This is a genomic window from Plantibacter sp. ME-Dv--P-122b, from assembly GCF_030209375.1.
In the GTDB taxonomy this organism is placed as follows: domain Bacteria; phylum Actinomycetota; class Actinomycetes; order Actinomycetales; family Microbacteriaceae; genus Plantibacter.
Window position 1 is genome coordinate 56,944 of sequence record NZ_JARVSC010000006.1, and the last position, 56,537, is coordinate 113,480.

54 protein-coding genes and 2 tRNA genes (2 of these 56 only partly in view) are annotated in these 56,537 nt (G+C 69.7%); 39 read left to right on the forward strand and 17 right to left on the reverse strand.

Annotated features, from left to right (window positions below; all coding sequences use genetic code 11):
* The 4 genes from QRN19_RS13125 to QRN19_RS13140 all read left to right on the forward strand — a co-directional run.
* On the forward strand, positions 1-66 hold the end of the coding sequence (locus QRN19_RS13125) for an ABC-F family ATP-binding cassette domain-containing protein (RefSeq protein ID WP_137242013.1). 1,734 nt of this gene lie to the left of the window's left edge; 66 of the gene's 1,800 nt are visible here — the last part of the coding sequence; the start codon falls outside the window, past its left edge; its stop codon occupies positions 64-66.
* A gap of 138 nt (positions 67-204) precedes the next feature.
* Entirely contained in the window at positions 205-1,107 is a 903-nt protein-coding gene (locus tag QRN19_RS13130; protein ID WP_285027398.1) for a MetQ/NlpA family ABC transporter substrate-binding protein, read from the forward strand.
* A gap of 104 nt (positions 1,108-1,211) precedes the next feature.
* Positions 1,212-2,240, forward strand: a complete 1,029-nt coding sequence (locus tag QRN19_RS13135; protein ID WP_138946655.1) for a methionine ABC transporter ATP-binding protein — start codon at positions 1,212-1,214, stop codon at positions 2,238-2,240.
* 1 nt (position 2,241) lies between these two features.
* Positions 2,242-2,901: a methionine ABC transporter permease gene (locus QRN19_RS13140; RefSeq protein WP_064296483.1), complete on the forward strand. Its 660-nt coding sequence runs from the start codon at positions 2,242-2,244 to the stop codon at positions 2,899-2,901.
* 171 nt (positions 2,902-3,072) lie between these two features.
* Here QRN19_RS13140 and QRN19_RS13145 read toward each other — a convergent pair whose 3' ends face one another.
* Positions 3,073-3,567: a MarR family winged helix-turn-helix transcriptional regulator gene (locus QRN19_RS13145; protein ID WP_064296482.1), complete on the reverse strand. Its 495-nt coding sequence runs from the start codon at positions 3,565-3,567 to the stop codon at positions 3,073-3,075.
* Positions 3,568-3,679: 112 nt separating this feature from the next.
* Here QRN19_RS13145 and QRN19_RS13150 point away from each other — a divergent pair.
* From QRN19_RS13150 to QRN19_RS13160, 3 genes are all read left to right on the forward strand, one after another.
* Positions 3,680-3,751 (forward strand) — tRNA-Gln (locus QRN19_RS13150).
* 47 nt (positions 3,752-3,798) lie between these two features.
* The gene (gene glmU / locus QRN19_RS13155; protein ID WP_285027401.1) at positions 3,799-5,280 is read left to right on the forward strand and encodes a bifunctional UDP-N-acetylglucosamine diphosphorylase/glucosamine-1-phosphate N-acetyltransferase GlmU; all 1,482 of its coding nucleotides are present in this window, start codon (positions 3,799-3,801) and stop codon (positions 5,278-5,280) included.
* 35 nt (positions 5,281-5,315) lie between these two features.
* Complete coding sequence (locus tag QRN19_RS13160; protein WP_064296480.1) at positions 5,316-6,293, forward strand: ribose-phosphate diphosphokinase; 978 nt, start codon at positions 5,316-5,318, stop codon at positions 6,291-6,293.
* 75 nt (positions 6,294-6,368) lie between these two features.
* Here the strand turns inward: QRN19_RS13160 and gnd are convergent, their stop codons facing one another.
* A complete protein-coding gene (gnd, locus tag QRN19_RS13165; protein WP_079001993.1) occupies positions 6,369-7,829 on the reverse strand; it encodes an NADP-dependent phosphogluconate dehydrogenase in 1,461 nt (486 codons plus the stop codon).
* 265 nt (positions 7,830-8,094) lie between these two features.
* Between gnd and QRN19_RS13170 the strand changes: the two genes are divergently transcribed.
* The 3 genes from QRN19_RS13170 (at position 8,095) to pth (ending at position 10,097) form a co-directional block, all read left to right on the forward strand.
* Positions 8,095-8,598: a gluconokinase gene (locus tag QRN19_RS13170; RefSeq protein WP_229938709.1), complete on the forward strand. Its 504-nt coding sequence runs from the start codon at positions 8,095-8,097 to the stop codon at positions 8,596-8,598.
* A gap of 174 nt (positions 8,599-8,772) precedes the next feature.
* Positions 8,773-9,387 carry a 50S ribosomal protein L25/general stress protein Ctc gene (locus QRN19_RS13175; RefSeq protein WP_285027403.1) on the forward strand — a complete coding sequence of 205 codons (615 nt, stop codon included), beginning with the start codon at positions 8,773-8,775 and terminating at the stop codon, positions 9,385-9,387.
* 128 nt (positions 9,388-9,515) lie between these two features.
* A complete protein-coding gene (gene pth / locus QRN19_RS13180; RefSeq protein WP_285027404.1) occupies positions 9,516-10,097 on the forward strand; it encodes an aminoacyl-tRNA hydrolase in 582 nt (193 codons plus the stop codon).
* Between the two features lie 18 nt (positions 10,098-10,115).
* Here the strand turns inward: pth and QRN19_RS13185 are convergent, their stop codons facing one another.
* The 3 genes from QRN19_RS13185 to folP form a co-directional block, all read right to left on the reverse strand.
* A complete protein-coding gene (locus tag QRN19_RS13185) occupies positions 10,116-12,146 on the reverse strand; it encodes a DUF7933 domain-containing protein (protein WP_285027406.1) in 2,031 nt (676 codons plus the stop codon).
* A gap of 112 nt (positions 12,147-12,258) precedes the next feature.
* Positions 12,259-13,011, reverse strand: a complete 753-nt coding sequence (locus tag QRN19_RS13190; RefSeq protein WP_285027408.1) for a pyrimidine reductase family protein — start codon at positions 13,009-13,011, stop codon at positions 12,259-12,261.
* A 22-nt stretch (positions 13,012-13,033) separates the two neighbouring features.
* Positions 13,034-13,966: a dihydropteroate synthase gene (gene folP / locus QRN19_RS13195; protein WP_285027409.1), complete on the reverse strand. Its 933-nt coding sequence runs from the start codon at positions 13,964-13,966 to the stop codon at positions 13,034-13,036.
* Between the two features lie 124 nt (positions 13,967-14,090).
* On the opposite strand from folP, the gene mfd reads away from it, so the two are divergent.
* The 12 genes from mfd to QRN19_RS13255 all read left to right on the forward strand — a co-directional run bounded on the left by mfd (position 14,091) and on the right by QRN19_RS13255 (position 29,386).
* Positions 14,091-17,702 (forward strand): transcription-repair coupling factor, encoded by a 3,612-nt coding sequence (gene mfd / locus QRN19_RS13200; RefSeq protein WP_285027410.1) that lies wholly within the window; start codon positions 14,091-14,093, stop codon positions 17,700-17,702.
* Between the two features lie 86 nt (positions 17,703-17,788).
* Complete coding sequence (locus QRN19_RS13205) at positions 17,789-18,733, forward strand: alpha/beta fold hydrolase (protein ID WP_285027411.1); 945 nt, start codon at positions 17,789-17,791, stop codon at positions 18,731-18,733.
* A 77-nt stretch (positions 18,734-18,810) separates the two neighbouring features.
* Complete coding sequence (locus QRN19_RS13210) at positions 18,811-20,262, forward strand: aldehyde dehydrogenase family protein (protein ID WP_285027412.1); 1,452 nt, start codon at positions 18,811-18,813, stop codon at positions 20,260-20,262.
* A complete protein-coding gene (locus tag QRN19_RS13215) occupies positions 20,259-20,927 on the forward strand; it encodes a nucleoside triphosphate pyrophosphohydrolase (protein ID WP_350224038.1) in 669 nt (222 codons plus the stop codon). The genes QRN19_RS13210 and QRN19_RS13215 overlap by 4 nt, the downstream gene beginning before the upstream one ends.
* Before the next feature lie 60 nt (positions 20,928-20,987).
* Entirely contained in the window at positions 20,988-22,295 is a 1,308-nt protein-coding gene (gene hisS / locus QRN19_RS13220) for a histidine--tRNA ligase (RefSeq protein ID WP_285027413.1), read from the forward strand.
* Between the two features lie 146 nt (positions 22,296-22,441).
* Positions 22,442-23,440, forward strand: a complete 999-nt coding sequence (locus QRN19_RS13225; RefSeq protein WP_285027414.1) for an endonuclease/exonuclease/phosphatase family protein — start codon at positions 22,442-22,444, stop codon at positions 23,438-23,440.
* A gap of 116 nt (positions 23,441-23,556) precedes the next feature.
* Complete coding sequence (gene eno / locus QRN19_RS13230; protein WP_085510462.1) at positions 23,557-24,837, forward strand: phosphopyruvate hydratase; 1,281 nt, start codon at positions 23,557-23,559, stop codon at positions 24,835-24,837.
* An 89-nt stretch (positions 24,838-24,926) separates the two neighbouring features.
* Positions 24,927-25,688 (forward strand): septum formation initiator family protein, encoded by a 762-nt coding sequence (locus tag QRN19_RS13235; RefSeq protein ID WP_285027416.1) that lies wholly within the window; start codon positions 24,927-24,929, stop codon positions 25,686-25,688.
* A gap of 38 nt (positions 25,689-25,726) precedes the next feature.
* Positions 25,727-26,248 carry a DUF501 domain-containing protein gene (locus tag QRN19_RS13240; RefSeq protein WP_085510464.1) on the forward strand — a complete coding sequence of 174 codons (522 nt, stop codon included), beginning with the start codon at positions 25,727-25,729 and terminating at the stop codon, positions 26,246-26,248.
* Between the two features lie 104 nt (positions 26,249-26,352).
* Complete coding sequence (locus QRN19_RS13245; RefSeq protein ID WP_285027417.1) at positions 26,353-27,591, forward strand: S8 family serine peptidase; 1,239 nt, start codon at positions 26,353-26,355, stop codon at positions 27,589-27,591.
* A gap of 66 nt (positions 27,592-27,657) precedes the next feature.
* Positions 27,658-29,208, forward strand: a complete 1,551-nt coding sequence (locus QRN19_RS13250; RefSeq protein WP_085510466.1) for an NAD(P)/FAD-dependent oxidoreductase — start codon at positions 27,658-27,660, stop codon at positions 29,206-29,208.
* Between the two features lie 104 nt (positions 29,209-29,312).
* A tRNA-Leu gene (locus QRN19_RS13255) sits at positions 29,313-29,386 on the forward strand.
* Between the two features lie 87 nt (positions 29,387-29,473).
* On the opposite strand, the gene QRN19_RS13260 is transcribed toward QRN19_RS13255, so the two are convergent.
* Complete coding sequence (locus tag QRN19_RS13260; RefSeq protein WP_285027418.1) at positions 29,474-29,929, reverse strand: hypothetical protein; 456 nt, start codon at positions 29,927-29,929, stop codon at positions 29,474-29,476.
* 84 nt (positions 29,930-30,013) lie between these two features.
* On the reverse strand, positions 30,014-30,700 hold the full coding sequence (locus QRN19_RS13265; protein ID WP_285027419.1) for a HEAT repeat domain-containing protein: 687 nt from the start codon (positions 30,698-30,700) through the stop codon (positions 30,014-30,016).
* Between the two features lie 62 nt (positions 30,701-30,762).
* Here QRN19_RS13265 and QRN19_RS13270 point away from each other — a divergent pair, with 62 nt between their 5' ends.
* From QRN19_RS13270 to QRN19_RS13280, 3 genes are all read left to right on the forward strand, one after another.
* Positions 30,763-30,978: a histone-like nucleoid-structuring protein Lsr2 gene (locus tag QRN19_RS13270; RefSeq protein ID WP_285027421.1), complete on the forward strand. Its 216-nt coding sequence runs from the start codon at positions 30,763-30,765 to the stop codon at positions 30,976-30,978.
* A 96-nt stretch (positions 30,979-31,074) separates the two neighbouring features.
* Positions 31,075-31,329, forward strand: a complete 255-nt coding sequence (locus tag QRN19_RS13275; RefSeq protein WP_285027422.1) for a hypothetical protein — start codon at positions 31,075-31,077, stop codon at positions 31,327-31,329.
* Between the two features lie 275 nt (positions 31,330-31,604).
* On the forward strand, positions 31,605-31,916 hold the full coding sequence (locus tag QRN19_RS13280) for a rhodanese-like domain-containing protein (protein WP_064296463.1): 312 nt from the start codon (positions 31,605-31,607) through the stop codon (positions 31,914-31,916).
* Between the two features lie 41 nt (positions 31,917-31,957).
* Here the strand turns inward: QRN19_RS13280 and QRN19_RS13285 are convergent, their stop codons facing one another.
* The gene (locus QRN19_RS13285; protein ID WP_285027424.1) at positions 31,958-34,153 is read right to left on the reverse strand and encodes an Ig-like domain-containing protein; all 2,196 of its coding nucleotides are present in this window, start codon (positions 34,151-34,153) and stop codon (positions 31,958-31,960) included.
* A 197-nt stretch (positions 34,154-34,350) separates the two neighbouring features.
* On the opposite strand from QRN19_RS13285, the gene QRN19_RS13290 reads away from it, so the two are divergent.
* The 6 genes from QRN19_RS13290 (at position 34,351) to QRN19_RS13315 (ending at position 40,392) form a co-directional block, all read left to right on the forward strand.
* Complete coding sequence (locus QRN19_RS13290) at positions 34,351-34,980, forward strand: TetR/AcrR family transcriptional regulator (RefSeq protein WP_285027425.1); 630 nt, start codon at positions 34,351-34,353, stop codon at positions 34,978-34,980.
* Entirely contained in the window at positions 34,977-36,233 is a 1,257-nt protein-coding gene (locus QRN19_RS13295; protein ID WP_285027427.1) for an MFS transporter, read from the forward strand. The genes QRN19_RS13290 and QRN19_RS13295 overlap by 4 nt, the downstream gene beginning before the upstream one ends.
* The gene (locus tag QRN19_RS13300; RefSeq protein ID WP_285027428.1) at positions 36,233-37,477 is read left to right on the forward strand and encodes an alanine racemase; all 1,245 of its coding nucleotides are present in this window, start codon (positions 36,233-36,235) and stop codon (positions 37,475-37,477) included. The genes QRN19_RS13295 and QRN19_RS13300 overlap by 1 nt, the downstream gene beginning before the upstream one ends.
* Complete coding sequence (locus tag QRN19_RS13305; protein ID WP_285027430.1) at positions 37,477-38,787, forward strand: D-arabinono-1,4-lactone oxidase; 1,311 nt, start codon at positions 37,477-37,479, stop codon at positions 38,785-38,787. Before QRN19_RS13300 ends, QRN19_RS13305 begins: the two co-directional genes overlap by 1 nt.
* A gap of 134 nt (positions 38,788-38,921) precedes the next feature.
* Positions 38,922-39,488: a LemA family protein gene (locus QRN19_RS13310; protein ID WP_064296457.1), complete on the forward strand. Its 567-nt coding sequence runs from the start codon at positions 38,922-38,924 to the stop codon at positions 39,486-39,488.
* 19 nt (positions 39,489-39,507) lie between these two features.
* Positions 39,508-40,392: a M48 family metalloprotease gene (locus tag QRN19_RS13315; protein ID WP_285027431.1), complete on the forward strand. Its 885-nt coding sequence runs from the start codon at positions 39,508-39,510 to the stop codon at positions 40,390-40,392.
* Positions 40,393-40,473: 81 nt separating this feature from the next.
* Here QRN19_RS13315 and QRN19_RS13320 read toward each other — a convergent pair whose 3' ends face one another.
* The gene (locus QRN19_RS13320; protein ID WP_285027432.1) at positions 40,474-41,928 is read right to left on the reverse strand and encodes a zinc ribbon domain-containing protein; all 1,455 of its coding nucleotides are present in this window, start codon (positions 41,926-41,928) and stop codon (positions 40,474-40,476) included.
* A 38-nt stretch (positions 41,929-41,966) separates the two neighbouring features.
* A complete protein-coding gene (locus QRN19_RS13325; RefSeq protein ID WP_285027433.1) occupies positions 41,967-43,313 on the reverse strand; it encodes a winged helix-turn-helix domain-containing protein in 1,347 nt (448 codons plus the stop codon).
* Positions 43,314-43,423: 110 nt separating this feature from the next.
* On the opposite strand from QRN19_RS13325, the gene QRN19_RS13330 reads away from it, so the two are divergent.
* Positions 43,424-44,746 carry an AI-2E family transporter gene (locus QRN19_RS13330; RefSeq protein ID WP_285027435.1) on the forward strand — a complete coding sequence of 441 codons (1,323 nt, stop codon included), beginning with the start codon at positions 43,424-43,426 and terminating at the stop codon, positions 44,744-44,746.
* Positions 44,743-45,999: a threonine ammonia-lyase gene (gene ilvA / locus QRN19_RS13335; protein WP_285027436.1), complete on the forward strand. Its 1,257-nt coding sequence runs from the start codon at positions 44,743-44,745 to the stop codon at positions 45,997-45,999. The genes QRN19_RS13330 and ilvA overlap by 4 nt, the downstream gene beginning before the upstream one ends.
* Before the next feature lie 86 nt (positions 46,000-46,085).
* Here the strand turns inward: ilvA and greA are convergent, their stop codons facing one another.
* Both greA and QRN19_RS13345 read right to left on the reverse strand, forming a co-directional pair.
* Positions 46,086-46,577, reverse strand: coding sequence for a transcription elongation factor GreA (gene greA / locus QRN19_RS13340; protein WP_285027438.1), 492 nt, complete (start codon positions 46,575-46,577; stop codon positions 46,086-46,088).
* A gap of 156 nt (positions 46,578-46,733) precedes the next feature.
* Entirely contained in the window at positions 46,734-47,168 is a 435-nt protein-coding gene (locus tag QRN19_RS13345; RefSeq protein WP_158596544.1) for a DUF4307 domain-containing protein, read from the reverse strand.
* Positions 47,169-47,336: 168 nt separating this feature from the next.
* On the opposite strand from QRN19_RS13345, the gene mca reads away from it, so the two are divergent.
* Positions 47,337-48,212: a mycothiol conjugate amidase Mca gene (mca, locus tag QRN19_RS13350; protein WP_285027439.1), complete on the forward strand. Its 876-nt coding sequence runs from the start codon at positions 47,337-47,339 to the stop codon at positions 48,210-48,212.
* Positions 48,209-48,532 carry a hypothetical protein gene (locus tag QRN19_RS13355; protein ID WP_285027440.1) on the forward strand — a complete coding sequence of 108 codons (324 nt, stop codon included), beginning with the start codon at positions 48,209-48,211 and terminating at the stop codon, positions 48,530-48,532. Before mca ends, QRN19_RS13355 begins: the two co-directional genes overlap by 4 nt.
* 43 nt (positions 48,533-48,575) lie before the next feature.
* On the opposite strand, the gene trhA is transcribed toward QRN19_RS13355, so the two are convergent.
* Positions 48,576-49,292, reverse strand: a complete 717-nt coding sequence (trhA, locus tag QRN19_RS13360) for a PAQR family membrane homeostasis protein TrhA (protein ID WP_079705497.1) — start codon at positions 49,290-49,292, stop codon at positions 48,576-48,578.
* Between the two features lie 73 nt (positions 49,293-49,365).
* On the opposite strand from trhA, the gene QRN19_RS13365 reads away from it, so the two are divergent.
* From QRN19_RS13365 to QRN19_RS13380, 4 genes are all read left to right on the forward strand, one after another.
* The gene (locus QRN19_RS13365) at positions 49,366-50,148 is read left to right on the forward strand and encodes an isoprenyl transferase (RefSeq protein WP_191940762.1); all 783 of its coding nucleotides are present in this window, start codon (positions 49,366-49,368) and stop codon (positions 50,146-50,148) included.
* An 8-nt stretch (positions 50,149-50,156) separates the two neighbouring features.
* The gene (locus QRN19_RS13370) at positions 50,157-51,311 is read left to right on the forward strand and encodes an aminotransferase class V-fold PLP-dependent enzyme (protein WP_285027442.1); all 1,155 of its coding nucleotides are present in this window, start codon (positions 50,157-50,159) and stop codon (positions 51,309-51,311) included.
* 203 nt (positions 51,312-51,514) lie between these two features.
* The gene (gene phoH2, locus QRN19_RS13375) at positions 51,515-52,939 is read left to right on the forward strand and encodes an RNA 5'-3' helicase PhoH2 (RefSeq protein ID WP_086473691.1); all 1,425 of its coding nucleotides are present in this window, start codon (positions 51,515-51,517) and stop codon (positions 52,937-52,939) included.
* A gap of 100 nt (positions 52,940-53,039) precedes the next feature.
* Positions 53,040-53,621 carry a prepilin peptidase gene (locus tag QRN19_RS13380; RefSeq protein ID WP_285027443.1) on the forward strand — a complete coding sequence of 194 codons (582 nt, stop codon included), beginning with the start codon at positions 53,040-53,042 and terminating at the stop codon, positions 53,619-53,621.
* Between the two features lie 72 nt (positions 53,622-53,693).
* Here the strand turns inward: QRN19_RS13380 and QRN19_RS13385 are convergent, their stop codons facing one another.
* From QRN19_RS13385 to QRN19_RS13400, 4 genes are all read right to left on the reverse strand, one after another.
* Positions 53,694-55,097 (reverse strand): class II fumarate hydratase, encoded by a 1,404-nt coding sequence (locus tag QRN19_RS13385; RefSeq protein ID WP_082455866.1) that lies wholly within the window; start codon positions 55,095-55,097, stop codon positions 53,694-53,696.
* 67 nt (positions 55,098-55,164) lie between these two features.
* Complete coding sequence (locus tag QRN19_RS13390) at positions 55,165-55,806, reverse strand: carbonic anhydrase (protein WP_064296442.1); 642 nt, start codon at positions 55,804-55,806, stop codon at positions 55,165-55,167.
* On the reverse strand, positions 55,803-56,498 hold the full coding sequence (locus tag QRN19_RS13395; RefSeq protein ID WP_285027444.1) for a DUF4245 domain-containing protein: 696 nt from the start codon (positions 56,496-56,498) through the stop codon (positions 55,803-55,805). Before QRN19_RS13395 ends, QRN19_RS13390 begins: the two co-directional genes overlap by 4 nt.
* A protein-coding gene (locus QRN19_RS13400) for an exodeoxyribonuclease VII small subunit (RefSeq protein ID WP_285027445.1) crosses the window boundary here: on the reverse strand, positions 56,495-56,537 show its final stretch. Its footprint extends 194 nt past the window's final position; the window shows 43 of its 237 coding nt (coding positions 195-237); its start codon lies off the right edge, out of view; it ends in the stop codon at positions 56,495-56,497. The genes QRN19_RS13395 and QRN19_RS13400 overlap by 4 nt, the downstream gene beginning before the upstream one ends.

Here is a 56,537-nt window from a genome sequence, read left to right on the forward strand (position 1 = left end):
GCCATGTACGGCGAGATCGCCGACCTCGAGGTCCGCTGGCTGGAGCTCTCCGAGCTCGTCGAGTAGCCTCCTCGCGGCGGCCGAATCACGTCGTTCGTCGCTCTGTTCCGAAGTGTTACGCACCGGTTCGTCATCCCCACTCGGCCGACGTACCGTCGAATCAGCGTCCACCGGCGCGCACCACCCGAAAGAGGAATCACAGCAATGACCTTCTCGAAGAAGCTTCTGGCCGGACTGGCCATCATCCCCGCCATCGCGCTCCTCGCCGGATGCGCCGGCGGCGCTGGCGCTGCCGCTGAAGACAAGGGCACCGAGGCGAACCCCGTCAAGATCGGCGTCGTCGGCGCGAGCGACCCCTACTGGGAGACGTACAAGGAGGCCGCCGAGAAGGAGGGCATCTTCGTCGACATCGTCGACTTCGGCGAATACACGCAGCCGAACCCGGCACTCACCGAGGGCGAGATCGACCTCAACCAGTTCCAGCACATCGTCTACCTCGCGCAGTACAACGAGGCCTCCGGCGGGGACCTCACGCCCATCGGCTCGACGGCGATCTACCCCCTCGGCCTCTACTCGACCAAGGTCGACAGCGTCAAGGACATCAAGAAGGGCGACACGATCGCCATCCCGAACGACGAGAGCAACCAGGCTCGTGCGCTCCTCGTCCTGCAGTCCGCAGGCCTGCTGGAGCTGAAGGACGGCGGCAACATCTTCTCGACGCCCGACGACATCATCGCCGACAAGTCGAAGGTCACCGTCACCTCGCTCGAGGCTTCGCTGACGCCGACCTCGCTGCCGGACGTCACCGGCGCGATCATCAACAACGACTTCATCAACGACTCCGGACTGAAGGCGTCCGACGCGATCGCCGAGGACGACCCGTCCGACCCGAACGCGCTGCCGTACGTGAACATCTTCGCCGCGAAGGCCGCCGACGCCGACAACGAGACGTACGCGAAGCTCGTGGAGATCTACCAGGACACGAAGTCCGTCGTCGACGGCGTCGTGGAGAACTCCGGCGGTACCGCGGTTCCGCTCAAGACCCCGGTCAAGGACCTCGTGAAGTCGCTCGAGACCGTCCAGAAGGACATCAAGGCCAAGGGCTGATCCGACGTTCAGAGCGTTCCTGTGGGAGGCTGTCATCCGCTCCCACAGGAACGCTTCGTCGTTTCCAGGCCTCCTGACCACCCGACCACACCGAGGACACCCCCATGCCACTCGTCAGCCTCCGAGACGTCGCGAAGCGGTACCCGTCTCCGCAGAAGGGCGCCGCGCCGATCGCCGCGATCGACGGCGTCGACCTCGACATCGAGGCCGGTGACGTCTTCGGGATCATCGGGTACTCGGGAGCCGGCAAGTCGACGCTCGTCCGCCTCATCAACGCGCTCGAGCCCGCGACGTCGGGGAGCATCGTCGTCGACGGCACCGAGGTGACGACGCTCTCGGAGCGCGGCCTCCGCGACCTCCGGCTCGGCATCGGCATGATCTTCCAGCAGTTCAACCTCTTCAACTCCAAGTCGGTCCGCAAGAACATCGCCTACCCGCTCGAGGTCGCCGGACGCCCCCGGGCCGAGATCCGTACGCGCGTCGACGAGTTGCTGAAGTTCGTCGGGCTGTCCGACAAGGCCGACAACTACCCCGACCAGCTCTCCGGCGGGCAGAAGCAGCGCGTCGGCATCGCCCGCGCGCTCGCGACTTCGCCACGCATCCTGCTCGCGGACGAGGCGACGAGCGCGCTCGACCCCGAGACCACGCAGGAGGTTCTCGCGCTGCTCAAGCAGGTGAACCGCGACCTCGGCGTGACCATCGTCGTGATCACCCACGAGATGGAAGTGATCCAGTCGCTCGCGACGAAGGTCGCCGTCATGGAGCGCGGCAAGGTCATCGAGCAGGGCGACGTCTTCGAGGTGTTCTCCGACCCGCAGCACGCCGCGTCCAAGCGCTTCGTGTCGACGGTCATCAAGGGCGTCCCGTCACCGGCCGAGCTGGCGGTGCTCCAGGAACGACACGTCGGGCGCATCGTCACGCTGTCCTTCCGCGACGGCGACGCCTCGCAGGCGGGCGTCTTCCTCACGCTCGCGCAGGCGGGCGTCGACTTCGAGCTCGTCTACGGCGGGATCAACGACATCCAGGGTCGCGCGTTCGGCCACCTGACGCTCGCCCTCCGCGGCGACGACCAGACGATCGACGGAGCGCTGACCGCCATCGGATCCCAGGCGACCGTGACGGAGGTGCGCTGACATGGACGCACTGATCGATCTCCTCCCGAAGCTCGGCGACGCGACCGTCGAGACCCTCTACCTCGTCTCCTTCAGCCTGCTCTTCGGCGGGATCGCCGGGCTCGTCGTCGGCACCGGTCTCTATGTGACGCGTCCCGGCAACCTCTACTCGCACCCGGTGCTCTACGGCGTGCTCAACGTGATCGTGAACATCTTCCGGCCGATCCCGTTCATCATCTTCCTCGCCGCGGCCCAACCGCTCTCACGACTCGTGATCGGCACCGGCATCGGCGCGAACGCGTTCATCTTCATCATCTCCCTGGCGGCGACGTTCGGCATCAGCCGGATCGTCGAGCAGAACCTGCTGACGGTGTCGCCCGGCGTCATCGAGGCCTCTCGAGCCGCGGGTGCCAGCCGGCTCCGGACGCTGCTGAGCATCGTCCTCCCGGAGGCGCTCGGTCCGCTGATCCTCGGCTACACCTTCGTGTTCGTCGTCATCGTCGACATGTCGGCGGTCGCGGGCTTCATCGGTGGTGGCGGGCTCGGCGCGTTCGCGATCCAGTACGGCTTCCGCCAGTTCGAGCCGGTCGTGACCTGGGCCGCGGTGATCATCATCATCCTGCTCGTGCAGCTCATCCAGTTCTTCGGCAACTGGCTGGCCCGGAAGATCCTCCGCCGCTGATCGGTCCCTGAGCCGCCCCGGTCCGGTCCCTGAGCCACCCCAACCGGTCCCTTGAGCCATCCCCACCCGGTCTCTGAGCCATCCCAACCCGGTCCCTGAGCCATCCCCACCCGGTCCCTGAGCTTGTCGAAGGGCGCACTTCGACAGGCTCAGTGACCGAGCCAGCTCCGGCTAGTCGAAGTCGAGGCTGAGCTTCCGCAGCAGGACGGTCAGGCGGGCCTGCTCGGTCGAGCTCAGGCCGTCGAGCAGGTCCGCTTCGGCATCGACGAGGCGCGTGATGGCGGCGTCGACCGTGTTGAGTCCCGCGTTCGTCATCTGCACGAGGATGCCGCGGCCGTCGTTGGGGTCGCCCTGGCGTTCCACCAGCCCGCGCTCGACGAGGCGGTCGATGCGGTTCGTCATCGTCCCGCTCGAGACGAGCGTCTGGAGCAGCAGGGCCTTCGGACTGAGGCGGTACGGGGAGCCGGCGCGCCGGAGTGCGGCGAGGACGTCGAACTCCCACGGCTCCAGGTTCGACCGGGTGAAGGCCGCCCGACGCGCCCGGTCGAGGTGGCGTGACAGCCGGGCGACACGGGAGAGGATCTGGAGGGGCGAGAAGTCGAGGTCCGGGCGCTCGCGGTTCCAGGCGTCGACGATCCGGTCGACCTCATCGGTGCTAGCTGGCATCCCACCATTATCGAGGCACGCGGGCGTTGGGGCTCGATCGGCCGCCGCGAGCTGATTCCGAGGCGGCACATCCATGGCAGAATTGACCACGCTCCGCCGTCAGGCTGAGTGGTCCGCCATAGTGTAACGGCAGCACGGCAGCCTTTGGAGCTGTTCGGTCCAGGTTCGAATCCTGGTGGCGGAGCGACCGATCACCGACCGGGCGAGGGCTCGGACCGAGGGGGAGCACACGTGACCGACGACCGTCTGGCCATCATCATCCTGGCTGCTGGCCAGGGAACCCGCATGAAGTCGGCGCTGCCGAAACTCCTGCACCCGCTCGGCGGTGTGCCGATCGTCGGCCACGTGCTGGCGACCGCCCGCTCGCTCGACGCCGGGCACGTCATCGCCGTCGTGCGCCACGAGCGCGACCGCCTCGTCGAGGCCATCGAGTCCGAGCTCCCTGACGCCACCATCGTCGACCAGGACGAGGTGCCCGGTACGGGTCGCGCCGTGGAGCAAGCCCTCCTGGCGCTTCCCGACGACTTCGACGGCGACGTCCTCGTCGTCAACGGCGACGTCCCGCTGCTGAACGCCGCGACCCTCACCACGCTCATCGAACGCCACCGCAACCACGACGTCGCGGCGACGATCCTCTCGGCCATGCCCGACGACGCGACCGGCTACGGACGCATCATCCGCACGGAGGCCGGGGCGCTCGACTACATCGTCGAGCAGAAGGACGCGACCGACGCCGAGCGGGCCGTGAACGAGATCAACGCCGGGGTCTACCTCTTCGGCGTGAGCCAGCTCCGCGACGCCCTCGCCGAGGTCACCACCGACAACGCCCAGGGGGAGAAGTACCTCACGGACGTCATCGGCCTCCTGCGGCGCGCGGGCTCCGAGGTCTCGGCGCTCCCCGTGAGCGACTCCTGGCTGGTCGAGGGCATCAACGACCGTGCCCAGCTGAGCGCGGCTGCGGCCAAGCTGAACGCGCTCCTCGTGCGCGCCTGGCAGCTCGCCGGCGTGACCGTCCAGGACCCGGCCACGACGTGGATCGACATCAAGGCACGGCTGCACGCCGACGTCACCCTGCTTCCCGGGACGCAGATCCTCGGCGCGACGGTCGTCGAGTCCGGCGCGACGATCGGTCCGGACACCACCCTCATCGACACCGAGGTCGGTGCGGGCGCCCGGGTGCGCCGCACGGACGCGACGCTGTCGGTCATCGGCGCCGGCGCCGAGGTCGGGCCGTTCGCCTACCTGCGCCCCGGCACGGTGCTCGGCGAGCGCGGCAAGATCGGCACCTTCGTGGAGACGAAGAACGCACAGATCGGCGAGGGCAGCAAGGTTCCGCACCTCAGCTACATCGGCGACACCGAGATCGGCGTCGAGTCGAACGTCGGTGCCGGCACGATCACCTCGAACTACGACGGTGTGCACAAGCACCGCACGACCATCGGCTCGCACGTCCGCACCGGCGCGCACAACACGCTCGTCGCTCCGGTCAGCGTCGGCGACGGCGCCTACTCCGGCGCCGGCACCGTCATCCGCAAGGACGTCCCGGCAGGAGCGCTCGCCCTGACGGTCGCGCAGCAGCGGAACGTCGAGGGCTGGGTCGAGCAGAAGCGCCCGGGGACGGCGGCCGCGACGGCCGCAGCAGCTGCGTCGGCGACTCCGGCCGTGGATGCGGTGTCGGACGACGCGGCTGCGGCTGGTAACGTCGACTCGTGAGTGAGGCCGGAGCATTCCGGCAGAAGGCAGGGTCTGTGTCAGGCATCACGGCGGACAACAAGAAGCAGCTGGTCCTCGTCTCCGGACGAGCCCACCCGGAACTCGCCGAGGCGATCGCGGCGGAGCTCGACTCCGAGCTCCTCCCCACCGATGCCAGGACCTTCGCCAACGGCGAGATCTACGCCCGGTACGACGAGAGCATCCGCGGCACCGACGTCTTCGTCATCCAGTCGCACACCGCTCCGATCAACGAGTGGCTCATGGAGCAGCTCATCATGGTCGACGCGGCCAAGCGGGCGAGCGCCAAGCGCATCACCGTGGTCGCCCCGTTCTACCCGTACGCACGCCAGGACAAGAAGGGTCGCGGACGCGAGCCCATCTCGGCCCGTCTCGTCGCCGACCTCTTCAAGGCCGCCGGCGCCGACCGCATCATGTCGGTCGACCTCCACGCCGCGCAGATCCAGGGCTTCTTCGACGGCCCGGTCGACCACCTCTTCGCGATGCCGGTCCTCCTCGAGCACTTCCGTGCGAAGCTCGACCCGTCGACGCTGACGGTCGTCTCGCCCGACATGGGCCGCGTCCGCGTGGCCGACATCTGGAGCGACAAGCTCGGTGCGCCGCTCGCCATCATCCACAAGCGCCGCGACCCGCTCGTCCCGAACCAGGTCAGCGTCCACGAGATCGTCGGCCAGGTCGAGGGCCGGGTCTGCCTGCTCGTCGACGACCTGATCGACACCGGACGCACGATCGTCAAGGCGGCCGAGGCGCTCAAGAACGCCGGTGCCATCGGCGTCGTCGTCGCGGCCACCCACGCGGTCTTCTCCGACCCGGCGGTCGAGCTCCTGCAGAGCGACGCCATCGACTCGGTCGTCGTCACCGACACGCTGCCGGTCGACGAGGCCAAGCGCTTCGACAAGCTGACCGTCCTCTCCATCGCGCCGCTCATCGCCCGCGCGATCCACGAGGTCTTCGACGACGGCTCCGTGACGAGCATGTTCGACGGCGCCGCGTAGCCCGTCACCTCCTGCTGAGACGCAGAACGCCCGGTCCGAACTCGGACCGGGCGTTCTGCGTCTGCAGCCGATGGACTAGTGGCTCGAGCCCGCCTGCTCGACCTCGCTGCGGTCGCCCGACCAGAGCGTGTGGAAGGTGCCGTCGAGGTCGACGCGCTTGTAGGTGTGAGCGCCGAAGAAGTCGCGCTGGCCCTGGACGAGCGCTGCGGGCAGACGCTCGGCGCGGAGGCCGTCGTAGTACGACAGCGACGACGAGAACGCCGGCGAGGGGATGCCTGCCTGGGCGGCCGCGACGACCACGCGGCGCCAGCTGTCCTGCGCCTCCGCGACGGCGTCGCTGAAGTAGGGCGCCGTCACGAGGGCGACCAGCTCGGGATTCTCCTCGTAGGCCTCGGTGATGCGGTTGAGGAACTGCGCACGGATGATGCAGCCGCCGCGCCAGATCTTCGCGATCTCGCCCTTCTTGATGTCCCAGCCGTACTGCTCGGCACCGGCGACGATCTCGTCGAAGCCCTGCGAATAGGCGATGATCTTCGACGCGTAGAGCGCCTGGCGCACGTCCTCGACGAACTGGTCGGGGTCGGCGACGGTCCACTCCTCGGAGGGACCGGCGAGCTCGCGGGCCGCTGCGCGCTGCGCCGGCTTCGACGAGAGCGAACGGGCGAACACGGCCTCCGCGATGCCCGACACCGGGATGCCGAGGTCGAGTGCCGTCTGCACGGTCCACGCGCCGGTGCCCTTGGCACCTGCCTGGTCGAGGATGACGTCGACGAGCGGCTGCCCGGTCTTCGCGTCGACCTGCTTGAGGACCTCGGCGGTGATCTCGATCAGGTAGCTCTCGAGCGTGCCGCGGTTCCACTCGGCGAAGATCTCCGCGATCTCGGCGGGCGACTTGCCGGTGCCGCGACGGATGAGGTCGTAGGCCTCGGCGATGAGCTGCATGTCCGCGTACTCGATGCCGTTGTGGATCATCTTGACGAAGTGCCCGGCGCCGTCGGTGCCGACGTGGGTGACGCAGGGCTCACCCTCGGCGATCGCGGCGATGGACTTGAGGATGGGGCCGAGGGTCTCCCACGCTTCGGCGGAGCCGCCGGGCATGATCGACGGTCCCTTGAGGGCGCCCTCCTCGCCGCCGGAGATACCGGCGCCGACGAAGTTGATGCCGGTCTCGCGGACGGCCTTCTCACGCCGGATGGTGTCGGTGAAGAGCGCGTTGCCACCGTCGACGATGATGTCGCCGGGCTCGAAGACCTCGGTGAGCTGCTGGATGACGGCGTCGGTTCCCTTACCCGCCTGCACCATGATGATCGCGGTGCGCGGCTTCGAGAGTGACGCGGCGAACTCCTCGATCGTCTTCGACGCGACGAAGCCGGCCTCGGGGTGCTCGCTCACGAGCAGGTCGGTGCGTTCGGGGGAGCGGTTGTACACGGCGACCGTGTTGCCCTCGCGGCTCGCCAGGTTGCGTGCGAGGTTGCTGCCCATGACGGCCAGACCGACGACGCCGATGTTGGCGCGAGCTTCGGCGGTGTTCACCATGTGGTTCTCCTTCAGAGTGGGTGATGCGGGAAGCGTTCCGAGTGCTCAGGAGTCGACGGGGCGGCTGCAGGACAGCGGCGACACCCTCGTCGATCCGGGCACGGCCCGTCCTGCAACCGTAGCAAAGTGAGGTGTCGCTCCACCGCTCAATGACGTCGCGCGCAGGTGAGGTCCGGGCGGACCGTCCGGGGCTGTCCGGTATCGTGCTGTGCGGGTCGGACGAGCCGGCCACCGGCCGACGGTCGGAGACCACAGGGGGTTCCGTGTGAATGCACCGCTCGTCGTCGTCATGGGCGTGTCCGGGTCCGGGAAGAGCACGACCGGAGTGCTGATCGCCGACCGGCTCGGGGTGCCCTTCGTCGACGCCGACGCCCTGCACCCGCTCGAGAACGTGCGGAAGATGGCCGCCGGCACGCCGCTCGAAGACCCCGATCGCTGGCCCTGGCTGGCCCTCGTGGGCAAAGCGCTCGCCGACGCCTCGGACACCGGGCTCGTGATGGCCTGCTCCGCACTCCGACGGGCCTACCGGGAGGCGATCCTCGCGGAGGCGCCCGGGGTGCGGTTCGTCCTCCTGCACGGCTCGCGCGAGGTGCTCGGACGCCGGATGGAGGGCAGGAGCGGTCACTTCATGCCGCCGTCCCTCCTCGACTCGCAGTTCGCCCTCCTCGAGGACTTGGACGCCGACGAGCCGGGGTTCGTGGTGGACGTCGACGCCACCGTCGACGAGATCGTGGACGAGGCGGTCGCGGGCCTCAGCGCGGTGCGATAGACTCTCCCACTGAACTTCGGCGAGGGAAGCGGCCCGTGGCAGCTTCCGTGATCGACGCGGTGGTCTGGCTTCCGGCTTTTCCTCACGCAGATACGCGTTCGAGTTGACTCATCCATTCCGCCGCGCATCGTCGCGGCACGACCAACCGGGTGCAAGACCCGTGAGGAGAACATCATGTCCGATGACCTGAAGGTCACCGCGGAACTCCGCGAATCGTTCGGCAAGGGCGCAGCCCGCAAGCTCCGTGCCCTCGGTAAGATCCCGGCCGTGCTCTATGGCCACGGCACCGAGCCCGTGCACGTCTCGCTGCCCGGCCACCAGATGCTGCTCATCCTCCGCAAGTCCAACGCGGTGCTCGAGCTCGACATCGCCGGCAAGGGCCAGCTCGCCCTGGTGAAGGACGTCCAGAAGGACCCCGTGCGCCAGATCATCGAGCACCTCGACCTCATCGTGGTCAAGAAGGGCGAGAAGGTCCAGGTCGACATCCCCGTGCACGTCGAGGGCGAGTCCGCCGCCGGCACCATCCTCAACCAGGACGCCACCACGGTGAGCCTCGAGGTCGAGGCGACCCACATCCCCGAGCGCGTCACCGTCAGCGTCGAGGGCCTCGAAGAGGGCGCCCAGATCCTGGCCGGCGACCTCGAGCTCCCGAAGGGCGCTTCGCTCATCACCGAGGCCGACGTCCTCATCGTCGCGATCGCCGTGCCGGCCGCTCCGGTCGACGAGGAGACCGAGGCAGCTGAGGCTGCCGCCGAGGAGACCGCAGCCGAGGCTGAGGCCGCCGAGTAGTCACCACTCCAGCAGACGAACCTGTCGCCCGCCCGCCCCGATAGTCTCGGTGCATGGCAGGCGGCAGGTTCGCTCGGTTTCTGGCCGGTCTCACCGGACGGGCCGAGGCGTTCGATCAGGAAGGCAGCATGGCTGCAGACACGTGGCTCATCGTCGGGCTCGGGAACCCGGGCGAGCAGTACGCCCGCAACCGGCACAACGTCGGGCAGATGGTCCTCGACGAGCTCGCGAAGCGCATCGGTGGAACGTTCAAGACCCACAAGGGCAACGCGCGCGTGGCCGAGGGGCGGCTCGTGCCGGGCGGTCCGAAGCTCGTCCTCGGCAAGCCCAACAGCTACATGAACCTCTCCGGCGGCCCGACCGCCGCGCTCGCCCAGTTCTTCTCGGTCGACCCCGACCACGTCATCGCCGTCCACGATGAGCTCGACATCCCGTTCGACTCGATCAAGCTCAAGCAGGGCGGCGGGCACGGTGGACACAACGGCATCCGCGACATCGCCGCAGCACTGAAGACTCCCGAGTTCCTGCGCGTCCGGGTCGGTATCGGGAGGCCGCCGGGCCGCCAGGACGCCGCCGACTTCGTCCTCAAGGACTTCGCGGGAACCGAGCGGGAGCAGCTTCCCATGCTGGTCTCCGACGCCGCCGATGCGGTCGAGCTCCTCGTGAACGAGGGCCTCTTGGCTGCACAGACCCGGTTCCACGGCGCCTGACGCCGCTCACCCCAACGGTCAGCGGACGCGTCGGCGCTGGCGCGTGCCGGCGCCGACGAGTACTGCGCCCACCACGAGCAGTCCGCTGATGAGCAGTGCGATGGGGAGCGGGATCTCGGCTCCCGTCCGGACCAACGGCGCCTGCGGTTCGAGTGGCGCGACCCGCCACACGATGCCGAGCGAGGTGTGAAGCGTCCCCGTCGAGACGAGGGGCGCGTCCGGGAGCGGCAGGCGACCGGTGTCGGCGGAAGTCACCGGCCCGGTGGCGGCGTGGTCCGACGCGCGCGAGTACCCGGTCAGGACCGCCTCGAACGCGTGGACGAACGAGCCGTCGTCGAGCACGTCCGGCGTCAGGACGAGCGCCTCGGTGCTGGTGCAGTCCGTCGAGGCACCCGGCTCGACGAGCTCGCTGCTGCAGGTGAGCCGCGTCTCCGGTGTCTCCGAGAGGGAGATGTCGCCCAGCGGGTTCTCGCCGGTGTTGGTGACCGTCGCGATGACGCGCAACCGGTCACCGGGATCGGCCGTGACGGTCTCGCCTGCGATCGGGATCCACGACCCGCCGGGGCCCTGCTTCTCGAGGCGGACGGTGCCCTCCACGGCCAGCGCGGGGACGAGCACGCGGTAGGCGGTCTCGTCCGTGCTGCTGAGCCCCGAGGCGGTCTGTTCCACGCGGACGACCGCGTCGCCCGACTGGACGGCCACCGTGCTCGCACAACTCCAGCGACCGGACGTGTCCGTGGTGGTCTCACACACGGTGTCGCCTTCGCCGTCGCGCACGGTGACGTCGGCGCCCGGCTCGCCCGTTCCGGCGAAGGTGGGTCGCGAGGACTCCACGAGGGCACCGGACGCCGGGCTCTCGATCGCGACGGGGTCGACGGCGGTCAGGGTCGGCTGCGAGCCGATGTCGAGCCCATGACGGGCGTCACCCGCCACGGCGACGGTCAGTGCGCCACGAGCGATCGGTGTGGCGTCGACCTCGATCGTGCAGGACTGCTCGCCCGCCGCGAGGTCGCCGATGAACCCGATCTCGGCCCCGGACGCCGGAGCGGTCACCTCAGCCGCGCAACTCGCGATCGCTCGCGGATCGGCGGCGACCGTGAGCCCACCAGGCAAGGCCGTCTGCACGGACCAACCGGCCTTCGCGGCGAGTTCCGGCGTGTTGCGCACGACGAAGCGGAGACGGACCGTCTCGCCGACGGAGGCGGTGCCCTGCGACAGCTCGACATCGAGGGTCGGGGTCACGTCGATGATGCTCAGGTCGTCGAAGGCGTGGTCGTTGCCGAAGCCACCGCCGTGTTCGTTGCGCATGACGACACCGATCGATGCCGCGTCCACCAGCATCGACGCATCTGCGGTGAAGTGTCCGGCGCGAGCTGAGACGCCGCCGTGGCTGAACGATTCGGCACGGTCGTCCGTGCACGGGTCGATCGCTTGCTCGGACACCGGGTGCTCGACGCCGTCTGAGGTCCGCAGCGCGAGCTGCAGGGCGGTCGGGACCGTTGCGAAGCAGTTCAGGGACGCGACGTTCACGGCGGCGGTCAGGAACCGGCCGGAACCGGTCGCGAGTGGGATCGGCGTGGTCGTCTCCAGTTCGACCGCGCCGTCGGGGCCATTCGTCTGGGTGTAGGCGGCGATGACGGAATTGGTCATCGGATCGGTGCCGTTGAGGATACCCAGCACCCCGGCGAGGGTTCGGACGTGCGCCAGGGCGCTCGGAGCGTCCAGGCAGTCGCCGGGCTCGGCGCCCGTCATGGAAGCGGACAGGATGAAGCCGTTGCACGCCGCTCGGTCGGTCCAGAAGTCGTCGGCGTCGAACCGCAGATCCGAGCGGCCGAGGTGGTCGCGGACCGATATGGGCGTACCGGTGTCGGGTGCGCGTTCGAAGTCCTCGTGGAAGACCTCACCGCGTGTGCTCCCTGCTGCGTCAGTCGGCGGCTCGGTGGCCGACGCTGCAGCCGGTGCCGGTCGGCTTATCGAGAGGGTCCAGCCGACCGCCAGCACGAGCGTCGTGGTCAGGATCGGACGGAGTGGGCTGGTCGAAACGCGCATGCAGCATCCCAAGAAGTCATCGGATGGGGGAGGCCGCCAGCGTAGCAGTACTGGCCATCTGAGATATCAGACGGACGAGGGGTGAACGTCCGATGCAGCGGAGGCCGATTGCTCAGGCGCGCACGTACCGCGAGATCAGCAGGTCGTCCGCGCGCAGGAGGTGCCGCAGGCGCATCGGTCGCGGCGCCTTGGACGCGGGACCCGCGGAGACCCGGACACTCTCCCCGCCGACGAGGGTCGGACTGATCGTCAGACAGAGTTCGTCGACGGCGTCTGACGCGATGAACGAGCCGAAGAGTGCCGGACCACCCTCGCAGAGGATCTGCTTGAGGCCGCGGTCGGACAGGGCACTGCGGACGCGCGCCGGTTCGACGTGTTCGTCGCCGCACGCCACCACGTCGGCGACCGCCTCGAGCGCCGCGCGCTTCGCGGGGTCCGCCCGGTCGGTCGTCACGACGAGGGGCCGGACCGGCGCCTGGGTGAAGACCTCCGAGCGGAGGTCGAGGTCGAGCGAGCCGGAGACGATCGCGAACACCGGGTGCAAAGGGAGGTCGTGGTCATCCCGCCACGCCGCGGCGTCGACATCGAGGCGCATCGCGCCGTAGCCCTCGTCGCGCACGGTCCCGGCGCCGACGAGGACGACGTCGGCGAGTCGGCGCAGGATGTCGAACACGGTCTTGTCGGCCGGGCCTCCGAGGCCGCCGGACACGCCGTCGACGGTCGCCCCGCCGTCGAGGCTCGTCACGAAGTTCACACGGACGGTCGTGGCGGAGCGGTCCTCGACGGTGTAGGACGCCACGAGTTCGTCGATCGAGAGCGGCTGCTCGTGCGCGGGGACCAGGCTCGTGATGCTGGGGATGCTCATGTGACTCCTCGAGGGTTCCGGATCAGACGTTGTGGACGGGCGCCACCGGTGCGCGGAAGCCGAGGATCGCCTCGGTCATCCGCACGGCCGCGATCGACTCGGGCACGGCGTGCATCCGCACGATGCGGGCGCCGAGGAGGATGCACGCCGCGGCTGACACCAGGGAACCCTCGAGGCGTTCCGACTTCGGTCGGTCGAGGGATTCGCCGATGAAGTCCTTGTTCGAGACCGCGGCCAGCGTCGGCAGCCCGAGCGCGGCGATCTCATCGAACCGTCGAGTGAGTTCGAGTGTCTGCACGGTGTTCTTGTTGAGGTCGTGTCCGGGGTCGACGATGAGTCGTGACTCGGGGACGCCGTGCGAGAGCGCGAGGTCGACGCGGGCCGCGAGGAAGGCTGCGACCTCACCGGCGACGTCGTCGTAGTGGGGACGGGGATGCGGCTGCCTCGGCCTGGCCAGACTGTGCGTGATGACGAGGGTGGCCTCGCTCGCGGCGACGACGTCCGCGAGGGCCGGGTCGTGGATCCCGGTGGTGTCGTTGATGACGGAGGCGCCCGCCGCGATGCAGGCCGCGGCCACCTCGGGGCGGAAGGTGTCGACGGAGATCACGACGTCGCTCCGTGCCGCGAGCGCCTCGACGACGGGGAGCACGCGGTCGATCTCCTCGGCCGTGGGGATCTCGGGCCCGGGGGCGAACTTGGCTCCGCCGATGTCGACCCAGTCGGCGCCCTGTTCTGCGGCGGTCACGGCGGCGTCGACGGCCCGGTCGAGGGAGAACGTCGCGCCCTGGTCGAAGAAGGAGTCCGGGGTGCGGTTGATGATCGCCATGACCGCGACCTGCTTCGAGAAGTCGAACGTCCGCGCTCCGATCCGGCGGATCGGTTGGCGGATCGGGGGGAGCGGGAAGCCGCCGGTCCATTCGGGGTGTCGGTCTGACCGGGGCTCCGTGCTCGTCATGGGTCAATCATGACGCGTCAGGCGCGCCAGGATGCCGCGTGACGCGTCGTCCGCAGCCGATTGACAGCGGTGGCCGGCAGGCGTTCGGGTCATGCGTGTCGGTGGCTCGGCGTAGGCTGTCCCGGTGACGCTTCAGGGTTTGACTCACGCGCTTCGGCGCGCCGCAACGATCGACGATGCCCTCGCATATGCGGGCAAGAGTGCGGACTTCTCCGTGATCGACGGGCTGCGCGCACCGCTCCTCGCAGCGCTCATGGACGAGCGCGGACGGCAGGGCGCCGCTCAGGCTGCCCTCGTCGTCACCGCGACCGGCCGCGACTCCGAGCGGCTCCGCTCCGCGCTCAGCGACCTCATGCCCGAGGCCGAGATCGTCGAGTTCCCGGCCTGGGAGACCCTGCCGCATGAGCGCCTCAGCCCGAGCGCCGAGATCGTCGGCCGACGCCTGGAGGCGCTGCGGCGGCTCGGCGCCTGGACGGGGGAGCGGCCGTTCCTCCTCGTCGCATCAGTGCGCGCCGCGTTGCAGCCCGTGGCCGACAACCTCACCGAGACCGCTCCGATCGAGCTCGTCCAGGGCGGTCGCGGACACGATCTCGCCGCGATCGCGCTGCGCCTCGTCGAACTCGCGTACACCAGGGTCGACATGGTGTCGCGGCGTGGTGAGTTCGCGCTGCGTGGCGGCATCCTCGACGTCTTCCCACCGGTCGCCGATCACCCGTACCGCGTCGAGTTCTTCGGCGACGAGGTCGACGGCATCCGGGCGTTCTCGGTCGCCGACCAGCGCTCACTGCCCGAGCCGGTCGACGCGATCCGCCTGCCGCCCTCGCGGGAACTGCTCCTCAGCCCCGCCGTCCGGCAGCGCGCCGCGGAGATGCAGCACGAGTTCCCGAGCCTCACCGGCATCCTCGAGAAGATCGCGGAGGGCATCGCGGTGGAGGGCATGGAGTCGCTCACCCCGGCACTCGTCGACCGCCTCGTCCCCCTCACGCACTACCTGCCGGATGGAGCGGCCGTCGCCGTCGTCTCGCCGGAGCGCGTCGTCACGAGGTCGATCAGCCTCGCCGAGACGAACCGCGAGTTCCTCGCCGCCGCATGGAGCGCCGCGACCGTCGGTGCGAACGCGCCGATCGACCTCGCCTCCGGCGACTTCATCTCGCTGGGCGCCCTGAAGGAGTCCGTCACCTTCAGCGCACCCGGTCAGCCGGCGCCCGACCACCCGTGGTGGACCTTCAGCGGCTTCCGCGCCGGCCCCGACGTCGAGACGCTCCCGGAGCACCTCGAACTCGACGAACTCCTCACCGTCACGGTCGACGGCGACACCGTGCCGAGCTTCCACGGCAACGTCGAAGGCGCCATCGAACACGTCGCCGACCGCATCCGCGAGGGGTGGACGGTCATCGTCGCCGCCCGTGGGGTCGGTCTCGTCGAGCGCGCGGCGGACGTCCTGGCCGAGCACGAGATCGCGGCCCGTATGGTCGACGAGCTGCCCGCCGACCCGGAGCCCGGGGTCGCCTATCTGCTGCAGGCCGACGTCGAGGGCGGCTTCGAGCTCGAGGCGTCGAAGCTCATGCTGCTCGGCGAGACCGAGTTCTACGGACGCACCGCCGGGTACGATTCGCGCCTGGTCAAGAAGCTCGCCACCCGACGCAAGAACGTCGTCGACCCGATGCAGCTACGTTCCGGCGACTTCGTTGTCCACCAGACCCACGGCATCGGCAAGTTCGTCGAGATGACCCAGCGCGAGGTCTCGAGCGGTGGACGCAACCCGGTGAAGAGCACCCGCGAGTACCTCGTGCTCGAGTACGCACCCTCCAAGCGCGGCTACCCGGGCGACAAACTCCTCGTCCCCACGGATCAGCTCGACCTCCTCACCCGCTACGTGGGCGGCGAGGCTCCGCAGCTCAGCAAGATGGGCGGCAGTGACTGGTCGCAGGCGAAGAGCAAGGCGCGCAAGGCCGTCCGCGACATCGCCGTCGAGCTGGTCAAGCTCTATTCGGCGCGCATGGCGTCGAAGGGGCATGCCTTCGGTCCCGACACCCCGTGGCAGCGCGAGCTCGAGGAGGCGTTCCCGTTCGCGGAGACCCCCGACCAGCTGCAGACCATCGACGAGGTCAAGGCGGACATGGAGCGCGAGATCCCGATGGACCGCCTCCTCTCCGGCGACGTCGGGTTCGGCAAGACCGAGGTCGCCGTCCGCGCCGCGTTCAAGGCCGTCCAGGACGGCAAACAGGTCGCGATGCTCGTGCCGACCACCCTGCTCGTCAAGCAGCACTTCGAGACCTTCCAGGAGCGGTTCGCCGGGTTCCCGGTACACCTGCGTCCGCTCAGCCGGTTCCAGTCCGACAAGGAGGCGCGGGAGGCGCTCGCCGGACTCGCCGACGGCACGGTCGACGTCATCATCGGGACGCACCGGCTGCTGACCGACAAGGTGCACTTCAAAGACCTCGGCCTCGTCATCATCGATGAGGAGCAGCGCTTCGGTGTCGAACACAAGGACGCCCTCAAGAAGCTGAAGACGAACGTCGACATCCTGGCGATGAGCGCGACCCCGATCCCGCGCACGCTCGAGATGGCGGTCACCGGCATCAGGGAGATGTCCACGCTCGCCACGCCGCCGGAGGACCGCCACCCGATCCTGTCCTTCGTCGGTCCGTACAATGGCAAGCAGGTCGGCGCGGCGATCCGGCGCGAGCTCCTGCGCGAAGGCCAGATCTTCTTCGTGCACAACCGGGTCTCCTCCATCAGCCGCGTCGCAGCCGACCTCGCGGAGCTCGTCCCCGAGGCGCGCATCGCCATCGCCCACGGGCAGCTCGGCGAAGCCGCACTCGAACAGGTCGTGGTCGACTTCTGGGAGCGTCGCTTCGACGTCCTCGTCTGCACGACGATCATCGAGACCGGCCTCGACATCTCGAACGCGAACACGATCATCATCGACCGCGCCGACAAATACGGCCTGAGCCAGCTGCACCAGCTGCGGGGTCGTGTCGGTCGCGGTCGCGAGCGCGCCTATGCGTACTTCCTCTACGACGAGCACAAGCCGCTCTCCGAGACCGCCCACGACCGGCTCTCGACCATCGCGGCGAACAACGAGCTCGGCAGCGGCATGCAGGTCGCCCTGAAGGACCTCGAGATCCGCGGAGCGGGCAACATGCTCGGCGGCGAGCAGGCCGGCCACATCGCGGGCGTCGGCTTCGACCTCTACCTCCGCATGATCGGCGAGGCCGTGTCGACCTTCCGCGGCGACGTCGCCGAGGGGCAGACCGAACTCCGGCTCGAACTGCCCGTCGACGCACACATCCCCGAGGAGTACGTCGACAGCGAGCGCTTGCGGTTGGAGGCCTACCAGAAGCTCTCCGCCGCGTCGGGTCCGGCGGCCAAGGACGGTCAGATCGACCTCGTGATCGACGAACTCACCGACCGCTACGGCGAGCCGCCGGCGCAGGTGAGCACGCTCATCGCCGTGTCGCGGCTCCGTCAGCGTGCGCAGCGCTCGGGACTCAGCGACCTCATCGCCGTCGGACCGAACCTGCGGGTCACGCCCGCCGACCTCCCCGACTCCATCCAGACGCGGCTGCGACGCATGTATCCCGGCGCGAAGTACCTGGCCCAGACGAACACCGTCATCGTGCCGTTGCCGCGCGTCGGCGACGAACCGCTGGCCGACACCGACCTCATCGCCTGGGTGCAGCAGTTCCTGAACGCGATCTACCCGCTGCCGGAGGGCTCGACGTCGTCCTAGCGGGCAGCAGGAGATGGGCCCGCAGGACGACGACGTCGGCACCCGCGGCCGATCCGACGGTCGTCGTCCATCCCTAGCGTGGAGGGATGAAGAAGTTCCTCCGCATCGTCCTCACCGGGGTCGTGGCGCTCGTCGCGCTCGTGCTCGCCGGGCTCCTCACGACCACCATCGTCAACACCGCCGCATCGGCTTCCGAGGCCACGCGCATCGAGGAGTACGGGCAGCGGGTCGAGGTCGACGGCAAACGCATGAACGTGTCGGTGACGGGGGAGGGCGACCAGACGATCGTCCTCCTGCCCGGCTTCGGCACCGGTTCGCCCGTGCTCGACTTCTCGCCGCTCGTCGGGGAGCTCTCATCGTCCCACCGGGTGGTCGTGGTCGAGCCCTTCGGCTACGGGCTCAGCGATCAGACCGACGTGCCGCGAACGACCGAGAACATCGTCTCCGAGATCCACGAGGCAATCGAAGCGCTGGGCGTCGACCGGTACGTGCTGATGGGGCACTCCATCGCGGGGATCTACGCGCTGGACTACGTCGAGCGGTTCCGCGACGAGGTGACGGCGTTCGTCGGCATCGACAGCAGTGTGCCCGACCAGCCGGGTATGGACGCCGCGCTGCCGGTCGACGCCCTGCGTGCGGCGAAGGCACTCGGCATCACCCGGGTCGTCACGGCGCTGTCGGGCGACCCGTACCCGGATCCGCCGTACGACCAGCACACGCGTGAGCAACTCGGGATGATCTCGCTGCGCAACACCTCGAGTGCGACGTCCTCGGACGAGATGTCGCGCATCGCGGCGAACTTCCGTGCGGCGAAGGGGAAGACCTTCCCGGCAGACCTCCCGGTGCTGCTCTTCACCCAGCGGGACAACCCGACGGTGGAGGGGTGGCTGCCGCTCCATGAGGAGCAGGCGGCGAGCGTCGATCGAGGCGAGGTCGTGCCGCTCGATGCCGACCACTACCTGCACCACACGACGTCCCGCGAGATCGCGGCGGACGTCGACCGCTTCCTCGCGACTCCGGGCGTCGGGTAGCCGGTCGCCGGGCCGGGCCGTCGGTCTGCGGACGGACGTATGCTGGTGCCCACGATCCCGTCGAGTCGGAGGAACCCATGGCGACCAGCATCCGGACGAAGCAGGAGCCGAAGGTGGTCGTGTCCGACGCCGTGGCCCGGCTCCGACAGACCTTCGACCGCGGCACCACCAAGCCCGTGGCCTGGCGGCTCCGCCAGCTCCGTGCGCTGAAGCAACTGCTCCTCGAACGCGGCGGCGAGCTCGAGCGGGCGCTGGCGACCGACCTGGGCAAGCGCGGCACCGAGGCGCAGATCACCGAGATCGGCCTCCTCGTCGGCGAGATCGATCACACGCTGAAGCATCTGAAGCGTTGGGTGCGGCCCCGACGCGTCGCGGTGCCGCTCACTCTCGCCCCGGCGTCGGCAACGGTCGTGGCGGAACCCATCGGCGTCGTCCTCGTCATCGGTCCATGGAACTATCCCGTCCAGCTCTGCATCGGTCCCGTCATCGGGGCGCTGGCCGCGGGTGACGCCGTCCTGCTGAAGCCGAGCGAACTCGCACCCGCCACGAGCGCCGCACTCGCGCGCCTCCTCCCGGAGTACCTCGACGACCGTGCCGTCGCGGTGGTCGAGGGCGATGCGGAGGTCGCCACCGCCCTCCTCGCCGAGCGGTTCGACCACATCTTCTACACGGGTGGCGCCGCCGTGGGCAAGGTCATCGCCCGGGCCGCGGCGGAGCATCTGACCCCGATCACCCTGGAACTCGGCGGGAAGTCACCGGTCTACGTCGACGACACCGTGGACCTCGCGGACGCGGCCCGCCGGATCGTCTGGGGCAAGCTCATGAACGCCGGCCAGACCTGTGTCGCCCCCGACTACCTGCTCGCGACGCGCTCGGTCGCCGATCGGCTCGTCCCGTACCTGCGCGACGCGATCGCGGCGCTCTACGGCCCGGACCCCGCCGACAGTGCCGACTACGGCCGCATCATCTCCGACAAGCACTTCGCTCGGGTCAGCGGTCTGCTCGATGGTCTCGAACCGGTCCTCGGCGGCGGGGTCGACGCCTCGGAGCGGTACATCGCCCCGACGGTCGTGAACGGCGTCGACGCTTCGGCGTCGATCATGCAGGAGGAGATCTTCGGTCCGATCCTGCCGATCCTCCACGTGTCCGGGCTCGAACAGGCCATCGCACACATCCGTGCGGGGGAGAAGCCGCTCGCGCTCTACGTCTTCAGCGACGACCGCGCCACGCGGAAGCGGTTCACGCGCGACACCTCCTCGGGCGCGTTGGCGTTCGGTGTGCCGGCCGCGCACCTCCTCGTGCCGGGTCTGCCGTTCGGCGGCGTCGGGGCCAGCGGGATGGGCGCGTATCACGGTCGCCATTCCTTCGACACGTTCAGTCACGCGAAGGCGGTGTTCTCCAAGCCGCTGTCCCCGGACACGCTGTCGCTCGTCTACCCGCCCTTCACCGAAGCGCGCGACCGGATCGCGCGACTGATCTCGAGGACCGGCAGCACCGACGACCGCCGCCCGTGGGGAGCCCGTCGGTGAGCAGCGAGCCCGTCGGCGACACCTCCGGTGAACGCCTCGTCGACGCCATGCGGCAGATCCGCGACCGCTGCGTCTGGACGCAGGGCATCGACCACGGGATGCTCGTGCCGTACCTCATCGAAGAGAGCTACGAGCTCGTCGAAGCGGTCGAGGCCGGGACGCGCGACGAACTCGTCGAGGAACTCGGCGACGTCCTGTGGCAGGTCGTCTTCCACGCGGAGATCGCTTCCCGCGACGCCGATGAACCCTTCGACTTCGACGACGTCGCCGAGGCCGTCACCCGCAAGATGGTCCACCGTCATCCACACGTGTTCGGCGACGAAGCAGCGCCGACCCCGGAGGACGTGGTGCGCGTCTGGAACGCCGCGAAGGCCGAGGAGAAGGCGAAGCGCAGCAGCGCGCTCGAGGGGATCCCGCAGGGGATGCCGTCGCTCGCCCTCGCCGACAAGGTGCTGGGCAGGGCGGTGCCGCTCGGGGTGGGCCCGACGGTCGACGCCGAGGTCGTGGACGACGAGGACGCCCTGGGGGAGCAGCTCCTCGCCGTGGTCGCCGCCGCACGGGCGAGCGGGCTCGACGCGGAGCGGGCGCTGCGGGGTGCCGTCCGTCGGTTGAGCGCGCGCGTGCAGGACGCCGAGCGCTCGGCGGCCTCCCCGACCGCCGGCTGAGTGAGGGGCCGCTGGGCGTCGCCTCACGGTGCCCGTTCCCCGCCATGCCAGAATTGAGGCATGGCAGCTCCAGTGAACCCGCCGCGCGGCATGCGCGATTTCCTCCCCGCCGACAAGGCACGTCGGGAGCACGCGCTGGGCACCATCCGTCGCGTCTTCACCGCACACGGTTTCGACGAGATCGAGACGCCGGTGGTCGAGGAGTACGACCGGCTGCACTCCGGCCTCGGCGGCGACAACGAGAAGATGGCGTTCAACATCCTCCGGCGCAAGCTCACCCCGGAGGCCATCGTGGCCGCCGCGGACAACCAGACCGAACTCACCGACCTCGGCCTGCGCTTCGACCTCACGGTGCCGCTCGCCCGGTTCTACGCGACGCACCGGGCCGAGCTCCCGCCGGTGTTCCGCTCGATCCAGATCGCTCCGGTCTGGCGCGGCGAACGGCCGCAGCAGGGCCGGTACCGCCAGTTCGTGCAGTGCGACATCGACGTCATCGGAGAGTCGTCGAACCTCGCCGAGACCGAGCTCATCGTCGCGACCCTCGGGGCCCTCGCCGAGCTCGGCATCACCGGCTGCAGCGTGCGGATCAACGACCGCCGACTCCTCATCGGCATGCTCGAGTCGCTGGGCTTCCCCGCCGATGAGCACGCGCAGGTGCTCATCACGATCGACAAGCTCGACAAGATCGGTCAGCAGGGCGTGGTAGCCGAACTGCGCGACCGCGGTGTCGACGCCACCGCCGTCGATGCACTCGAGGCCTTCTTCTCCCGTCCGCAGACGATGGAGTTCAACACCTTCGGCGAGCGGGCGATCCGCAAGGCGCTGCCGCTCGGTGCGGACGACGCCGTCGTCGCGGAGCTCGACGCCCTCGGGAAGGCCGTCGCCGCGGCCACCTCCCTCCAGGGACAACCGGCGGACCCTTTCGCGAACCCGCTGGTGTTCGACCCCTTCCTGGTGCGGGGCATGGGGTACTACACGGGCGCCATCTTCGAGATCGCGCACCCCGACCTCGGGTACTCGCTCGGCGGCGGCGGTCGCTACGACGGCATGATCGGGCGCTTCCTCGGCCAGGACGTGCCGGCGGTCGGGTTCTCGATCGGCTTCGAGCGCATCGTCGACCTCATCGAGCTCCCCGCGGGGGCGGCCGCGGATGCCGTCGTGCTCGTGCACGACCGCGACGTGCCTCCCGTGACACTGGTGGCGTTGAAGGCCAAGCTCGTCGCCCAGGGGCGTCGGGTGCGTCTCGAAGCGCGCGTGAAGAACCTCAAGGCCCTCCTCGACCGCGTGTCGGCAGCCGGCTTCGGCGCCTTCGCGTTCGTCTCGGCCGACTCGACCCTCGAGTCACTCGAGTTCAAGCCGCTCGGCTGACGATTCCCGCAGCCGGTTCGCACTCCTCGGCGCGCTTCCGAGCCGGTGCCCAGCTCGTCGGTGCAGGATGGACCATTCGGCCGGATCGCACCCCTCCAGTGATCCGCCTGCTCTGCCCCCCCCCGATCGAAGATGTGGTTCCCCCGATGAGCGTCATGGCCCCTGCAGCGCGCCCTCCGCGCGCGCCGGAGTCGGCGGTCCCCACCCGCCGCCGGGTGAGCCTCGTGCGGCGCCGCGCGACCACGCTCGCGCTGGCGGTCGGTATCCCGCTCGCCCTGCTGATCGCGGCCCACGCCCTCGTCCCCGACATCCTCGGGCTCGGGCTCGTCTGGGACAACGCCTTGCCGTGGACGTGGGTCGTGCTCCCCGTGCTCTTCCTCGTCCTCCTCGTCGCGCGCACCCCGGGAGCCGTCATCGGTCTCCTCGCACCGACGCTCGTCTGGGCCTTCCTGTTCGGCCCCGGCGTCGTCCCGATGGGTGACGCACGCTCGGCGGTCCCGGCAGAAGCCTCACTCACGGTCGCCAGCCAGAACCTCGGGCCGGAGGGCGATCCCGCGGTCATCGCGGGTTCTCTCGCATCCAGTGGTGCGGATCTCATCGCGCTCCAGGAGATCGAGGACCACGACCGCGAACCGCTCGCCGCGACCCTCGACGAGCGGTACCCGTACTCCGTGCTCACGGGGACGGTGGGTCTCTGGAGCCGCTATCCGATCGCCGACTCGGTCGGGCTGAAGCTCGGCCTCGACTGGTACCGGGCGATCAACGCCGTCGTCGACACCCCGTCCGGAGCAGTGAGCGTCTACGTGATCCACGCCGACTCCGCGCGTCCGGGTGCGCACGCCGAACGGGACGTGATGCTCGCGGAGTTGGCCGACACCGTCGCGGCGAACACCCGGGATCGGATCGTCGTCATGGGCGACTTCAACGCCTCCGCCTCCGACCGGGCGCTCGCCGCGCTCCAGAGCGAGGTGTCGGAGCCCAATCAGAGCGAGGGCGGCTTCGGACTCACCTGGCCGGCCGGGACACCGCTCATGCGACTCGACCACGTCTTCGTCCGCGGCATGACCGCGACCCACAACGCCGTCGGCGACGCCGAGGGCAGCGACCACCACGGCATCGTGTCGAGCTTTCGGCTCGACCGCTGACCGCGCGCCTCGGGCGACGATCGGCGGCTCTGCGCCCGTTCAGCCGATGTCACTAGACTGAGCGCGGGCGGCCGTCGTACCCGTCCCACGTCCCAATCCCCACAAGGAGAACATCAGTGGCACTCATCGAGGCAGTAGGCGCTCGCGAAATTCTCGACTCCCGAGGCAACCCGACCGTCGAGGTCGAGGTGCTCCTGGAAGACGGCACGGTCAGCCGTGCAGCAGTCCCGTCCGGCGCATCGACCGGTGCGTTCGAAGCGTACGAGCTGCGCGACGGCGATGCCGCGCGTTACCTCGGCAAGGGTGTCGAGAAGGCGGTCGACGCCGTCCTCGACGAGATCGGCCCGGCACTCGAGGGCATCGAGGCGGACGACCAGCGCCTCGTCGACCACACCATGATCGAGCTCGACGGCACCGAGAACAAGAGCCGCCTGGGCGCGAACGCGATCCTCGGTGCGAGCCTCGCGGTCGCCCGTGCCGCTGCGGACTCCGCAGACCTGTCGCTCTACCGCTACGTCGGCGGCGCCAACGCCCACGTCCTCCCGGTCCCGATGATGAACATCATCAACGGCGGCTCGCACGCCGACACCGGCGTCGACATCCAGGAGTTCATGATCCTCCCGATCGGCGCTCCGAGCTTCCGTGAGGCGCTCCGCTGGGGCACCGAGACGTACCACACGCTCAAGGGCCTGCTGAAGTCGAAGGGCTTCGCGACCGGCCTCGGCGACGAGGGTGGCTTCGCCCCCGACTTCGAGCACAACCGTGCAGCCCTCGACTTCATCGTCGAGGCCATCGAGAAGGCCGGCTTCACGGTCGGCACCGACATCGCGCTCGGCCTCGACGTCGCGTCCAGTGAGTTCTACAAGGAGGGCGCGTACCAGTTCGAAGGCAAGGCGCTCAACAGCACCGAGATGACCGCGTACTACGCCGACCTCGTCGCGAACTACCCGCTCATCACCATCGAGGACCCGCTGGCCGAGGACGACTGGGCAGGCTACGCCCACCTCACCCCCGAGCTCGGCTCCAAGGTCCAGATCGTCGGCGACGACCTGTTCGTCACGAACCCGAAGCGTCTCGCCGACGGCATCGCCAAGGGTGCGGCGAACTCGCTGCTCGTCAAGGTCAACCAGATCGGGACGCTCACCGAGACGCTCGACGCGGTCTCCCTCGCACAGCGCTCCGGCTACACGACGATCCTGTCGCACCGCTCCGGCGAGACCGAGGACACCACGATCGCCGACCTCGCGGTCGCCACGAACGCGGGCCAGATCAAGACCGGTGCGCCTGCGCGCAGCGAGCGGGTCGCGAAGTACAATCAGTTGCTGAGGATCGAAGAGGAGCTGGGCCAGGCAGCCGTCTACGCCGGCCGCAGCGCCTTCCCCCGGTTCACCGCCTAAGCATCGTCACCTGAAGGCTCTCAGGGGTGCCGATCGGCACCCCTGAGAGCCTTCGTCGTGTGCGGGAGGCGCCTGTGAAGAAGCCATCGATGCCGGCTGGCGGCGAATCGAAGTCCACGCCGTCCAGCAGCGGCGCAGCGTCCTCCTCGTCCTCCGGCTCGTCGAAGCAGCGCTCGGCGGCGAAGCCCCGGTCGGGTGCCGGTGCGGCCTCCTCCAAGCGCGCCTCGTCGTCGTCTAAGCGTCCGGCGGGAGCCACCGCGAAGCCCGCACGCTCCGCAGCACCCGCGCCACGGTCGACCACGAAGGCCCCGCGATCCGCACCGGCCGGTTCCTCCGCACCGCGCTCGCGCACCGGCTCGACCCGGACCGCCCCGGCACGCCAGTCGGACGCCGGCGGCTGGTTGCGGAGTCTGCGTCTGTCCGGGTTCAGCGTCCTGCTCCTCGGCATCCTCGTGCTCGGGGTCGTCGTCCTCGCACCGAACCTCAAGACCTTCCTCGAGCAGCGACAGCAGATCGCCGCGCTGGAGGCCGGTGTCGCCGACACCCAGAAGCAGGTGGACGCGCAGCAGGCCGAACGCGAACGCTGGAACGACCAGAGCTACGTCATGACACAGGCACGCGACCGCCTGTTCTACGCCCTACCCGGCGAGGTCAGCTACATCATCATCAACGACGTCGACCCGGCGTCGCTGCCCACCACCGAGACGCCCGTGAGCGACACGCTCGTCGACTCGCAGTCCGACTGGCTCGACGGCCTGCTGTCCTCGCTCGTCGCCACCGGCTACTCGCCGGCCCCGGTCGCGACCGATACCCCCGCCCCCACGCAGACGACGCCTCCCGTCGGCGGCTGACGTCCGGACGCAGTGGTGAACCCGGCGATAATGGAAGCATGAGCACCCCTCCTTTCGGTCCTGTCTCCGAGCGCGACGTCGAGATCGTGTCGGCTCAACTGGGACGCCCGGCCCGAAACGTCGTCGGCATCGCGGCACGCTGTGTCTGCGGCGCCCCGACCGTCGTGTCCACCGCTCCTCGCCTCGCCGACGGCACGCCGTTCCCCACGTTCTACTACCTGACCCACCCGGCGGCAACGGCCGCAGTCTCCTCGCTCGAGGCGACGCAGGTGATGAACGAGTACAACGAGCTCCTGGCCGAGGACGAAGCGGTCCGTGCCGACTACGCCACCGCACACACGTCCTACCTCGCCGACCGCACCTCCATCGCCGAGGTCGCCGAGATCGACGGGATCTCCGCCGGCGGCATGCCGGTGCGGGTCAAGTGCCTCCACGCGCTCGTCGGCCACGCCCTCGCGGCTGGTCCGGGCGTCAACCCCATCGGCGACCTCGCGCTCGACCGCGCGAGCTGGAGCCCCGAGGTGTGCGCATGCGCGGACGGCCAGGCGGGGCAGGGATAGGCCCCCCACGCGACAGGGGTCGCCTGCGGGGGAGTGACGGACCGCGACGCGGAGACCGTCGTCGTCCGCGCGGCCTCCGAGGTGCGCTCTCGGCGCTGTCCACGGTGCTCCTGACGCTCCTGCTCGTGGGGACGCAGGCGCTCCCGGCGTCGGCGGACACGGTGCGCGACATGCAGTACTGGCTCGGCGACTACGGCTTCACGACGGCGTGGGAGACGACGAAGGGCGCCGGTGTCACCGTCGCCGTGATCGACACCGGCATCGCGAGCGGTCCGGCGGAGTTGACCGGTGCGGTCGCGGGTGGCGTCGACGTCTCCGGGCTCGGGAGTCCCGACGGCCGGACACCGGTTGGCTCCGAGGGGAGCGAGCACGGCACGTTGGTCGCCTCGATGATCGCCGGTCGTGGTCGCACGGGCGGTGCCGGGGTCATCGGCGTGGCGCCAGAGGCACGCCTGCTCTCCGTCTCGGTCGGGTTCGGCTCCGACGGATCGGCCGTCGTCCCCTGGGACGACCAGATCGCGACCGCCGTCCGGTGGGCCGTGGACAACGGTGCCGACGTCATCAACATGTCACTGACGCGCAACAGCCTCGACTGGCCGACGAGCTGGGACGACGCCTTCCTCTACGCGTTCTCGCACGACGTCGTCGTGGTGGCTGCAGCGGGCAACCGGGGGAGCGGGACGGTCGAGGTCGGTGCGCCAGCGACGATCCCGGGTGTGCTGACCGTCGCCGGTGTGGACCGCGAAGGGTCGGCGAGCTTCGACGCCTCGAGCCAGGGCATCACGATCGCCGTCGCAGCGCCGAGCGAGCAACTCGTCGGGGTGACGCCCGCCGGGTCCTACGTGCAGTGGCAGGGGACGAGCGGGGCGGCACCGATCGTCTCCGGCCTCGTGGCGCTCGTCCGCTCCGCCTGGCCCGAGCTCAGTGCCGCCGACGCCATCAAACGCGTGACGGCCACGGCGAAGCAGGTGGGTGACTCCGCGCAGAGCCCCATCTACGGCGCAGGTCTCATCGACGCCGCAAAGGCGGTCAGCGGTTCCGTCGCTCCGGCGACGACCTCGCCGGAGCAGCAGCTGTCCGACTGGATCACGCTCTACCGACGGGCACCGCAGGTCCCCGACCCCGAGCCGGGAGCCGAGCAGCCGTCGCCGACACCGGTGCCGGTACCCCCGGCGATTCCGGAGAACGAGGCCGTCGAGGTGCGCGCCAACCCGTTCCTCCCGACGCCGAGCACCCTGCTCTACGGGTCACTACCACTGGCGCTCCTCCTCGGAACTGGTAGCCTGGTCACGCTCGGTGTCATAGGCGCTACCAGGCATTTCAAGCGGGTGCTGCAGAAGTAGTACCCTGTTCCGATATTCTCAGACACTCATCTGAACCAATCGTCTTGACGTAGGAGATCGTTCGCCGTGCCCAAAATTCTGATCGTCGGTGGTGGTTACGCCGGGTTCTACACCGCATGGAAGCTCGAGAAGCAGCTTCGTCGTGGTGAGGCCGAAGTCACCATGGTCGACCCGCTGCCCTACATGACCTACCAGCCCTTCCTGCCGGAGGTCGCCGCCGGTTCCATCGAGCCGCGTCACGCGGTCGTCTCGCCGCGTCGCCACCTGAAGCACACCAACGTGATCACCGCCAAGGTCACGGGCATCAACCACGCCGAGAAGAAGGCGACCATCACGCCCGAGGTCGGTGAGCCCTGGGAGGTCGACTACGACATCATCGTCGTCACCGCCGGAGCCGTCTCCCGCACCTTCCCGATCCCCGGTGTCGCCGACACCGCGATCGGGCTCAAGACCATCGAAGAGGCCGTCGCGATCCGCGACCGCGTGCTCTCCAACTTCGACAAGGCCGCGAACCTGCCGGCCGGGCCCGAGCGCGACCGTCTCCTGACCTTCACGGTCGTCGGTGGCGGCTTCGCCGGTATCGAGGTCTTCGCCGAGCTGCGTTCGTTCGCGAGCTCGCTGCTGAAGTTCTACCCGCAGCTGTCCTTCGAGGACACGCACTTCCACCTGATCGAGGCCATGGGACGCATCATGCCCGAGGTCAAGATCGAGACGAGCCACTGGGTCCTCAAGAACCTGGCCGAGCGCGGCGCGCTCGTGCACCTCGACACGCAGCTGCAGTCGGCTGTCGACGGCAAGATCGAGCTTTCGACCGGTGAGTCGTTCGAGTCCGACCTCATCGTCTGGACCGCCGGCGTCATGGCGAACCCGGGCGTCGTCCGCGGTGGCGACCTCCCCGTCGAGGAGCGCGGTCGCATCAAGACCCGCGCCGATCTCCGCGTCGGTACCGACGACGACATCGTCGAGGGTGCTTGGGCGGCCGGCGACGTCTCCGCCGTGCCCGACCTCAGCGGTGGTGGCGTCGGTGGATTCTGCGTGCCGAACGCTCAGCACGCCGTCCGTCAGGGCAAGCTCCTCGCGAAGAACATCACCGCGGTCCTCCGCGGCGAGGAGCCGAAGAACTACTTCCACAAGAACATGGGTGCGGTCGCCGGTCTCGGCATCGGCGTCGGTGTCTTCCAGTCCGGCAACCTCGCGATCAAGGGCCTCCCGGCCTGGTTCGCGCACCGTGGATACCACGGCCTGGCCATGCCGAGCTTCGAGCGCAAGTTCCGCGTGTTCGGTGGCTGGTGGAACAACTTCTGGCTGGGACGCGACATCGTCTCGCTGTCGGCCGTGCAGACGCCGCGTGAGGCCTTCGAGACCTTCGCGTCGCGCCCGAAGCCCCCGGCAGACGCTGCAGCCCCCGCAGCCGCTCCGGCTGCTCCCGCAGCGGCTGAGAAGCCGGCTCGCAAGGCTCCCGTGAAGCGCAAGCCGAAGGCCGCCCCGGCCGAGGCCGCAGCGCCCGCCGCCGAGGCCCCCGCTGCCGAGGCTCCTGCTGGTACCGGTGCCCCGACCGGTGCCGACGACGAGCAGGCGTACGCGACGCCCGCTGAGGAAGTCAGCGCGAACAAGTAGTCCGGACCGGAGCCCAGCGCTCCGTTCCTCGAGAGGCGCATGTCATCCGGTTCGCCGGGGCATGCGCCTCTCGGCGTTCGACGCCTCGATACGATGAGGTGCACGCCCCCGTAGCCCAACTGGCAGAGGCAGGCGACTTAAAATCGCCGCAGTGTGGGTTCGAACCCCACCGGGGGTACCGCGAAGATCTCGTCCACCCAGGCCGCCCCCACCGGATCGGCCCGTTTCCTGATGGGATGCACGGGTCGTGGGTTGTGCGAGCGGGTCACCGCCGGGTTCGGCCGGACGGCGCGGCCATCGCGGACACCGGGAGGTGCCCCGCGGCGAGGACTGCCGCCGCGACGGCGATCCACGGGTTGCTCAACCACGCTGCAGCACAGAAGAACACCACGACCGGGAGGACTGCCATCGGAATCGGCACCCACCACCAGCGCTGGTACAGCATGGTCCCGTCGCGACCGCCGAGCAGATACCGACCCCACATCGCGTAGTACCCCGCCAACGCGACGAGCGCCGGGATCGCCCACCCCCACCTGAGAACTCCCGCTGCGGTGATGGTCGGGACCACCAGGCACAACGCTTGACCTGCACGTTCGAGCCAGATCAGCGGACGAGGTGCCCGCGTGGTGGGGATGGCGACGCTCGGTGGGATCCACCACAGCACGAGGTTCGGTGCCAGGACCGCGACTCCGACGACCAGACCCCACAAGGAAAACCCCATGCTCGGAGGATAGCTCCGACCACGCTCGCCCCTCGTCGAGCGCTTCGCCGACCTCGTGGGCCGATGGCGGTGACCGAGCGGCGTTCAGAGCAACGACGTCAGGCGCGCCTTCCGTCGGTTCTCCCGGATGATCCACGCGACATCGGGGTGCCGCTCGTCGAGCTCGCGGAACGCGGGCAGGCCCGTTCCGGGTCGGGCAGCCACCGCGACGCTCCAGCAGTACCCGAGTGTCTGTCGGAGCGTTCTGGCGTCTTGCTGTCGGTTTCGTTCTGGCGGCAACGCGGCCAGGAACGCTGTCGTCATCTGGCACACCTCGATGGCCGCCGCTGCGACAGCCGGGTCGTGGAGCAGTCGTGGCTCACAGATCCCTGCGACGGCAGCGCGTTGCACGAGCGGCGACGCGTCTGCAGCCCATCCGCGAGCGACGTTGGTGAGCGCTGCTGCGTTCCTGTCTCCGAGATGCTGCAGACCGATGGCCACTCCTTCGCGGACCCGCCAGCGGGCATCCGCGGCCAGCTCGCGGGCGATGCCCTCGGGCTCGGGCCGTTCGGCACGGCTCCCGAGGATGGCCGCAGCGCACATCGCCTGATATTCACCGCCGTCATCGAGGAGCGTGCGGGCATCGGCCTCATCCGCTTGGGGGAGCAGCGCCTCCAGGAGACTGAGGTTCGCTCGTGGACCGGGTAGTCCGGAGTGCTCCCCGAGGAGCTGGGGCCACGCAGTGCGAGGGACGTTTCGCAATGTCGCGTCCCACTTCGTCGCGTCCTTCATGACGTGAGCATATGGTGCCTCGAGTCTCCGTCGCACCGCTGTTCACATGGAAGGATGGACGCATGGCTACCCGCACGCTCACGACGCTCGTCGACGACCTCGACGGTTCCGACATCCCACGCGGGCTGGGGGAGACGGTCCGGTTCGGCATCGACGGCGAGAACTACGAGATCGACCTGACCGACGACAACGCGGCGGCACTCCGCGAGACGCTGGCGTCGTACGTCGAGGCCGCACGACCCGTCATCGCGTCGGCGTCGCTCCGCCGCCTGCACTGAGCTGACGCCCGCACGGCGCGCTGTACCCGTCTGCACGTTCGTCTCGATCCTGCAAGGGTCCCTGTCGGGCATGGGAGCGCGACTAGCGTGCTCAGCATGAGTACTCCGAGCGACCACGACCACGCACTGAACGACGACGACCAGACGAGCAAGGACCGCACCTACAGCCCCTCCAGCGAGGCGGAGACGGCGGCCAAGCAGGACGATGGGCAGCCCGTCGTCCGCGATCCCGACATCGCCTCCGGCATGATCAACGTCGCCCCCGGGACCGGTGGTCCGGACGACACCGGCGACGTCGATGTCGACCCAGGTGAGCTCCACATCCCTCGCGATCCCGACAGCGCGCACTGAGACAACGATGCCTCGGGCGTTGACCCCTGAATAGGGCGCATAAAACGGATGACGCGAACGCGACACGTCGGTGTTGCGTCACGCAAGGTGCCTCCAGTCCGCTACCTTCGAGGTGGGGGCGTCACCCGTGAGCCGGTCCCGGAAGCCGCAAGCTTCTTGGTCGACCGGTTGCTAGACGCCTCAAGTGAGGGCGAGGTATTCGGGTTACCTCGCCCTCACGCTTGCCCGCCGCATCTTCCGGCCCGGCCGAACGTCCTCGACGGTAGGCTGAAGCGATGCAGGAGATCACCCCAACCGAACTGAGCAAGCTCGAGCAGGCCGTCATCATCGACGTCCGCGAAGCCGACGAGGTCGCCGTCGCCAGCGTGCCCGGTGCCCGGCACCTGCCGATGTCATCCTTCCTCGACCACCTCGACGAGGTGCCCCGCGAGGAGACCGTGTACGTCATGTGCCACTCCGGTGGACGCAGCGCGCGGGTCACGGGTTACCTCGAGCAGCAGGGCTACGACGCCGTGAACGTCACCGGGGGCATCTCCGAGTGGGCTGCCAGCGGCCTGCCCGTCGAGCGTCCCGCCGACGCAGGCTGAGGCCTGATCGGCCAACCGGCCGCCGACCGTTCGACCGTCGCTCAGCGCGTGTCGATGAGCGGCCGGAGGTGACGGTGCCAGGCCCACGTCCCAGCACCGACTGCCGCGAACGCGAGCGACCCCAGCAGGAGTCCGACGAGCGTGTCACCCGCTCCCGGAACCGTCGCCGTCGGGCCCAGGAGTCCGAACAACAGCGTGAAGCCCACGAACGCGCTGCCGAGCCACACCGGCCTCGACCAGGCGAGGATGGTGCGTCCACCGAGCGGCCCGAGGGGGAGGAGCGCGATCGACGCGGATCCGATCCCTGCGATCGCGGTCAGGTTCACGGCCTCGACCAACATCGCGCCCACGCCGCCGCTCGGCTCGCCGGCCAGCGCCGACACGAGCCAGGCGATCGAACCGAGCCCGGCGGCCGCAGCGATCCGGGCCAACGCGAGGCAGCCCGCGGTACGCGGCGTGATGGCGTCGGAATCGGTCTCCGCCGCGGCTGACGAGTCGGCTTCATGCGTTTCGGGTCGCCGCGTCGGCCGGAGGTCGGTCAGCAGCGCGAAGAGCAGCGCCGGCTGCAGGGCCAGGATGCGTGAGAGCGCGGTGACGATGCCGACCGACACCAGTCCGCCGACACGCACGCTCACGCGCATCGACCCCAGCCCGGCTCGGCGGGCGACGACGAGCTGCGCGAGGAGGCCCACGACGTTGATCGCGACCACGGCGATGAGCGAGGCGAACCACAGCCGGAGATACGCCGGCTGACCGCTCACGGGGTGCGCGAACATGAGGATGCCTGCCGCGAGCACGGCGGTGACGACGGCCATCGCCGTGCGACTCGGGAGCGGGACCGACGGGCCCCGCTCGAACTCGTCCCTCGGTCGGTTGCGCCCGGTCACCGCTGCACGACGACGGTCGGCGATCGTGGCGCGCCAGGGGGCGATGGAGGTCGCGAGCAGTCGGGCCGGGATCGCGATGAGCGCCACCGCAGCGAGGGCGAGGAGGGCGGCGAGCCACCAGACCGGCTGGCCGCGGCCGTCGATCGTGGAGGCGAGGGTCTGCGTGAACGGCGTCGTCCCCGACCAGAGGCCGCCACCACCGGTGGGCGGAGCGGCGCCTGGTGCGGGTTCGCCGCTCGGCGACGGGGTCGGCTGCTGCGTTCCGGGAGCGGGCTTCCCCGGGGCGGGCGCGGGTTCGGTGCCGTCGGAGGGCGATGGGGAGGCGGACGGCGCCGGTGTGCCGGGCACGGCCGACGCATCGCCGAACGTCAGGGTGATCGCCGTACTCGCCCCGCTCGTGTTGCCCGCGGCATCCTGCTGGATCGCGAGGACGACGTGCGCACCCGCCGGCACGCCACCGCCCGAGCAACTCCAGGCGCCGCCGGTGACGACCGCCGTGCAGACCGATGTCGAGTCGGCGAAGACGGTGACGGTCGCGCCCTCCTCGCCGGTGCCGGCATAGTTCGCCGCCGACATCGGCATCGCCTGTCCCGCCGTCGGCGAGGACATCACCGGCGGGGCAGGAGCGTCGCGGTCGATGGTGAGCACGACCGGGGCGGACGCGTCGGAGCGCTGATCGCCGCTGAACGACGCCTGTTGCGTCGCTGTCACGGAGAGGTCGCCGGTCGGCAGCGGCTCGCCCAGCACGCAGAACCAGCTTCCGGAGCTGTCCGCCGCGAAACTGCAGGTGGCACCGGAATCGGCGCGGACGGTCACCGTCGCCCCGGGGTAGGCGGTCCCGCGGACGCCACCGTTGCTCGGCGTCCCCTCGGTGATGGTGGGTGGGCCGAGCGCGGACACGGAGATCTGCGCGGAGAGCGTCTCCGGACCGCCGACCTCCACGGCGGTGATGAGCAGTCCGCCGCCGTCGGGCAGGTCGATCGAGCAGGACCAGTCGGTGCTGTCGTCCTGCGGCAGGATGCAGACCGGCTCAAGACCGTCGCCGACCTGCAGCTGGACACCCGTGCCGGCGTCCTTCGTCCCGGTGACCGTGGTGCTGCCGCTGCCGATGAAGGAACCGGAGCCGGGACTCGTGATGGTCGGCCCGTCGAGTGGTGGTGGAGTCGGTGCCGCAGCGCTGTCGCTCGGAATGGGGAGCGGCTCGGGCGTCGCATGTGCAGGGCCAGCGACGGTCGTCGCCCAGAGTCCGGCCGAGAGGAAGACGGCGAGGAGGATCGCGACGCGTCCGATCGAGCGATTCGATCGGACTCCTGTTCCTGCGTGCGCGTGTTCCCCGGTCACCGTCTCCATTCCCCCAAGATCGCCGCGGGAAGTCAACCTCCCGCGCCAGATCGGGTCACATTCTCGGCCGATCCGCACGGGAAAACCGTCGCGACAGGTGCGCTGCGATGGGCGGTCGGCCATACTGGCTCGACTGGGTCATCCGTCCCAGTCGAGTCGACCGCGATGGAGCGGCACGACCCGCAGGCGCCCCGGGAAGGGTTGCGATGCCGAGGATCTCCGTCGTCGACCGACGAGCCGAGCTGATCAGCGCCGCCCTCCGCGTCGTCGCGGGCGAGGGCGTCGCCGCCGCCACGACCAGGGCCATCGTGGCCGAGGCCGGGATGTCGCTCGCCAGCTTCCACTACGCCTTCGCCTCCCGCGACGAACTCCTCGCCGAACTGGTCGCACACGTCGTCGAGCATGAACGCGTCGTCCTCGACGTCGGCGAGCTGCTGACAGACGAGGAGACCGGTCAGGAGCATCCGCCCACCCTCGAGGCCGTCGTCCGTGCCGGCCTCGAACGCTACGTCGACCTCCTCCGCGCCGATCCCGCCCGCGAGGCCGCGATGCAGGAACTCAGCGCTTACGCGATGCGGACGCCGGGCCTCGAGCACCTCGCGCTCGAGCAGTACCGACGGTACGAGGAGCTCGCGCGTGAGGCGCTCGCGCTCGCGGCCACGGTCAGCGGCAGCACCTGGACGCAGCCTGTCGACGAGATCGCACGGACGGTCATCGCCTTCACCGACGGCCTGACACTCGGCTGGCTGGTACGACGCGACGATGCCGAAGCCCGGCGACTCGTCGCGACGGTGGCGCACCTCGTCGCAACCCTCGCCGAACCGGGGCCGAGATGAGCGGCCTCGGCACCGCAGCAGTCGACCACCCGGCCGACCGTCGGGTCACCGGGCGCTGGGTCGCCGCCTTCGCGGTCGCCTGGCTGGGCGTCTGGATGGCCCAGCTCGCCCCGCTGCAGCTCCTCCTGCCCGCGCAGATCGACGCGACGCTCGCTCCCGAGCACTGGGTGGACAGCGTCGTCGCCTTCGGTGTCGTCGCCGGGGCGGCCGGACTCTGCTCCATCGTCGTGTATCCCCTGACGGGCGCCCTGTCCGACCGCACACGGTCGCGGTTCGGGAGACGCCGCCCGTGGATCGCGGGCGGTGCGCTCGTCTTCGCCCTGGGGCTCGTCCTCCTCGGACTCCAGACCGGTATCGTCGGCATCGGCGTCTGCTGGTGCCTCGCCATCATCGGCTTCTGCATCCTGGGAGCGGCACTCACAGCGACCATCTCCGATCAGGTGCCCGTCGGACAGCGCGGCTTCGTCTCGGGGTGGATCTCCGCTCCGCAGGCCGTCGGGGTCATCCTCGGCATCGCCCTCCTGCTCCTGCTCGGCACCCGGATGGTCGTGGGATACCTGGCGCTCGCCGTCCTCCTCATCGTGCTCGTCGTGCCGTTCCTGCGACTGCCGGATCCACTCCCGACGGGGGATCGACCCGCGCCACTCACCGTGCGCGCGCTCCTGGAGAGCCTCTGGATCTCACCGCGACGGCACCCCGACTTCGCCTGGACCATGCTCAGCCGCGTCCTCGTGAACCTCGGCAACGCCTTCAGCACCTCGCTGCTGTTCTACTTCCTGCTGTTCGGGCTGGGGGACGCCGACGCCGAGACCGACCTCCTGCTGGTCACGGTCGTCTACACGGTGTTCGTCGTGGGGGCCTCGATCCTGCTCGGGCGACTGTCCGATCGGGTCGGGCGACGACGCGTCTTCGTCGTCGCGGCCTCCGCCTCACAAGCGCTCGCCGCACTCCTGCTCGCGATCTGGCCCTCGCTGCCGATGGGGTTCGTGTCGGCGGCGCTCATCGGGCTCGGCTACGGGTGCTTCATGTCGGTCGACCAGGCGCTCGCGACGCAGGTCCTGCCGGACCCGGCATCGCACGGCAAGGATCTCGGCATCATGAACATCGCCCAGGCGGTGCCGCAGGCGGCCGCTCCGCTCATCGGCGCCTGCCTCGTCGCCTGGCTCGGCGGATTCGCCGGCCTCTACCTCGTCTCCGCGGCCTGCGCCGTCGCAGGGGCGGTCGCTGTCACCCGAGTACGAGGAGTGCGCTGATGAGCATCGAACTGACCGCCGGCGGCCGGGTGTCCGACCCGATGTCCTGGCTCGACCCGAGACGGTACTGGGGTGGTATCGAGCGGGCCGTCTCGGACGTCGACTCGCCCGTCGCCGTCCTGCATCTCGGAGCCCTCCGCCACAACACGCACGACATGCTCCGACGGGCCGCGGGGAAACCGATCCGCGTCGCCAGCAAGTCCATCCGCGTCCGAGCGGTGATCGACGCGCTCCTCAGACAACCCGGGTACGCCGGCGTGCTGGCCTACTCCCTGTCCGAGGCGCTCTGGTTGTCCGAGACGGTGGACGACATCGTGGTCGGCTACCCGACGGCGGAACGGGGCGCCATCGCGCGGCTGGCAGCCGACGAACGGGCGGCCTCGCGGATCACCCTCATGATCGACTCCCTCGACCACCTCGATCTCGTCGACGCGGTGACGCCTCCGGAGCGACGCGCACGCATCCGCGTGTGCATCGAGCTCGACGCCTCGTTCCGCGCGCCCGCCCTCGGCCACGTCGGTGTCCGCCGCTCGCCCCTGCGCACGCCGGACGAGGTCCGGGCTCTCGCGGAGGCGGTCGTCGCCCGACCCGGTTTCAGCCTGGTCGGGATCATGGCCTATGAGGCGCAGATCGCCGGGCAGGGGGACGACCTCGCGGGTCGACCGGCGTGGTCGGCTGCGCTCCGCGCGATCCAGCGACGCTCGTGGGCCGAACTCCGGGAACGTCGTGCCGCCGTGGTCGCGGAGGTCCGAGCGGTCGCGGAGCTGGAGTTCGTCAACGGCGGCGGGACGGGATCCCTGGAGCTCACCGCGTCCGACGACTCGGTGACCGAGATCGCCGCGGGGAGTGGCGTCTTCGGCGGACACCTCTTCGACCACTACCGGGCGTTCACCCCGGCACCGGCCGCGGCGTTCGGTCTGTCGGTCGTCCGGAAGCCGTCGCCGGAGCTCGCGACGATCCTCGGCGGCGGATGGGTCGCCTCCGGTCCGCCGGGGCTCGACCGCCTCCCGCTCATCGCGTGGCCGGAGGGCCTCGAGATGCTCCCGCGGGAGATGGCCGGCGAGGTGCAGACGCCGGTCTCCGGGGCTGCGGCGGCGTCGCTCCGGCTCGGTGACCGCGTCTGGTTGCGGCACACGAAGTCCGGGGAGCTCAGCGAACGGGTGGACGCGTTCCACGTGGTCGGGGACGACGGGGTGGAAGCCGTCCTACCAACGTACCGCGGCGAAGGGCAGGGGTTCGTCTGATGGGAACGACGACAGCGTGGACGAACTGGGCGCGGACCGAGCGGGCGTGGCCCGTGCGGGTCGAGCGGCCCGACACGGTCGGTGCGGTGCAGCGCCTCGTGCGCGCCGCGGCCGGAGCGGGCCTCCCGATCAAGGCGGTCGGCGCCGGACACAGCTTCACCGGCATCGCCGTGGCGCCCGGGGTGCTGCTCGAGCTCGACGCCCTGAGCGGTCTGGTCCGGGTCGATCGGGAACGCAGCCGCGTGACCCTCCGCGCCGGCACGCGCCTCCATGACATCCCGCGCCTCCTCGAACCGTTCGGTCTCGCCATGCCGAACCTCGGCGACATCGATCGGCAGTCCGTCGCCGGCGCGATCTCCACCGGCACGCACGGGACCGGGGCGGCGTTCGGCGGCATCGCGACACAGGTCGTCGGGGTGACGATGGTGACGGCGGACGGCGAGCTGCTGACGTCGGACGCCGAGCAGGAGCCAGGGCTCCTCCCGGCACTGGCGCTCGGGCTCGGAGCGCTCGGGATCCTCGTCGAGGTCACGCTGCAGTGCGTCCCGGCGTTCGTGCTGCACGCGGTGGAGCGGCCGGAGCCGCTCGACGAGCTGCTGCCCGAGCTGCTCGACCGCGCCACCGCCGTCGACCACTTCGAGTTCTACTGGTTCCCACACACCGCGACCGCCCTGACCAAGACGAACCACCGACTGCCGGGTGACACGCCCATCAGGCCACTCCGCGCGGTCGCGAAGTGGGTCGACGACACGCTCCTCGCCAACGGGGTCTACCGGGTCCTCTGCAACACGGGCGTCGTCGCGCCGGCCATCGTCCCGCGCGTGAACCGGCTCGCGGACCGCCTCGTCGGCGATCGTGAGTTCACCGATCGGTCGACGCGCGTGTTCACCACGAGTCGCACGGTGCGGTTCGTGGAGATGGAGTACGCGGTGCCGCTCCAGCACCTCCCGACCGCGTTCGCCCGGATCCGCGCACTCATCGAGGAGCGGGGGTGGCGCATCTCCTTCCCCATCGAGGTCCGGGTCGCAGCGGCCGACGAGCTGTGGCTCTCCACAGCATCAGGTCGAGCGACCGGATACGTCGCCGTGCACCGCTTCTTCCGTGAGGACCCGGGGGAGTACTTCCGCGCCGTCGAGGCGATCATGATCGAGTTCGGCGGTCGGCCCCACTGGGGCAAACTGCACGGCCGTGACGCGTCGTCCCTGCGTGGCGCCTATCCTCGCTTCGACGAGTTCGTCCGTCTTCGCGACCGCCTCGACCCCGGCCGCTTGTTCGGGAACCCGTACCTCGCCCGCGTCCTCGGCGAATGAGCGCCCGCCGGGTGTCCGGTGCGCCCGCGCTGCACGCCTGCTGCGTGCTTCCTCCGAACTCCCCAAGGGGACCGGCGGGTCGCAGGTAGAATGAGCGGACCCGCTCTCCATCGACTCACAAGGAGCCCATCCTCATGGAATGGCTGATCCCAGTCCTCATCGTCGTCGCCCTGGTCGTCATCGTCGGCATCTACTTCTGGGTGACGTACAACTCGCTCGTGACGCTGAACGTGCGGGTCGAGGAAGCGTGGAGCGACATCACCGTCCAGCTGAAGCGGCGCGCCGACCTCATCCCGAACCTCATCGAGGCGGTCAAGGGGTATGCGGCACATGAGAAGGCCGTCTTCGAGAACGTGACGAAGGCTCGCGCCGAGACGCTCACCGCCCAGGGGCCGGCGGCCGTGAGTGAGGCCGAGACGCACATGCAGCAGGCGCTCAAGAGCATCTTCGCCGTCGCGGAGGCCTACCCGCAGCTGCAGGCCAGCCAGAACTTCCTCCAGCTCCAGTCCGAGATCGTCGACACCGAGGACAAGATCCAGGCGTCGCGCCGCTTCTACAACGGTGGTGTCCGAGAGCTGAACACCAAGGTCAAGGTGTTCCCGAACAACCTGTTCGCCAAGGGCCTCGGGTTCTCGGAGCACGACTTCTTCGAGGTCACCGACAACGCGGCGATCGCCGAACCGCCGCGCGTCCAGTTCTGACGTGCGGTAGCGCAGTCCCATGTACCGCGCCATCGCCAGGAACAAGCTCAACACGGTCCTGATCTTCGTCGTCTTCCTCGTCATCATCGGCGGGCTCGGTTGGCTCGCGGGGTATCTCTACCAGAACCTGACGATCACGATCGTGGTGCTCATCGTGGCCGTCGTGTACGCGGTGATCCAGTACTTCTTCGCCGGGCGGCAGGCCATCGCGATGACCGGTGCGCAGCGGATCGAGCTGGCCGACAACCCGAGGCTGTACCGCATCGTCGAGAACCTCGCGATCACCACCGGGACGCCGATGCCCGAGGTGTACCTCATCGCCGACCCGGCGCCCAACGCCTTCGCGACTGGTCGCGACCCCCAGCACGCGATGGTGGCCGCGACGACCGGCCTCCTCGAGATCCTCAACGACGCCGAGCTGGAGGGGGTCATGGCCCACGAACTGGGCCACGTCCGCAACTACGACATCCGGGTGTCCATGGTCGTCTTCGGCCTCGTCGTCGCGATCGGGTTCCTCTCAGACATGCTCCTCCGGATGACGATCTGGGGTGGCGGCAACCGGAACAACAACAACGGCGGTAACCCCGTCATGCTCATCATCGGCATCGTGGCGATGCTCGTGGCACCGCTGCTCGCGACGCTCGTCCAGCTGTCCATCTCGCGGCAGCGTGAGTACCTCGCCGACGCGACGGGCGCTCTCACGACCCGTCACCCGGAAGCGCTCGCGAGCGCACTGGGGAAGCTCGCCGCGTACGGCCGACCGATGGCCAAGCAGAACTCGTCCATGGCGCACCTCTGGATCTCCGATCCGTTGAAGCCGGGTGCGGTCGCCCGCTTGTTCAGCACGCACCCGCCGCTCGTCGAACGGATCAAGCGTCTGAGCACCATCGGCGGCGGCTTCTAGGCGAGAGCCTCCCGGTCCCGGACACACGAATGGGGCGGCACCCGGAAGGTGCCGCCCCATTCGGCGTTCAGGCGAGGACCGCTACTCGGTCTGCTCGTCGGAGTCGAACGTCACCGTGACCTTGTCGTCGGCGTCGATCGTGATCTTGCCGGGGAAGTTCAGGTACGTGTCCCACACCTGCTGACCCGCCACGGCGCTGCCGTACCAGGAGGCGTCGAACGAGCCGTCGATCCGGCCGTCCGAGGTGTAGAAGTAGGAGCCGCTCTCATCGACCTCGACGGTCGGGGGAGAGGTGAGCGTCCAGGTCACCGGGCCGACACTCGTGAACTGCTTCTGCTGCCAGTCCGGCATGACACCACAGGTGGTGTCGAGCGTGGTGGCCTCGAGGCACTTCTCGATCATCGCGACGACCTGCTTCGTGACCTCCGTCGTGAGCGCCTCGGTGGCGGTCACGTCGATGTCGATGAAGGCGGAACCCTCGCCGGCGCTGTACGAGCTCAGCGTGATGGTCTGGGCATCGCCCTGCAGGAACTTGCTCTCCGGCGGAGCGACCGTGTAGACGGCCGGGTAGGCGAACAGGCTCTCGTCGGACGCGCCGTCGAAGTTCACGCCGTTGACGCTGAACGCCGTGCCACCGAGACCGGTGTAGACGTTGATGCTGCCGACGAGGGAGCTCGCGAGCTTCCACTGGTCGAAGAACAGGAACTGCTTGCCTTCGCTCTCGAGCGTGACCGAGTCCTCGTACTTCTTGCCACCGAGTTCGTACGTGACCTGCACGCGCGCCTCGCCGTTGCGGTTGTAGACCCGGCCGACCTCGGGGTTCTTGATGCGCTCGTCGGCGCCCTTGAGGACCTCGTTGGTGAGCAGCGCGGTCGGCTTGACGGGTTCGGGGGCTGCCGCCTCGGCATCGGGATCGGCCGACGCGGACGGGTCCGGTGTGGCCTCGGGCTCTGCGGACTCGTCGTCGGTGCTGCCGACGATCGAGGGGTCCGGGGCGACGAGGCTCGTCGCGAGCTTCGCGTCACCGGCGGCGATGGCCTTGAGGTATTCCTCGACCTTCGCCTGCGGGCCGAACGCCGTGTTGTTCAGCACGCCGACGGTGATGGCGGCGGCGGCGATGAGCACGAGTGCCCCACCGGCGATCGACGACCACAGGATGATCCGCTTCTTCTGCTTCGGGTCCATCGGCTGCTTCGGGGTGCCGGTCGCGTACGGGTTCTGCGCCGTCGCGTACTGGCCGTTGGGCTGCTGGCCCTGCTGGTACGGGTTCTGGGCGCCGGGCTGCTGACCGGTCTGCTGCTGACCGTAGGGAGCCGGGGGCGCCTGGTTCGGGGTCTGCTGCTGGCCGGACTGGTACGGGTTGTGCTGGCCCTGCTGGTACGGGTTCGGCGTCTGCTGCTGGCCGGACTGGTACGGGTTGGGCTGCTGCTGACCCTGCTGGTACGAGGGCTGCTGGTCGCCCTGGGACGGCTGGTTCGGCTGCTCGCCCGGGTTCGGTCGGCCTGGTTGCTGTGGTGTGGTGTCGTCGTTGCTCATGGGCGGGTTCCCCTCGTTTCGGACCATGAAGGTGCTCATCAACTTAGCAGTCGGTGTGCATCCCCTGAGAGTGATTGCGCCTGCTGGGCATGGGGAGTAGTACCCATCTCCAGTGCGGGTGAGCCGGGGAGGAGCCGGGTGCCGACCGCGTGCGCGAGGGGCGCCGCCAACGTCCCGCGGCCGACGACGACCACCGCGTCGAGTCCTTGCCAGCGGGCCGTCTGGTCGAGGAGCTCCGCGAGGCGTCCCGCGATCGCGTCATCGGCGACGGGACGAAGCCCTCTGGCGACGCCATCCTGGTGTCCACGCTCGAACCACGCGGACTGGACCCGCAGGACCCCGGCCTGACGGTCGCTCTTGAGATCGACGCGCGCGACGATCTCGCCGTCGATGAGCACCGGCAGCACGTAGTAGCCGTAGACGCGCTTGGGCTCCGGCGTGTAGATCTCGATCCGGTAGTGGAGTCCGAACATGCGCAGGGCGCGTTCGCGGAACCAGACGACGGGGTCGAACGGGCTGAGGAGCGCGGCCCCCTCGATCCGTCGTGGCCGTCGGGCGTCGCGGTGCAACCACGCCTCCTGCGGCCCGCCGCGTCGGTCCCAGCCGGCCACGGTCACGGGTTCGAGGACACCGGCGTCCACGAGCTCGTCGACCGCTCGGCGGACCGCGGTCTGCGGCTTGATCCGGAAGTAGTCCGCGAGGTCGGCGACGGTCGCGACGCCCTGCGCTGCCGCTGCCTGCTCGACGAGCGCACGGATCGCGTCGGGCCGGGCGACGTCGAGGTCGAGGAGGTGCTGCGGCAGCACGTGCTCGGCCAGGGCGTACCGGCGCTCGAACCGGTCGCGACCGGCCGTGACCACCTCGCCATAGAGGAACAGCACCTCCAACGCCCGTTTCACATCGGACCATCCCCACCAGGGTCCGCGTCGGACGTTCGCATCGTGCTCGATCTCGCTCGCCTTCAGTGGCCCCTCGACGCGCAGGAGCGCTCGCACCCAATCCAACATCTCCGTGTTCTGGCTCGCCCAGGAGGTCTCGTCGCCGGCCTGCTTCGCGCGGTGCGCGTGCATCCGCCACCGGAACAACGGCCACGAGTCGCGGGGGATGAAGGCCGCCTCATGCGCCCAGTACTCGCGGTACGGTGCGTCGGCTCCGAGGGTCAGGCGATCGAGGAGCGTCTTGTCGTACCCGCCGAGCCTCGCGAACAGCGGCAGGTAGTGACTGCGCTCGAACACGTTGACGGAGTCGATCTGCAGGAGACCCAGGCGATCGATCGTCGATCGCAGGGTGCGGGTACCCGCCGGGGTCGTGCGCTGCGGGGCGCCGAACCCTTGCGCACCGAGCGCGATCCGTCGGGCGAGGGCGGGGGTGAGAGAAGCTGACACGGCCCGACGCTAGCACCGGCGTCGGACACCCGCCGTAGCCCGGCGGAAGCGACGCCGCCCACCGGAGTCCGCATGCGCTCACCGGCATGTGCCAGCCCTACACTTGAGCAATGGCGGACGACACTCCGAAGACCTGGTGGGGACGCTTCCTCCCTGAAGCGGCCTCGCCCGTGCGCGAACCGGACCTGAGCGGGTCGAGCAGCGTCCCGCGCGGCATGCGCGTGGCCGCAGCGTGGTCCTGGCGGATCCTGCTGGTGGCCGCGGTCGTCGCGCTGCTCGTCTTCCTCGTCGTGCAGCTCCGCCTCATCGTGATCCCGCTGCTCATCGCCGTCCTCGTCTCCGCGCTGCTGAAACCCCTCGTCGACGTCCTGGTGCGACACCGCTGGCCGAAGGGTCTCGCCATCGCGCTCGCGATGATCGGCACGCTCTCCGTGGTGAGCGGACTGATCTTCCTCGCGATCTCGCAGATCACGTCGCAGTTCGCCTCCGTGCAGGCCCGAACCATGACCGCCTACGGCGACTTCAAGGCCTTCCTGCTCGCCAGCCCGTTGCACGTGACGGAGGCACAGCTCAACGACTTCATCGCCCAGGCGTTCGACTCGCTCCAGCAGGACAGCCAGGTCCTGCTCTCGGGCGCCCTGTCGATCGGTTCGACGCTCGGCCATGTCGCGACGGGCGTCTTCCTGACACTCTTCTGTCTGCTGTTCATGCTCATCGACGGCCGGACGATCTGGCGGTGGACCGTGCGCGTCTTCCCGCAACGGGCACGCCCCGCCGTCGACAGCGCCGGTCGCGCAGGCTGGCGGACGCTCGGCAACTACGTCCGCACGCAGATCCTCGTGGCCTCGATCGACGCGGTCGGGATCGGACTCGGCGCGTTCTTCCTCGGCGTCCCGCTCGCGATCCCGGTCGCCGTGCTCGTCTTCCTCGGCTCGTTCGTGCCGATCGTCGGTGCCGTCGTGACCGGCGCCGTGGCCGTCTTCCTCGCACTCGTCTACAACGGTCCCGTCATCGCGTTGCTCATGCTCGGTGTCGTGCTCCTCGTCCAGCAGCTCGAGGGGCACGTCCTGCAGCCGCTCATCATGGGTACGGCCGTCAAGGTCCACCCGCTCGCCGTCGTCCTCGCCGTCGCGGGCGGCACGCTCGTCGCCGGCATCCCCGGGGCCCTGTTCGCGGTGCCCGTGGTGGCCGTGATCAACGTGATGGTCCACACCATCGCCAGCGGCACCTGGCGGACCGGCGGCAGCGCTCCGCCGGAGCCGGACGTCGACGGCGCCATCTGGCAGACCGTCCCGAGCCCCAGGCGAATCCGTCCGGGCTCCCGCTCGTCCCACGAGCCGCAGGATCGCCCAGGCGATCAGGAGCCCCAGCACCCCAGCGAAGACCTCCGAGAGACCTCGTCCCCAGAAAGTCCAGGACCCCGCACACCATGACCGATTCAACGACCACCACACCCGTGTTCCCCGGCCCGTCGCTCGCCGCGTTCGAGCGGGCCAGGGACACCCTCGTCGGTACCGTCCAGCGCACGCCGATGGAGAGCTCCCGCTACCTCGCCGACGTCCTCGGCGTGCCCGTGCACCTCAAGTGCGAGAACCTCCAGCGCACCGGCTCCTACAAGATCCGCGGCGCGTACAACCGCATGTCCAGCCTGACCCCTGAGGAGCGCGCGCGCGGCGTCGTCGCCGCCTCAGCGGGCAACCACGCGCAGGGCGTCGCCTTCGCCGCCCGTGAGCTCGGCATCACCGCGACCATCTTCATGCCGGTCGGCGTCCCGCTCCCGAAGCTCGCCGCCACACGCGACTACGGTGCGCACGTCATCCTGCGCGGCCACACGGTGGCGGAACCGCTGATCGCCGCCGCCGAGTTCGCCGCGGAGACCGGTGCCATCCTCATCCCGCCGTTCGACCACCCGGACGTCATCACCGGGCAGGGCACGCTCGGGCTCGAGATCCTCGAGGAGGTCCCCGACGTCGAGACGGTCATCGTGCCGATCGGCGGCGGCGGGCTCATCTCGGGTGTCGCGGGCGTCATGAAGCAACGCGCGGCCCTCGAAGGGCGCACCATCCGCGTGATCGGCGTCCAGGCGGCGAACGCGGCCGCGTACCCGGTGTCGCTGGAGGCCGGAACCCCGACGACCATCACCGTGCAGCCGACCATCGCCGACGGCATCGCCGTGGCGCGTCCCGGAGAGCTCAACTTCGAGATGATCAGCGCCCTCGTGGACGAGGTCGTCACCGTCAGCGAAGACGACCTCGCCCGGGCCATCGTCGTCCTCCTCGAGCGCGCCAAGCTCGTCGTCGAACCTGCCGGAGCAGCCGGTGTCGCGGCGATCCTGGCCGGGAAGATCGAGCCGACCGGCACGACGGTCACCATCCTCTCCGGCGGCAACATCGACCCGCTCCTGCTGCAGCGGGTCGTCAGCCACGGCCTCGCGGCGTCGGACCGCTACCTGACCCTGCGCATCCCGCTTCCCGACCGACCGGGCCAGCTCGCACGGACGGCGGAGCTCGTCGCGCAGGCCAATGCGAACGTCATCGAGGTGCTGCACACCCGACACGGCCACGGCCTGCAGATCAGCGACGTCGAACTCGAGCTCAGCATCGAGACGCGCGGGCCCGACCACCGCGACCTCGTCGTGCAGACGCTCCGCGAGGCGGGGTACGACCCGCAGATCGTCGACGACTGATCCGACTGACGGAACGCAGCAGGGCCCCGCCGTATCGGCGGGGCCCTTCGTGCGTCTGCTCGGTCGCGGGGACGCGACCTGCTGGATCAGGAACCGGTGTAGGTCTCCACCGCGCTGATCGACACGGTGATCTGCTTGCCGTTCGGCGCCTCGTAGGTGGTCGAGTCGCCGATCTTCAGACCGAGGATGGCGGCGCCGAGCGGGCTGCCCTCGCTGTAGACGTCGAGGTCGGTGTTGCCCGCGATCTCGCGGCTGCCGAGCAGGAAGCGCTCCTCGCCGCCCGCGACGACGGCCGTGATGACGGTGCCGGACTCCACGACGCCGTTGGACTGCGGTGCCTCGCTCACCTTGGCGTCGCGCAGCATCTGCGTGAGCGTCCGGATACGGGCCTCCTGCTTGCCCTGCTCGTCCTTCGCGGCGTGGTAGCCGCCGTTCTCCTTGAGGTCGCCCTCTTCACGAGCCGCTTCGATGCGCTTGGCGATCTCCTCGCGGCCCGTCGTGCTGAGGTGTTCGAGTTCCGCCTGCAGCCGGTCGAAGGCCTGCTGGGTGAGGAACGTCTCCTGGATCTGCTCGGACACGATGGAACTCCTTTGCATGGTGGGTCCGCACACGACGGCCGAAACGCCCGTCATATGCCAGACGCCCCGGCGGAATGCCGGGGCGTATGAAGTACTGCCTTCGAGTATCGCACGATCGGTGCGGGAGTGCGGCGCACGCGCCGACGCCGTCACTGGTCAGGAGCGGTGCTCGACCACCCAGCAGGTGTCGACGACACCGGTGTTGCTGAGCTCCGTGGTGCGGACGCTCTCCGTGAAGGTGCGGGTGCGCTGCTCGGACGGCGGCAGCTCGACGACCTTCCAACCGACAACCGCGAACTGCTCGTTGAGCGCCTGGACCGAGCACGCCATGGGGGTGTCCTGCGGACCGGTGACCTCGAAGGACACGCTGACCATCGTGTCGTCGACGATCTCGTGCGCCGTGTTGCGCGACTCGATGCTCGGCCGACTGCCGTCGAGACCGGCCCACACGACCCACGCGATGAAGACGACGGCGAACGCTGCGGCGGCCAGCCAGATGAGGCGGCGGTCGCGGGCGCGGTTGCCAGGGGTGCGTCCGTATCGCGCCGCGATGGCGTCCTGGGGGCCGGCATCCTGCAGGGGAGAGGTCACGTCACGGGCTCCGGTTCGAACGGTTAAGCTGGACCAGGAGTGCGAGACGCCTCGAGGTCGACACCTCAAGCGTATTGCCTCTTCCTGGATGCGGAGTCCCGACCGCGTCGTCACGTCCCGAGTCGCGAAGCGGTCCCCTCGCGCAGACCAGCCGGAAGGCGGAGCACCATGACCATGAGACTGCTCGCCGTGCACGCGCACCCCGACGACGAGTCGAGCAAGGGAGCGGCGACCCTCGCGCACTACCGGAGCCTCGGCGCCGAGGTCATGGTCGTCAGCTGCACGGGTGGCGAACGCGGCGACCTCCAGAACCCGGGCCTCGCCGACGTCGCGATGATCGAGCGCGACCTCCCCGGCTACCGTCGCCTCGAGATGGCCGCGGCGCAGGAGATCCTCGACATCGAGCACCGGTGGCTCGGCTATCAGGACAGCGGGATGGCCCGCGACGACGGTACGGTCCCACCCGCGAGCTTCGCCGACATCCCCCTCGAGGTCTCGACCGGTGTGCTCGTGCGCATCGTCCGCTCCTTCCGACCGCAGGTCATCGTCACCTACGACGAGAACGGGGGCTACCCGCACCCCGACCACATCCGGTGCCACGAGGTGAGCGTCGCCGCGTTCGAAGCGGCGGCCGACCCTGCCCGCTATCCCGAAGCGGGCGAGCCCTGGCGCGTCGACAAGCTCTACTACGACCGCTCGTTCAGCCCCGCCCGGCTCGAAGCCGTGTACGCCTACCTGCTGGAGCACCACCCCGACGACCCGGCGGTCGAGCGACTGGCCGAGATGCGCGAGTGGATGGCCGGCCGGCCGGATCTCGCGACGACGCACGTGCGCGTCGGTGACTTCTTCGAGGCGCGCGACGCTGCGCTCCGGGCGCACGGCAGCCAGGTGCCACCCGACTCGCCGTTCTTCTTCTGGCCCAACGACGTCCTCCGTGCCGCATGGCCGTTCGAGGACTACCAACTGGTCACGTCGCACGTCGCGTCGACCACCCCAGAGTCGGAGCTGTTCGACGGCATCGACACCAGCGAAGGAACCGCATGATGCACCACCTGTTCACCGAGGTCCTGTTGGCGGTCACGCCGTCGCCGTCGCCCTCGCCGGCGTTCGACGAGAACCAGGTGACGCCGGGACCGTGGGGCTTCGTGATCACCTTCGCCATCGCCGGCATCGTCGTCTTCCTCGTCATCGACATGGTGCGTCGCGTGCGTCGGGTCAACTACCGCGCGGAGATCGACGAGCGGCTCCAGGCCGAGGTCGCCGAGCGGGCAGCGGCGGACCGAGCGGGGAGCGACACCGGTGAGGCGGGCCCCGCAGGCATCGAGAACGACCCTCGTCCGCCGTCGGACCAGCCGACCCGCTGACACCACCACCGCGACGCCTCGCCGCTCGGTGGGCGGCCGGTCGTCAGCGGTTGTAGACCGGGTCGATCGCGATCAGCAGGATCCCGGTCCAGTGGCAGAGGAACGCGAGCACCGTGCACAGGTGGAAGAGCTCGTGGAACCCGAACCGCCCCGGCCAGGGGTTCGGTCGCTTCATCGCGTACATGACCGCGCCGACCGTGTAGAACAGACCACCGGCGGCGACGAGCACCATCGTCGCGAAGTTGCCGCGGGCGATGTCGCCGAGGTACGCGACCGCACCCCATCCGAGCGCCAGGTAGAGCGGGACGTAGAGCCACCGCGGGGCGTTGATCCAGAACACGCGGAAGCCGATGCCGAGGAGCGCGCCGCCCCAGACGAGCACGAGCAGGAGGTTGCCCTGCGCCGGTGGCAGTGCGAGCACGGCGAGCGGCGTGTAGGTGCCGGCGATCAACAGGAAGATGTTGGCGTGGTCGATCCGCTTGAGGAGGAGCTTGACCGAGGGGCGCCAGGAGAACCGGTGGTACAGCGCCGAGTTCCCGAAGAGCAGCATCGACGTGAGCACGAACACCGTCGAACTCCACTTCGCGGCCGCACCCTGTGCGAGCACGACGAGGACGATCCCGGCGACGATCGAGATGGGGAAGATCCCGGCGTGCAGCCATCCGCGCCAGGTCGGTTTGACCTCCTCCGGTGCGGCGGCATCGTCGGCTGCGACCTCGAGCAACGGCAGCTTCGGCAGCTCGGGGTCTCCACTCGTCATGGGTCCAGGATACGGGGTGGCGCGGAACGCGTACTGGGAGCGATGCAGGAAACTGCACTAGCGTTGCAGGGTGATGACGAGGCATTCCGCACCGGTGGACGGCTTCCTGTACGGCGTCTACGCACGGCGCCTCCGGAAGGCGCTGACTCCGCAGACGCTGCCGCACCATGTCGCGATGATCATCGACGGCAACCGGCGGTGGGCCAAGCAGCTCGGGTACGACACCGCGGCGCACGGCCACCGGGCCGGTGCGGCGAAGATGCGCGAGTTCCTGACCTGGTGCGACGACCTCGGTATCGGCGTCGTCACCCTGTACCTGCTGTCGAGCGACAACCTGGTGAACCGCGCACCGGACGAGCTGGATGACCTCGTCGACATCATCGCCGATCTCGCCGAGGGGTTGTCGCACTACCGTGACTGGCGCGTGAAGCACGTCGGTTCGAGCGAGGGGCTCCCGGAGTCGTTGCGCACGGCGTTGACGAGCGCCGAGGAGCGCACGGCCGATCGATCCGGCATGCACATCAACCTCGCGGTCGGCTACGGCGGCCGCACTGAGATCGTGGACGCGATGCGCGCGATCGTCGCCAAGCACCACCTCGAGGGTCGGAGCCTGGAAGACCTCGCAGCGTTGCTCACCCCCGACCTCATCGGCGAGCACCTCTACACGGGAGGCCAGCCCGATCCCGACCTCGTCATCCGCACCAGCGGCGAACAGCGGATGAGCGACTTCATGCTCTGGCAGAGCGCCCACAGCGAGTTCTACTTCGTCGAAGCGCTCGGGCCCGACCTCCGCGAGGTCGACTTCCTGCGCGCCCTCCGCGACTTCTCCAGGCGGCAGCGGCGGTTCGGCGGATGAGCCGGTCCATGCCCGCCTCGGAGCCGGATGAGCCGGAGACGGCGTCCCGGTTGGAGATGTTCCAAGCGGGATTCGGTGAGGTCTCCGGCTATCTCAACTACGGCAGCGTCGGTCCGTTGGCCGAATCCGTCGTCCTCGAGGCCGCCCGCTGGAACGATGTGCTCGCGAGTGCGACCCCCGGCACGCTCGGCGCGGTCGACGGTCAGGACGAACGGATGCGGACCGCCGTCGGGACGCTCACCGGGTTCCGAGCCGACCAGGTCGTCGCCCAGCCCAACACCTCGCAGGGCCTCATGCACGCGATGTTCGGCCTGAGCGGCACGGTCCTGCTCTCCCGCCTGGAATACCCCACGCTGCCGCTCGCCGCGGAGCGGGCCGCCGAGCACCGACACCTGCTCACGCCGAGATGGCTCGAGACGCGACGCGGACACGTGACGGCCGAGAGCGTGCGCGCGCAGCTCGACGACACCGTCACCGCCGTGGCCGTGAGCCTCGTCGACTACCGCACCGGCTACGTCTGCGACCTCGAAGCCGTTCGCGAGGTGATCGGCGACCGCCTCCTGATCGTCGACGCCATCCAGGGCTTCGGTGTGGTCGACGCCCCCTACGCCGTCGCCGACGTGGTCGCCTCGGGTGGGCAGAAGTGGATGCGCGCAGGCTGGGGCACCGGATTCCTCGCTCTGAGCGACCGCGCCGTCGAGCGACTCGAGCCGGTCTTCTCGGGCGTGACCGGCACCGACGAGGCCTGGCCGTTCAGCGCGACGCCGGCACCGAGTCGATCGGCGCGGGCGTACTCGATCACCAGGCCCGACCCGCTCGCGGCGGCGCGGTTCGCGGCGTCCCTGGAGGACACGGTCGCCGTCGGGACCGCGACGGTCCACGCCGCGATCGCCGAGCTCACGGCCGAGGTGATCGAGCTCGCGGACGAGCTCGGTGTCGCGGTGGTCTCGTCGCGGGACGAGCACGAACGCGCGGGCATCGTCGTCCTGGAGCCGGAGGAGTCCGTCCTCGACACGCTGTGGACCTCGCTCGAGAACCACGGTGTCACCGCGACGATGCGCGCGGGCGCCGTGCGACTCAGCGTGCACGCCGGTACCAGTCGGCAGACGCTCGATCAGCTGCGCGGCGCGCTGCTCTCGTTCGCGACGGCCGCGAGCTACTGAGCCGTCGTCCGACCACCGGCGGGCCAGGAGACGGCCCCCATCTGTTCACCTCCCCGTAACAGGACACGGGGCGTGTCGTCGCGTCGATGTCGGCGGCCGGACGTACGTTCATCTCATCGGGCATGGAGCCCGGTCGAGACGGCCACACAAGTTCGGCTCGAAACCCTGCAGGCGGCCGTTTCGCACAGTGATCCGAGCATCAGATGCTCGGGGTGGGAGTGGTTGTGGCCTCGCGAGAAATCCAGAACACGTCAGCCGGGACCGAGACGCGGGACGCGTCGACGAGACCGAGCCGGCGACCCGCCGACCACACGGCGAGCGGAGGAGATCAGGCGCAGGCCGAGATCACCTACGTGCTCGACACCTCCGTGCTGCTGTCGGACCCCAAGGCGCTCTTCCGGTTCGCCGAGCATGCCGTCGTCATCCCGGTCGTCGTCATCAGCGAGCTCGAGGGCAAGCGCAACGACCCCGAGATCGGCTACTTCGCGCGTCAGGCGCTCCGCATCCTCGACGAGCTCCGCATCGAGCACGAACGCCTCGACTTCCCGATCCCCGTCGGTGACGGCGGGTCCCTGCGGGTCGAACTCAACCACTCGAGCATGGCCTCACTGCCGTCCGGTCTCCAGCTCGGCGACAACGACTCGCGCATCCTCGCGGTCGCGCTGAACCTGGCGAACGACGGCCTGACGGTCACGGTCGTGTCCAAGGACCTGCCGCTGCGCGTCAAGGCGGCGTCCATCGGTCTGCAGGCGGAGGAGTACCGGGCGGAACTCGCGGTCGACTCCGGCTGGACGGGCATGTCCGAGATCACCCTCGGCTCCGAGGACATGAGCACGCTGTGGGAGCGCGAGGAGGGGACGACGCCGATCATCGAGGACCTGCCGATCAACACGGGCCTCGTGATCCACTCCGACCGGGGATCCGCACTCGGGCGGGTCACGGGCAAGCGCAGCTACAAGCTCGTCCGCGGCGACCGCGACGTCTTCGGTCTGCACGGACGCTCGGCCGAGCAGCGGCTCGCGATCGACCTCCTGCTCGACCCCGAGATCGGGATCCTCTCGCTAGGAGGTCGAGCAGGGACGGGGAAGTCCGCGCTCGCCCTCTGCGCGGGTCTGGAGGCCGTCCTCGAGCGACAGGCGCACAAGAAGATCATGGTGTTCCGCCCGCTGTACGCGGTCGGCGGCCAGGAGCTCGGGTACCTGCCCGGCGATCAGGGCGAGAAGATGAACCCCTGGGGGCAGGCGATCTTCGACACGCTCGGCGCGGTCGTCTCGCAGAACGTGCTCGACGAGGTGGTGGAGCGGGGGATCCTCGAGGTGCTCCCGCTGACGCACATCCGCGGCCGGTCGCTCCACGACGCCTTCGTGATCGTCGATGAGGCCCAGTCGCTCGAGCGCAACGTCCTCCTCACGGTCCTCAGCCGGATCGGGCAGAACTCGCGGGTCGTCCTCACGCACGACGTCGCCCAGCGCGACAACCTGCGCGTCGGCCGACACGACGGCGTCGCCTCGGTGATCGAGACGCTCAAGGGGCACCCGCTGTTCGCACACGTCACGCTGACGCGTTCGGAGCGCTCGGCCATCGCGGCACTCGTGACCGAGATGCTCGAAGGGAACGAACTGGCCTAGCGGCCGTCGGCGGAGCGGGCTCGCGAGGCTCGCTCCGCCGGCTCCGACCGCCTGTGGAGAACGCCGAAGGCCGGCATGAGGATCCTCCTATCCTGACGGGATGCCCTCGCGACCGACTTCCACCGGCAGGCGGCTCCGCCCGCGTGTCGCTACCGCGGCGATGGCCGGCTCGACGCTGCTGCTCGTGGCCGTCACGGTGGCCCGGCTCGGCCCCGACCCGCGTCCGGTCGTCATCGTGCTCGCATGGCTCGCGTGCATCACGCCGCCGCTCGTGCGCATCGACATCGCGGAGCGGCGGCTCCCGAACCGTCTCGTGCTGCCGGCGCTCGCCATCGCGGTGCCGGTCAGCGCGGTCGATGCAGCGGTGCGTCAGATGCCCCTGCTCGAACCGCTCCTGATGGGGTTCGCGGTCGGCGCCGTCCTGTACGCGTGCGCCCTCTTCGGAGGGCTGGGCATGGGGGACGTGAAGCTCGGCGCGCTGCTCGGCCTCGCGGCCGGCTGCTTCGGGACGTCCGCGGTACTGCTCTTCGCGGTGGTGTCGGTCTCCTCGGCCGGCCTCACGGGCGCGGTCGTCGTGCTTCTCGCACGCTCACGTGGTGGCTCCGCCGGTTGGCGCACGCGCATCCCGCTCGGCCCGTTCCTGCTCCTCGGCTGCTGGTGCGCCATCGCCGCCTCGGCGTGACCGCTCGGACGGAGACGGCCCCGGGACCGCGAGGGTTCCGGGGCCGTTCGGTCGTTCGACGAGCGGGTCGACTCAGCCGGGGTGCGTCATCGAGAGGACGTCGAGCGCCGTGTCGAGCTGCTCCTCCGTGATCTCGCCGCGCTCGACGAATCCGAGGTCGACGACGGCCTCGCGGACGGTCAGTCCCTTCGCGACGGAGTGCTTGGCGATCTTCGCCGCCGACTCGTAACCGATGATCTTGTTCAGCGGGGTGACGATCGATGGCGAGGAGCCGGCGAGTGCCGCCGCGCGGTCGAGGTTGGCCTCGAGGCCGTCGACGGTCTTGTCGGCGAGGACCCGGGTCGCGTTCGACAGGAGACGGATGCTCTCGAGGAGCGCCGTACCCATGACCGGGATCGCCACGTTGAGCTCGAAGGAGCCCGAGGCACCGGCCCAGGCGATGGTCGCGTCGTTGCCGATGACCCGCGCGCCGACCATCAGGACGGCCTCCGGGATCACGGGGTTCACCTTGCCGGGCATGATCGAGGATCCCGGCTGCAGGTCGGGGATGTGCAGCTCGCCGAGACCGGTGTTCGGGCCGGAGCCCATCCAGCGGAGATCGTTGCAGATCTTCGTGAGGCTCACCGCGATGACCCGGAGGGCTCCCGAGGCGTCGACGAGTCCGTCGCGTGCGCCCTGGGCCTCGAAGTGGTCCTGGGCCTCGGTGATGGGCAGCTCGGTCTCCTGAGCGAGCAGCTCGATGACGAGCTGCGGGAAGCCCTTCGGCGTGTTGATGCCGGTGCCCGTCGCGGTGCCGCCGAGCGGGACCTCTGCGACGCGGGGGAGCGCCGTGCGCACGCGCTCGATGCCGAGACGCATCTGGCGGGCGTAGCCACCGAACTCCTGGCCGAGGGTGACCGGCGTGGCGTCCATGAGGTGCGTCCGGCCGGGCTTCACCGCGGTCTTCCACAGCTCGGCCTTGCGCTCGAGCGACACCGCCAGGTGGTCGAGGGCCGGGATGAGGTCGTCGATGAGGGCGCTCGTGACCGCGATGTGCACCGAGGTCGGGAAGACGTCGTTGGAGGACTGCGAGGCGTTGACGTGGTCGTTCGGGTGCACCGGGCTGCCGAGGCGGGCGCTCGCGAGCGTGGCGAGGACCTCGTTCATGTTCATGTTCGACGAGGTGCCGCTGCCGGTCTGGTAGGTGTCGACCGGGAACTGCGCGTCGTGCGCGCCGGTGATGACCTCGTCGGCCGCAGCGGCGATCGCGTCGGCGACACCCTGGTCGAGGACGCCGAGCTTGGCGTTGGCGAGTGCCGCGGACTTCTTGATCCGGGCCAGCGAGGCGATCTGCGCCGACTCGAGCCCGCTGCCCGAGATCGGGAAGTTCTCGACGGCCCGCTGTGTCTGCGCACCGTAGAGCGCGTTCGCGGGGACCCGCACCTCGCCCATGGTGTCGTGTTCGATGCGGTACTCGGTTGCTGAGGTGTCTACCACGCTGTTCGTTCTCCTTCGTGCGATTGCGGTGGTGCTGCGCTCGACCGGTCGGTGAGCGGGGTGGAGGTCATTCGGGGACGGTGACGTCGCCGATCACGATGTCGGCGACGGCGGTGCCCTCGAGGAGCTTGTAGTTCGCGCCGATGATGGCGACCGTCCCGGCCGCCACGGCGTCGCTGATGAGCTCGGAGCGCGAGACGACCTCCATGACGGTGCGACGGAGGTGGCGTCGTCCGACCTCGGAGGTATCGACGGATGCGGCGTCGATCGGTGCAGGGCCGGCGACCGCACTCACAGCGGGGACGATCTGCTGGATCAGCTGGTCGATGTACGGGGGGAGCGGGGTGGCGTCCTCGATCTGCGAGTCGATCGCCGCGCGGACGGCGCCGCACTCGTCGTGCGCGAGCACGAGGATGAGTGGGACCTGCAGGACGCCGACGGCGTACTCCAGAGTACCGAGCACCGAGTCGGAGACGATCTGGCCGGCGTTGCGGACGACGAAGAGGTCGCCGAGTCCCTTGTCGAAGATGATCTCGGCCGCGAGGCGGGAGTCGGAGCAGCCGAAGATGACCGCCTCCGGGGCCTGGGAGTGCGCGAGGGTGGCGCGGCGTTCGACGTCCTGGCGGGGGTGGGCGGGCTGACCGGCGACGAACCGCGCGTTCCCGCGCTGCATCTCGCGCCAGACGGCACCGGGGCGCTTCTGGGTCATTCGGAGTCCGTTTCTGCAGGGGCGCCCGACGGCGCGTCGAGGTTGGCGGCGACCCCGGTGCGCACGGACCGTGCGACATCGAGGACGTACTCGGGCTTCGCCGTGCCGAACACGGCGATCGTGCTCCGACCGGCGACGGTCGACAGGGCGTAGGCGACGTTGCCGTCGTCGGAGCCGCTGCCGTTCGCGTATTCGACCCACTCGACGCCGTCGATCGTGACGGTTCCGGTGGGGCGGGCTTCGTCGAGCTCGGCGAGGAGCCAGGTGTCGTTGGCGTCCACGCCTTGGACGAGACCGACGAACTCGTCGTCGGGGGAGATGAGTCCGACGTTCCAGGAGCGGATGTCGGGCGTGCCGGCGACCGGTGAGGCTGCGGTGCGGACGTCGGCGTAGTTGCTGCCCCAGTCGTCGCCGAGCTCGGGGGTGAGGAGCGGGACGGGGAGGTCGGGCTGCGCCTGGCCGGCGAGCTGCGCGTAGTCGACGGTCGGGCGTTCCGGGGCCTCACCTCGGGGCACGGCGAGCACGATCACGACCACGAGGCCGACCGTGGCCAGGAGCGACAGGACGAGGTTGTTGACGGTCTTGCGCGAGCGGTACAGGCGGGAGTTCTCCGCCTTGCGGTCGGCGGTCTCCTGCGGCGTCTCGGGGCGGCCGAGCTCGGCCACGACGCGCGGCGGCTTGGTGTCCTTCACTGCGATGCGTCCGGAGTGCCGGATCCGAGCTGGGCGGCG

Excerpts from the sequence above, each read along its gene's own strand:
- QRN19_RS13130 (WP_285027398.1), top strand. The coding sequence starts at position 205 with ATGACCTTCTCGAAGAAGCTTCTGGCCGGACTGGCCATCATCCCCGCC.
- QRN19_RS13135 (WP_138946655.1), top strand. The coding sequence starts at position 1,212 with ATGCCACTCGTCAGCCTCCGAGACGTCGCGAAGCGGTACCCGTCTCCG.
- QRN19_RS13140 (WP_064296483.1), top strand. The coding sequence starts at position 2,242 with ATGGACGCACTGATCGATCTCCTCCCGAAGCTCGGCGACGCGACCGTC.
- QRN19_RS13145 (WP_064296482.1), bottom strand. The coding sequence starts at position 3,567 with ATGCCAGCTAGCACCGATGAGGTCGACCGGATCGTCGACGCCTGGAAC.
- gnd (WP_079001993.1), bottom strand. The coding sequence starts at position 7,829 with ATGGTGAACACCGCCGAAGCTCGCGCCAACATCGGCGTCGTCGGTCTG.
- QRN19_RS13175 (WP_285027403.1), top strand. The coding sequence starts at position 8,773 with ATGTCCGATGACCTGAAGGTCACCGCGGAACTCCGCGAATCGTTCGGC.
- pth (WP_285027404.1), top strand. The coding sequence starts at position 9,516 with ATGGCTGCAGACACGTGGCTCATCGTCGGGCTCGGGAACCCGGGCGAG.
- QRN19_RS13185 (WP_285027406.1), bottom strand. The coding sequence starts at position 12,146 with ATGCGCGTTTCGACCAGCCCACTCCGTCCGATCCTGACCACGACGCTC.
- QRN19_RS13190 (WP_285027408.1), bottom strand. The coding sequence starts at position 13,011 with ATGAGCATCCCCAGCATCACGAGCCTGGTCCCCGCGCACGAGCAGCCG.
- folP (WP_285027409.1), bottom strand. The coding sequence starts at position 13,966 with ATGACGAGCACGGAGCCCCGGTCAGACCGACACCCCGAATGGACCGGC.
- QRN19_RS13205 (WP_285027411.1), top strand. The coding sequence starts at position 17,789 with ATGAAGAAGTTCCTCCGCATCGTCCTCACCGGGGTCGTGGCGCTCGTC.
- QRN19_RS13210 (WP_285027412.1), top strand. The coding sequence starts at position 18,811 with ATGGCGACCAGCATCCGGACGAAGCAGGAGCCGAAGGTGGTCGTGTCC.
- hisS (WP_285027413.1), top strand. The coding sequence starts at position 20,988 with ATGGCAGCTCCAGTGAACCCGCCGCGCGGCATGCGCGATTTCCTCCCC.
- QRN19_RS13225 (WP_285027414.1), top strand. The coding sequence starts at position 22,442 with ATGAGCGTCATGGCCCCTGCAGCGCGCCCTCCGCGCGCGCCGGAGTCG.
- QRN19_RS13235 (WP_285027416.1), top strand. The coding sequence starts at position 24,927 with ATGCCGGCTGGCGGCGAATCGAAGTCCACGCCGTCCAGCAGCGGCGCA.
- QRN19_RS13240 (WP_085510464.1), top strand. The coding sequence starts at position 25,727 with ATGAGCACCCCTCCTTTCGGTCCTGTCTCCGAGCGCGACGTCGAGATC.
- QRN19_RS13260 (WP_285027418.1), bottom strand. The coding sequence starts at position 29,929 with ATGGGGTTTTCCTTGTGGGGTCTGGTCGTCGGAGTCGCGGTCCTGGCA.
- QRN19_RS13265 (WP_285027419.1), bottom strand. The coding sequence starts at position 30,700 with ATGAAGGACGCGACGAAGTGGGACGCGACATTGCGAAACGTCCCTCGC.
- QRN19_RS13270 (WP_285027421.1), top strand. The coding sequence starts at position 30,763 with ATGGCTACCCGCACGCTCACGACGCTCGTCGACGACCTCGACGGTTCC.
- QRN19_RS13275 (WP_285027422.1), top strand. The coding sequence starts at position 31,075 with ATGAGTACTCCGAGCGACCACGACCACGCACTGAACGACGACGACCAG.
- QRN19_RS13280 (WP_064296463.1), top strand. The coding sequence starts at position 31,605 with ATGCAGGAGATCACCCCAACCGAACTGAGCAAGCTCGAGCAGGCCGTC.
- QRN19_RS13285 (WP_285027424.1), bottom strand. The coding sequence starts at position 34,153 with ATGGAGACGGTGACCGGGGAACACGCGCACGCAGGAACAGGAGTCCGA.
- QRN19_RS13290 (WP_285027425.1), top strand. The coding sequence starts at position 34,351 with ATGCCGAGGATCTCCGTCGTCGACCGACGAGCCGAGCTGATCAGCGCC.
- QRN19_RS13295 (WP_285027427.1), top strand. The coding sequence starts at position 34,977 with ATGAGCGGCCTCGGCACCGCAGCAGTCGACCACCCGGCCGACCGTCGG.
- QRN19_RS13300 (WP_285027428.1), top strand. The coding sequence starts at position 36,233 with ATGAGCATCGAACTGACCGCCGGCGGCCGGGTGTCCGACCCGATGTCC.
- QRN19_RS13305 (WP_285027430.1), top strand. The coding sequence starts at position 37,477 with ATGGGAACGACGACAGCGTGGACGAACTGGGCGCGGACCGAGCGGGCG.
- QRN19_RS13310 (WP_064296457.1), top strand. The coding sequence starts at position 38,922 with ATGGAATGGCTGATCCCAGTCCTCATCGTCGTCGCCCTGGTCGTCATC.
- QRN19_RS13315 (WP_285027431.1), top strand. The coding sequence starts at position 39,508 with ATGTACCGCGCCATCGCCAGGAACAAGCTCAACACGGTCCTGATCTTC.
- QRN19_RS13320 (WP_285027432.1), bottom strand. The coding sequence starts at position 41,928 with ATGAGCAACGACGACACCACACCACAGCAACCAGGCCGACCGAACCCG.
- QRN19_RS13330 (WP_285027435.1), top strand. The coding sequence starts at position 43,424 with ATGGCGGACGACACTCCGAAGACCTGGTGGGGACGCTTCCTCCCTGAA.
- ilvA (WP_285027436.1), top strand. The coding sequence starts at position 44,743 with ATGACCGATTCAACGACCACCACACCCGTGTTCCCCGGCCCGTCGCTC.
- mca (WP_285027439.1), top strand. The coding sequence starts at position 47,337 with ATGACCATGAGACTGCTCGCCGTGCACGCGCACCCCGACGACGAGTCG.
- QRN19_RS13355 (WP_285027440.1), top strand. The coding sequence starts at position 48,209 with ATGATGCACCACCTGTTCACCGAGGTCCTGTTGGCGGTCACGCCGTCG.
- trhA (WP_079705497.1), bottom strand. The coding sequence starts at position 49,292 with ATGACGAGTGGAGACCCCGAGCTGCCGAAGCTGCCGTTGCTCGAGGTC.
- QRN19_RS13365 (WP_191940762.1), top strand. The coding sequence starts at position 49,366 with ATGACGAGGCATTCCGCACCGGTGGACGGCTTCCTGTACGGCGTCTAC.
- QRN19_RS13370 (WP_285027442.1), top strand. The coding sequence starts at position 50,157 with ATGCCCGCCTCGGAGCCGGATGAGCCGGAGACGGCGTCCCGGTTGGAG.
- phoH2 (WP_086473691.1), top strand. The coding sequence starts at position 51,515 with ATGCTCGGGGTGGGAGTGGTTGTGGCCTCGCGAGAAATCCAGAACACG.
- QRN19_RS13380 (WP_285027443.1), top strand. The coding sequence starts at position 53,040 with ATGCCCTCGCGACCGACTTCCACCGGCAGGCGGCTCCGCCCGCGTGTC.
- QRN19_RS13390 (WP_064296442.1), bottom strand. The coding sequence starts at position 55,806 with ATGACCCAGAAGCGCCCCGGTGCCGTCTGGCGCGAGATGCAGCGCGGG.